A 57,671-nucleotide genomic window follows, 5' to 3' on the forward strand; every position below is an offset into this window, starting at 1 on the left:
ATGGCGGAATAGCTCAGTTGGCTAGAGCACACGGTTCATACCCGTGGTGTCGAGAGTTCAAATCTCCCTTCCGCTACTATGGCGGAATAGCTCAGTTGGCTAGAGCACACGGTTCATACCCGTGGTGTCGAGAGTTCAAATCTCCCTTCCGCTACGATTGAAAATCCCGGGAATCTGAGAAGACTCCCGGGACTTTTTCGATTATAATAATTTTTCTGAAATTTTCTGCTGTACCAAACAGAAAAGAACATCTGCAATGCTCCTGCAAACATATGAAAGGCTCTGTTGGTGTCTGGATTTTCACTTAAAAGATTCCCGGTAATACTGTCGCAAGATAATATCCGACCCAGAATGATGCTGAATTCGCGATAAACGAATAGAGAACGAAGTCACCGTTTTCCTTTTTGGGGGACACTCTCTTCAAAAACCTGCAATACAGACCTGCCTCCAGCGCAAAGACTATGACCTCGAAAAAGACATAGCTTGTGATAAAGGCCAACGGACCGGCATTGTAATGAATGATATTGAGAAGCAGATTTAAGAGAAGCTGCGTCGTGATATTTACAAGCGCAAGGATCTGCAGCTGCTTTTTCTGCCGGAAGCCGAATAACAGCCCGACGACCATTTCAATTGCGATCGTAAGAAGGATACGGACCGCGAGCGATAAAAGCTCCATTCGATAATTATAGGAACGATACGCGTTGATCCGCTCGTTTGTGCTCAGGTCCTCATTGTATTCCACGGATCCGATCCGGACGCCCTCCATGTCAACGGTGTAATAAGTATCAAATGCATAACGCTCATAGCTTCCGCTTGATACAAAGGTCCCGGTTTCCGGATAATACAGGAGGATCTTAAAATCCTCCGGTGGATAATAGGTCCAGGCGATCACACCGGTTTCGCTTACCGTCCAGCCCCTCTGAAGGAAATAATATCCGTCAGGATCCTTGTAATCTACAAAAGCTTTCCAGATGTTCCGGTCAAGATCATAGAGCTGCTCATTTCTGGCGGTGCCGTCCCAGACTTGTGCAGGTCCTGTACATTTCTCCTTTGAAAGCAGCGTGCCATAGCACAGATCATCGCTCATATTTTTGAACTGGATGCGCACCGAGGGCTTTGGACCCATATCAGCTTTCGCGGTGATCGGAAGTGCTGTGACTGCAAAGATCATGCAGAACAGCAGCATGAAAAGCCCGACATACATTCTTTTTTTCATACCAGGAACCTCCTTTCAGAGCTTGGATTCATAAAAATCAATTATCTTTGCCCTTTGTATCTGCTTTTATTATAATTGATCCCAATATTGTCTGACAAGAAAGAGATGTTTACTATTTTCTTACGTTTTGGCGCGGATGTGCCCGGTACACGGGTAGGGATTTTGCTGATTTGGAATGCGAAGCATCGGCAAAATCAGCTGCTGTCTGCGCATGGCATGAACAGGAATGTATCGCAGTGCACTTGCATGAAGTTTAGAAAAAATTTAGCCTTTTTTTAGCGGTTATGTGATATACTATAATCTATATCGTATGCCATATGGCACTGACATGGTCAGAATGCATATGGCTGCACGGAAAATTCTGAACATATAAGATTCGGAGGACGTTATGTATCAGTTTATCGTAAATCCCGGTGCCGGTGCCGGAAGAGGATACCGGATCTGGAAACGACTGGAACATCAGCTGGAAATGAACAGTCAGGAATACCGTGTCTTTTTTACGGAACATCAGGGGGATGCGGCGGAGATCGCGAGAGTGCTGACGGCGGAAAAGGATGAAGCGAAGGTGATCGTGATCGTCGGCGGCGAAGGTACCTACAATGAGGTCTTAAACGGTGTCTCCTTTAGGGGACTCCTGACCTTCGGCTATGTCCCGGCGGGATTCCGGAATGCACTCTCGAAGGGATTCCAGTCTTTCTGGAAGGTGGACCGTCAGGCGAGGCGGATCCTTCACCCGAAATATTACCGGATGCTGGACTATGGCGTTATCACGTTCGGAAACGAGGAGATCGTGAGCCGCAGATTTGCCGGACGCTGTGGGATCGGACTCGACGCGGCACTGTGCCACAATCTCTTATGCTGCCCTGTGAGAAACCAGATGACGAGGCTTCATCTGACAAAAATCCTTCGTTTTGGGATCGGATTAAAGCAACTTTTTCTTGCAAAGCCGACAAAAGGATATATTTTGCTTGACGGGACGCAGAAAGTGGAGTTTAATCATATATATTTCATCACGTTTATGGTACGCCGGGAAGAGAAGAAAAAGAAGAACGGCGGGATTTTAAATGATGACGGAAAACTGACCGTTTACGTTGGAAACAGTGCGAGAAAGACGAAGATGATCCCGATCTTAAGAGACCTTGTGATGGGTGTCCGGAGAAAAGAGCGGGGGATCCGTGTCTTTGAGTGCAGCGAGGCGGAGATCCACCTTGCGCGCCCGTTGGCGGTCCACGTGGACGGTGAGAGCTGTATGTGTCAGGAGAATCTGGCGGTGCGCTGCATCCCGAAACGGATGCGCGTGATCGGCTCATAAGAAATATAGGAGGAGATTCTATGAGAATCGGACAGGGATATGATGTGCATCGTCTCGTAGAAGGAAGAAAGCTGATTATTGGAGGCGTGGACATTCCCTATGAAAAAGGACTTTTGGGTCATTCTGACGCGGATGTCCTTCTTCATGCTGTGATGGACGCACTTTTGGGGGCCGCCGCCCTCGGCGATATCGGCCAGCACTTCCCGGATTCGGACGAGAGATATAAAGGAATTTCCAGCATCGCGCTTTTAAAGGAAGTCGGGAAGATCCTGCAGGAAAACGGATATATGATCGAAAATATCGATTCCACCGTGATCGCCCAGAGGCCGAAGCTTTTGCCGTACCGCCCGCAGATGGCGGAAAATATCGCGGCGGCGTTAGGGATCGAAAAAGAACAGGTAAGTGTGAAAGCGACGACGGAAGAAGGGCTTGGATTTACCGGTACCGGAGAGGGGATCTCCGCTCAGGCGATCGCCCTTTTAAGTTCGGTGGCGGATTACGCGCCGGAGGACCGCGTTGGAATCATTTCCAGCGGATGCGGGGGCTGTCCGGGCTGTAGACAGCAGCAATAAATGAATGCGGAAGTAAGCGCCTGTTTACTTTGATGATAGTAAAAGTGCATTGCGCAAAGCTGCATAGCAGAAAAATTCGGACAGAAAGATATATGAAGGAGCTTAAGTTATGAAGATCTACAATACACTCACAAAGAGAAAAGAAGAGTTCGTTCCGGTGGAGCCGGGAAAAGTAAAAATGTATGTGTGCGGACCGACCGTATACAACTTTATCCATATCGGAAACGCGAGACCGATGATCGTATTTGATACGGTAAGACGGTACTTTGAATATAAAGGATACGATGTAAATTATGTATCCAACTTCACGGATGTCGATGATAAGATCATCAAAAAAGCCATCGAGGAGGGTGTTGATGCAGAGACGATCTCCAAGCGCTACATTGCCGAGTGCAAAAAGGATATGGAGGGCATGAATATCGAGCCGGCAACAAAGAACCCGCTGGCGACAGAAGAGATCTGCGGCATGCTGAATATGATCAGCACCCTGATCGAAAAAGGTTACGCCTATGTGGCTGCTGACGGAACAGTTTATTACAGCGTCCGGAAATTTAAAGATTACGGAAAGCTTTCTCATAAGAATCTTGACGATCTCCAGTCCGGATTCCGTGAGATCAAGGTAACCGGTGAGGAGGGCAAGCAGGACCCGAATGACTTTGTTCTCTGGAAACCGAAAAAAGAGGGTGAGCCGTACTGGGAGTCCCCGTGGTGCGAGGGCCGTCCGGGCTGGCACATCGAGTGTTCCGTTATGGCAAAGAGATACCTCGGCGACGAGATCGATATTCATGCAGGCGGTGAGGACTTAATTTTCCCGCATCATGAGAACGAGATCGCCCAGAGTGAGGCTGCAAACGGAAAGCCCTTCGCGAAATACTGGATGCACAACGCATTCTTAAATATCGATAATAAGAAGATGTCAAAATCGCTCGGAAACTTCTTTACGGTCCGTGAGATCAGCGAAAAATACGATCTTCAGGTGCTCCGTTTCTTTATGCTGAGCGCACATTACAGAAGTCCGTTAAACTTCAGCGCGGACTTAATGGAAGCCTCCAAGAACGGTCTTGAGAGAATCCTCACCGGTATGGAAAAGCTCCGTGAGGCGGAGGCGAAGGCAGCCGACGGCACAATGACAGAGGAAGAGCTGGAAAACAAGAAGAAGGCAATGGAGCTTGTCGCAAAGTATGAGGCGGCGATGGATGATGATTTCAACACCGCGGACGCGATCTCTGCGATCTTCGAGCTCATCAAACTCTCCAACTCCACAGTCTCCGGGGCAAGCACAAAGGAGTATGTTTCCTGGATGAAGAATGAGATCCAGAGACTCTGCGACGTAATGGGGATCATTACAGAAAAGAAGGCGGAAGTCCTTGACTCTGAGGTGGAGGACCTGATCGCCCAGAGACAGGCAGCGAGAAAGGCAAAGAACTTTGCCCTTGCCGATGAGATCAGAGGAAAACTTCTCGACATGGGAATCGTCCTCGAGGACACAAGAGAGGGCGTAAAATGGAAGAGAGCTTAATGCTTTTAAAGGAAAAATTCCACTTAAAGGATACGGATGCAGTCCAGTACTCTCCGCTTGTGCTCGCCTATCTCGGTGACGCGGTTTACGAGATCCTGATCCGTACCATCGTGGTCAGTGAGGGAAATATGCAGGTGAATAAGCTTCACAAGAAGTCTTCAGCTCTTGTGAAGGCTGCAGCCCAGGCGGAATTCCTGATGGCCATCGAGGATGACCTCACCGAGGAGGAGCATGCGGTTTACAAACGGGGAAGAAACGCGAAGTCTTTCTCTATGGCCAAGAATGCAACAATGAAGGATTACCGGATGGCGACAGGCTTTGAGGCTCTGATGGGATATCTTTACCTGTCCGGAAGAACGGAACGCATGGTGGATCTTGTGGCTCTGGCGATGACAAAGACCGGAAAAGCTGACTCCGGCGATGCGGAAAAACAAAAAGAGGAGAACTCCGATGAGATATGAAGAACTGACGATTGAAGGGCGCAACGCTGTTTTGGAGGCGTTCCGCTCCGGAAAGACCATCGACCGGCTGTTTGTCCTTGACGGATGTCAGGACGGACCGGTGCGCACGATCGTGAGAGAGGCGAAAAAGCATGACACGATCGTAAACTTTGTTCCGAAGGAACGTCTGGATTCCATGTCCGAGACAGGACACCATCAGGGCGTGATGGCGTATGCCGCTGCTTACGAGTACGCGGAGGTGGAAGATATTTTGAAAATCGCGGAAGAGAAGGGCGAACCGCCGTTTTTGTTCCTGCTTGACGGAATTGAGGATCCGCATAACCTTGGAGCGATCATCCGTACCGCGAACCTTGCGGGCGCTCACGGAGTGATCATTCCGAAACGCCGCGCGGTGGGACTTACCGCGACGGTTGCGAGAACCTCCGCAGGCGCGTTGAACTATACACCGGTCGCGAAGGTCACCAATATGGCGGCGACCATCGAGGATTTAAAGAAACGCGGCATCTGGTTCGTCTGCGCCGATATGGGCGGAGAGAGTATGTACCGTTTAAATCTCACCGGACCGATCGGTCTTGTGATCGGAAATGAGGGGGAGGGCGTGAGCCGTCTCGTGAAAGAAAAATGCGATATGATCGCGTCGATCCCAATGAAGGGTGATATCGATTCCCTGAACGCGTCCGTTGCGACAGGTGTTCTCGCGTATGAGATCGTGAGACAGAGACTGGCGAAGGCGTAGAATTTAAAATTTTGATTATGAAAAAAGACCCGTGGAGAGGAGCTTCCCGGGTCTTTTTTGTGCGCGAAGGATTTCCTACAAGTACTCACCGCCTGAAAGAGGCGGGAGTCTTCTCAATTGTAATAAACAATTGCTCTGGCATGTCAGGGCGTCCTGTGCGTGTGTACATCACTGGCGTGTTCGTACCTTTTCGTACAACAGGAAATTCCCTGTCACACGAAAAAAGGCTTCCCGGATATCCCGGAAAGCCTCATGGTTTAAGCTGCCTAGCAGATTTGAACTGCCGACCTCCGCCTTACCAAGGCGACGCTCTACCAGCTGAGCCAAGGCAGCGAACACATTTGCTGTGTTTTTCGAACCTTCAATATAGTATCATGGATCAACAGGTTTGTCAACGATAAAAACAAAAAAATTTGAATAAATTTTTCATACAAAAAGATCAATTCCTCGGAAAGCTCATGGAGGTTCAAACACATGCAGGTAACACTTTCCGTTCTGCTTTCATATTTTGTAGTAAAAAAGATATTGAGGTGTTAATATGCCAGAAAATCCAACATCAATGCCGGAACCGTCGGGCGAGAATACGGCGGAGGTTGTAGCAGGGAAGAACGACGCAAATGTACCGGAGACACCGGCCGAGCCATTAGGAGGAGTTTTTGTTTATCCGGGAGACGATGATCTTGCGGGAATCCCTGTGCCGCCTATCGCTTCACCGGGCGGAAGACCTGTTTATCCCGGAGATGACGATCTCGCTGGAATCCCGACGACACCGGTCGCGCCGTCTGGTGGTCGCCCTGTCTATCCCGACAATACCATCGGGCACCCGGGCTTTCCGACGATTTCTTTTCCAGTCACATACCCGACGGTCTCAGGAGGGAATTACTACAGCAGAGTCCGGTTTTTAAATGCCAGCACATCAGGCCGTACGCTGGATGTCTATATCGATGGCCGGAATATCTTTTCCGGTTCCGAATTTGCCACGATCTCTTCTTATATCCGCGTGACGGACGGATTCCACACTGTCACTGTGCGCAGGACCAACGGTCAGATCTATTATCAGCAGACGATTGCCTTTGTGTCCGGTGAGAGACTCACGATGGTGATCTTAGACACGGTATCCGGAGTGTCCCTGACCCGTGTCTCTGACATGGGCTGCACGAACGTTCCGGCAGGTTACGGCTGCCTCCGCGTCGCGAACATGTCCTACGCGGGATCCAGCTACGATGTGCGGACTTTCAACAACCAGACAGCATTTGCGGGGGTCGGATACAAGGAAGTGACGAGCTATAAACAGACATCCAGCGGAACCTATACCTTCTTTGTGACAGGTTCCCAGTATGCAGTTTCGGCCTTAGGCGAGCTTCCGGTCCTTGTCCTTTCTTCCATCGTCGGCGTTTCCTGTCCGACCTGCACCGTGTCGAATCCGCTGCTCACCTTCAACGTCAACGTCCGCGCTGGAAGAGCCTACACCTGCTATATTATCGGAAATCCGTGGTCCGGTCTCTTCCGGGCGTATGTCCTCGAGGACTGAAGCATGTTGCGGCAGGATTGCATTATTTGTAAAAATCGTCTATAATCTGCGTAACAGATAAAAGGAATGTGCCTGACGCATTCCGGCACCGGGAGCAGCCGTGGATAGAATGAGCAGACGGACAGGGGCGGGAAATGCCAGTCTGCTTTTCTTTCCGGATGCTGCCGGAAAGAAAATACAGATACGGGAAAAAGGAGTATTATGAAGAAAAATTACGAAATGGACATGTGCAGCGGCCCGATCCTTGGAAAACTGCTCACATTTACGATTCCGCTGATCTTTTCCGGAATCCTGCAGCTTCTGTTCAACGCTGCGGATGTGATCGTTGTGGGACGTTTCGCGGGTAGCCAGTCTCTGGCGGCGGTGGGTTCCACCACGGCTCTTATTAACCTGATGATCAATATCTTTATCGGACTGTCCGTGGGTGTCAATGTTATCGTGGCAAGATATTACGGAGCAAAGCGGGAAAAAGACGTGCAGGATACGATCCATACGGCCATGGCGCTCAGTATCGTCAGCGGCCTTTTCCTGATCGTCATGGGCCAGCTACTCTCACGACCAATGCTGGAACTCATGGGAACCCCGGACGATGTGATCGATAAATCTACGATCTATATGCGGATCATCTTTATCGGCATGCCTGCGAATATGATCTACAACTTCGGAAGCGCGATCCTCCGCGCGGTGGGAGACACGAAACGCCCGCTGTATTTCCTTACGGCGGCGGGCGTGATCAATGTGGTCTTAAACCTCTTTTTTGTGATCATGTTCCAGATGGATGTGGCGGGAGTTGCTCTGGCGACCGCGATCTCTCAGGCGATTTCGGCGTGTCTGGTGATCCTTTGCCTGATGGAGAGTGAGGGCAGTCTGAAGCTTCATTTAAAAGCTCTGAAGATCCACCGCTCAAAATTCCGCCAGATCATTCAGGTAGGCCTTCCGGCGGGGATGCAGGGCGCAGTATTCTCTATTTCCAATGTTCTGATCCAGTCCTCTGTCAATTCCTTCGGTTCTGTCGCGATGGCGGGAAATACGACATCCCAGAATATTGAGGGATTCATCTATAACGCCATGAATGCGGTTTATCAGGCAAACTTAAGCTTCACGAGCCAGAACTTCGGCGGCAAAAAGTATTCGAGGATCAACCGGATTATGGTTACCTGTCTCGGCGTTGTGACGGCAGTGGCACTTGGAATGGGAATCCCAGCTTATCTTTGCGGACATGCCCTGATCAGGATCTATTCCTCAGACCCGGAGGTCATGGTATACGGAATGAGAAGACTTGCGGTTTTTGGAACGACATATTTCCTCTGCGGGATCATGGATACGATGGTGGGCAGCATCCGCGGCCTCGGATACTCCGTCATGCCGATGTGCGTCTCTCTTCTGGGAGCGTGCGGGCTCCGGATCGTCTGGATCTTTACAGTGTTTCAGGTATACCATAACCTGACGGTGTTATACTTGTCCTATCCGTTTACCTGGATCGTCACGGCGACGGCCCATATGATCTGCTTCTATATTGTAAGGAGAAAATTCCCGAAGGAAGACGCGTGATAAACAGCACCGGAAGAATCCAACGAATGCAGATCTGACCAGAAAGGAAACGACAGAATTGAAACGATACAAAAAATACATCACCCCGTATCTCAGTGCCTTCGTGATCGGTCCGCTGATGATGCTCACCGAGGTGGCGGGAGAGGTCATGCTCCCGAAATTTATGTCCATGATCATCAACAACGGCGTTGCGGACCGGAATCTCGCCTATATCGGAAAGATGGGGGCCCTGATGGTACTGACCGTCCTCTTTATGGCGGTGGGCGGGATCCTCGGCGCTTATTTTTCCGCAAAGGCGTCCATCTCCTTTACCAGTGACATGAGAAACGACCTCTTCAGAAAGGTTCAGCAGTTCTCCTTTGAGAACATCGACGGCTACAGCACCGGTTCTCTCGTCACGAGGCTCACGAACGATGTCCAGCAGGTTCAGAACGTCCTGATGATGGGTCTACGCATGGCGCTTAGGGCGCCCGGAATGTTTCTCGGCGCCCTGATCATGGCGTTTATGATGAACCGTCAGCTTGCGGTCATCATCCTCATCGTGATCCCGCTTCTTCTCGCGGCGATCATTCTGATCTTAAAGACTGCATTCCCGCGTTTTGGGGAGATGCAGAGGAGACTGGACCGTTTGAATTCCGGGATTCAGGAATCCCTGACGAATGTCCGCGTGGTCAAATCCTTTGTCCGGGAGGCTCATGAGATCGAAAAATTCAGCAGACTGAACCGCGACTTAAAGGAGAGCAGTCTCCGGGCGCTCCGGATCGTGATCACTACGATGCCGGTGATGATGTTCGCCATGAACGTGACGACACTGGCTGTCGTCTGGTACGGCGGAAATATCATCATTGCCGGAAAGATGCCGGTGGGTGATCTCACTGCGTTTACAACGTATATCGTGCAGATCTTGATGTCCCTCATGATGCTTTCCATGGTATTCTTACAGAGCTCCCGCGCCAGCGCGTCCATGAAGCGGATCAATGAGATCTTCGACACGGAGATCAACTTAAATGATGACAACGCGAAAAATAAGGATAAAAAAGTCACGGAAGGCCGCGTGGAGTTTAAGAATGTAAGCTTTGGCTACAGCGGAGAGAACGGGAGAAAGGATCTCGTTCTGGAAGGGATCTCCTTTACGGCAGAACCGGGACAGACGATCGGGATCATCGGCTCCACGGGAAGCGGAAAGACCTCTCTCGTGCAGCTGATTCCGAGACTCTATGACGTGACCGGAGGCGAAGTACTTGTCGACGGCGTGAACGTCAAAGAGTACTCTTTAAAACACCTGCGTGAGGGCGTCGGCATGGTCCTCCAGAAAAATATCCTCTTTTCGGGAACGATCGAGGAAAATCTTCGATGGGGAAATGAGGACGCGCCGATGGAGGATGTGATCCGGTTCTCGGAGAGCGCCCAGGCAGATCCCTTCGTTAAGAACTTCAAAAACGGATATGATACCGAGATGGGACAGGGCGGTGTCAACGTCTCAGGAGGTCAGAAGCAGCGTCTCTGTATTGCGAGAGCACTTTTAAAGCGCCCGAAGATCCTGATCCTGGATGACTCCACCAGTGCTGTTGACACGGCGACGGAGGCGAAGATCCGGGAGAGTCTCTATCATGATCTCAAGGATACCACAAAGATCATCATCGCCCAGAGGATCTCCTCCGTTCAGGAGGCGGACCAGATTCTGGTACTGGAGGACGGAAAGATCATCGGTCATGGAACCCACGAGGAACTTTTAAAGACCTGTGAGACATACAGTGAGATCTATACGACCCAGATCGGAAATCAGTCCATTGGGGCAGGAGAGGAGGCGGCAGTATGAGCGTCACGAGAGCAGACCGCGAAGCGAGTCTGAAAAAACGATATGCCGGACGCGTGGCAGCCGCACCGAAAAGGAGAGGAATGGGAAGAGGACCGGGACCGGGTGCTCCCAGAGGCGGAGGACGCCCAAAAAGCACAGGAGCGGCCTTAAAGCGCCTGATGTCCTATCTGGAAGCGGACAGGCTCCGGATGGGGATCGCATTTTTCTGCGTCATTGTAAACACGGTGGCGACACTGACCGGTTCCTATCTGCTGCGCCCGATCATCAACCGCTTTATCGCACCGCCGGACGGAAGTCCCGGAAATGTGGCGGGACTTTTTAAAGGACTGACCATAATGGCGTGCGTCTATCTTCTGGGAGTTATCGCAAATTATCTCCAGTCAAGACTGATGTTAGAGGTTGCCCAGAGCGCCCTTGTGCGGATCCGGACAGACCTCTTTACAAAGATGCAGAAGCTTCCGGTGAGATTTTATGATACAAATTCCAACGGGGATCTGATGAGCCGCTTCACAAACGACGTGGACACCATCGGAAATATGCTGAGCAGTACTCTTGTGCAGCTCTTTTCCGGAACCTTAAGCATCATCGGGACCCTGTTCCTCATGCTCTACACGAACATCTGGCTGACAGTCGTGACCCTGATCATGATCCCGCTCATGCTGCGGGCCGGCGGAGAGGTCGCAAAGCGGAGTCAGAAATACTTCAGCGCCCAGCAGTCGGCTCTCGGTGCTTTAAACGGATACATCGAGGAAACCATCACCGGACAGAAGGTAGTAAAAGTCTTCTGCCATGAGGAGATCGCGGAGGAAGAATTTGATATATTAAACAGGGATCTCCGCGAAAAACAGATCCGCGCCCAATTTCTTGGGGGCATGATGGGACCTGTGATGAACAACTTAAGTCAGGTAAACTATTCCCTGACGGCGTGCATCGGCGGGATCCTCTGCGTGGTGAAAAACTTCGATGTCGGCGGGCTCACGGTATTCCTGAATTTTTCAAGACAGTTCTCGAGACCGATCAACGAGATCTCCATGCAGGTTTCCAACGTGTTCTCAGCCCTCGCCGGAGCGGAGCGCGTGTTCTCCGTAATGGATGAGGAGCCGGAGACGGCGGATGATAAGGATGCAGTGTCCATGGACGGTATGAGCGGGGAAGTGGTATTAGATCATGTGACCTTCGGTTACAACCCGGATAAGATCATCTTAAAGGATATCAGCCTTTACGCAAAGCCGGGACAGAAGATCGCCTTCGTGGGTTCCACGGGAGCCGGGAAGACGACGATCACGAACCTCATCAACCGCTTCTACGATATCCAGAGCGGGACCATCACCATCGACGGCGTTGATATCTGCCATATTAAGCGGGACGAGCTGCGCCGCCACATCGCCATGGTGCTTCAGGATACCCACCTGTTTACGGGGACGGTCATGGAGAATATCCGCTACGGAAGGCTTGATGCCACCGATGAAGAGGTCATTCAGGCGGCGAAGATGGCATCTGCCCATTCCTTTATCATGCGGCTTCCCAAGGGCTATGACACGGTTCTGGAGAGCGACGGCGCGAACTTGAGCCAGGGCCAGAGACAGCTTCTTAATATCGCGAGAGCGGCGGTATCCAGGGCACCGATCCTGATCCTCGATGAAGCGACGAGCTCCGTCGATACGAGAACGGAAAAGCATATCGAGCAGGGCATGGATGCGCTGATGGCAGAGCGGACCACTTTCGTGATCGCCCACCGTCTTTCCACAGTGCGGAACGCCAACGCCATCATGGTTCTGGAGAACGGAGAGATCATTGAGCGCGGTGATCATGAAGACCTCCTGAAAGAAAAAGGACGTTATTACCAGTTATATACGGGAATAGCGGAGCTGAGTTAGGTCGATCGCAGAAGAAAAAACGGGCAGATGAAGAAATCTGCCCGTTTTTTATGTAACAGGAAATTCCGGGGGATTTCCTGTTACATAAAAAGTCACTGCGTATCGATCATACGCACCCAGACAGGCTTTTTCAAATTTTGTAGCAATTCCATAAGAGACAGCAGAAAAGAGCGGGAGTTAGTTGGTAAAAACTTCATTTTTTAAAGAAATCAGATGTCTGTTTTTGTTCTTTTTTTGATACAAACGCCGAAAACGGCCATTTCCGTTAAAAAGTTAACCGATTTCTAATTGTAGAAAAATTCCAAATATGCTATACTACGAGGTGATGGGTACTATGAAATTTTATAGAAAGAAGGTTTGTTAAATGGGTCTGAGCACATTTATAGGCGGCGTTCATCCTTATGAGGGAAAAGAACTGTCCGCAGATAAGCCGATTCAGGTGATCCAGCCGAAGGGTGAGCTGGTTTATCCTCTCTCCCAGCATATCGGTGCTCCGGCGAAACCACTTGTTGCCAAGGGTGACAAGGTTCTGGTTGGCCAGAAGATCGCTGAAGCAGGCGGCTTCATTTCCGCAAATGTTATCTGTTCCGTATCCGGTACAGTAAAGGGAATCGAACCGCGTCTGGTTGCGAACGGAGCAATCGTACAGTCCATTATCGTTGAGAACGATAACGAGTACACAGCAATCGAAGGTTTTGGCGAAAAACGCGATTACACAAAACTTTCCAAGGAAGAGATCCGGAATATCGTAAAAGAAGCCGGTATCGTAGGTCTCGGCGGCGCAGGTTTCCCGACCAACGTAAAACTTGCACCGAAGGATGACAACGCGATCGATCACATTATCGTAAACGCGGCTGAGTGTGAGCCGTATCTGACAAGTGACTATCGCCTGATGATGGAGCAGCCGGAGAGACTGATCGGCGGCATCAAAGTCATGTTAAGCATGTTCCCGAACGCGAAAGGCGTGATCGGAATCGAGGAGAACAAGCCGGAGGCGATCAAGCTTCTGGAAGGTCTCGTAAAAGACGAGCCCAAGATCACGGTATGTCCGTTAAAGACAAAGTATCCGCAGGGCGGCGAGCGTTTCCTGATCTATGCGGTTACAGGCGGACGCGAGATCAACTCCACGATGCTTCCGGCGGATGCAGGATGTATCGTAGATAACGTAGACACTGTTATTTCTATTTATAACGCTGTCTGCGAGAGCACACCGTTAATTCGTAAGATCATCACGGTTACCGGTGATGCGGTTAAAAACCCGCAGAACTTCCAGGTTCCGCTTGGCATGTGCTACCGCGAGATCCTTGAAGCTGCAGGCGGCTTTAAGGAAGAGCCGGAGAAGATGATCTCCGGTGGTCCTATGATGGGACAGGCATTATTCTCTCTGGACATTCCGGTTATGAAGAACTCCTCTGCCCTGACCTGCTTCACAAAAGATCCGGTTGCAGCAAATCCGGAATCTCCGTGTATCCGTTGTGGACGCTGTATCGAGGTATGTCCAGGTCATGTTGTTCCGCAGATGATGATGGCGGCAGCAGAAAGAAATGATCTTGCCCTGTTCGAAAAATTAAATGGTATGGAGTGCTGCGAATGCGGCTCCTGTACTTTCATCTGCCCTGCCCACAGACCGCTGACACAGGCATTCAAAGAGATGCGTAAAGCTGTCATGGCAGCCAGAAGAAAGAAAGCGTAGGAGGTGTGACAAATGAGTAAATTATTAAACGTATCATCATCCCCTCACGTACGCTGCGGTGTTTCCACAAAGAACTTAATGTACGATGTGGCGATCGCAATGCTTCCGGCTACGATCTGGGGCGTGATGCAGTTCGGTATCTATTCCCTTATCGTTGTTGTTGCAACGGTTCTTTCCTGTGTACTCAGTGAGTACCTTTTTGAGACACTGATGCACAAGCCGGTTACCATCAGTGACGGCAGTGCCCTTGTCACAGGTATGATCTTAGGCTTAAATATGCCGCCGGCAATTCCGTTATGGATGCCGATCCTTGGCGGTGTATTCGCAATCATCGTCGTAAAACAGCTTTACGGCGGACTTGGTCAGAACTGGATGAACCCGGCTCTGGCAGCGAGATGCTTTATGCTGATCTCCTTTGCACAGGCTATGACAAAGTTCACAGACCCGGTAACAGACGCAGTTGCGAGCGCAACTCCTCTTGCGGCGATCAAAGCCGGTGATACATATGATCTTGCAGCTATGTTCATTGGTAAGATTCCGGGAACCATCGGTGAGGTTTCCGTAATTGCCCTTTTAATCGGTGCAGCTTACCTGCTCGTTAAGAAAGTAATTACGATCCGCATCCCGGCAGCATACATCCTTTCCTTCGCAGTATTCGCATTTATCTTCGGCCAGCACAATATTAACTACGTGCTCGCAGAGGTTTGCGGCGGCGGACTGATCTTCGGTGCATTCTTCATGGCTACCGACTATGTAACAAGCCCGATCACTGCAAAAGGACAGATCGTATTCGGTATCTGCCTTGGTATTTTAACAGGACTGTTCCGTATCTTCGGAAGCGGTGCAGAGGGCGTTTCCTACGCAATTATCTTCTGCAACATGCTTGTTCCGTTGATTGAGAAGGTAACTCTCCCGACAGCATTCGGAAAAGGGGGTAAGAAAAATGGCAGCAAGTAAGTCTGGATTTATGAAAGATGCCCTGATCCTTTTTGCGATCACCCTGGTTTCCGGTTTATGTCTCGGTGTTGTCTATGATGTGACAAAAGCTCCGATCGAGGCGGCTACCATCGCAGCCAACAACGCAACTTATAAACAGGTCCTTCCGGAGGCAGAGAGCTTCGATGATGTGGAAGGTTCCACAGAAAAGATCGCTGAGACAGCTGATGAGATCGCAAACCTCGGCTTCGGCGGCGTTGCGATCGAGTCCGTTCTCGAGGCAAAGGACGCAAGCGGTGAAGTAGTAGGACATGTGATCAACTCCCTGTCCAACGACTCCTACGGCGGAGCTGTCAAGCTCTCCATCGGCTTTGATGCAGACGGCACTATCACAGGTGTTGGTATCCGTGAGACAAGTGATACTCCTGGTCTTGGCTTAAAGGCAAAAGATGATGACTACAGAAATCAGTACGTTGGCAAGAACTGCGAGAGCTTAAGCGTAACAAAATCCGGTTCTGCGTCTGACACTGAGATCAATGCCATCAGTGGTGCCACCATCACATCAAACGCTACAACAAACGCAGTCAATGCAGCTTTATACTACCTGCATAACTGCTTAAACTAGGAGGTGGGCATTCATGAATAAATGCGTAGAACGTTTATATAACGGTATTATCAAGGAAAACCCAACCTTCATCCTGATGTTAGGTATGTGTCCGACTCTTGCGACGACAACATCCGCCATCAACGGTCTCGGCATGGGACTTTCCACAACAGCCGTACTGATGTTTTCCAACCTGCTGATCTCCGCACTGCGTAAGATCATTCCGGACAGAGTCCGTATTCCGGCATTCATCGTAGTCGTAGCCAGCCTGGTTACAGTCGTACAGCTCTTAATGCAGGGCTACGTTCCGTCCCTGTATGCATCCCTGGGTATTTATATCCCGCTTATCGTTGTTAACTGTATCATCCTTGGCCGTGCAGAGGCATATGCCTGCAAGAACGGTCCGGTTGAATCTTTCTTCGATGGTCTTGGTATGGGACTTGGATTCTCCCTTTCCCTTACCGTCATCGGTATGTGCCGTGAGTTCTTCGGTGCAGGTGCGATCTTCGGACACACCATCATTCCGGAAGCTTACCACATTTCCATCATCATCCTTGCACCGGGTGCTCTGTTCACTCTGGCTATGCTTTCCGCGATCCAGAACAAGCTCCGTCTTCCATGCGCGACCAACGGTGACGCACCGAAGTCTGACCTTGTATGCGGCGGTAACTGTGCAAGCTGTGCAGGCTGTGTCAGCATGACAAACCATGCTGCTCTTGCTGAGAAGAAGGCAGAGGAAGCAGCAGCCGCAGCGGCAGCAAAGAAGGCAGCAGCAGAGAAGGCTCTCGCAGCTAAGAAGGCAGCTGAGGCTGCAAAAGCGGCAGAGGCAGCTAAGACTGAAGCAGCAGACGCCGGCAAAGAAAATTAAGGAGGAAATGGAGAAATGAAAGAACTTTTATTGATCGCCATCGGTTCTGCCCTGGTGAATAACGTTGTTTTAAGCCAGTTCCTCGGTCTTTGCCCGTTCCTTGGTGTATCCAAGAAAACAGAGACAGCAGCTGGTATGGGCGCTGCAGTCGTATTCGTTATTACGATCGCATCTGCCTGCACAAGCCTTGTTTATGATTTCGTTCTCGTAAAGCTCCATATCGAGTATTTACAGACGATCGTATTTATCCTTGTAATCGCGGCTCTGGTTCAGTTCGTTGAGATGTTCTTAAAGAAGAACATGGTAAGCCTTTATGAGGCACTCGGCGTATACCTTCCGTTAATTACAACAAACTGTGCGGTTCTCGGTGTTGCGCTGACAAACGTACAGAAGGCCTACAACTTCATTCAGAGTGTCGTAAACGGTATCGGTATTTCCGTTGGATTCCTGATCGCCATCGTCCTGCTTGCAGGTATCCGTGAGAAGATCGAGCACAATGATGTGCCGCACGCTTTTCAGGGATCCCCGATCGTCCTGATCACAGCAAGCTTAATGTCGATCGCTCTCTTCGGATTTTCCGGAATGATTTAAGGAGGAACGAGAGATGAACATGACAGGCATTATCATCGCTGCTGCGGTTGTCGGTATCGTCGGTATCGTCATCGGCGTACTCCTTGGAATCGCCAGCGAGAAGTTTAAAGTAGAAGTAGACGAGAAGGAAATTCTGGTTCGTGCAGAGCTTCCGGGCAACAACTGCGGCGGCTGCGGTTACGCAGGCTGTGACGCTCTTGCAAAAGCAATTGCAGAGGGCAAGGCAAAGGTTGACCAGTGTCCGGTCGGCGGCGCTCCGGTAGGAGAAAAGATCGCTGCGATCATGGGCGTTGAGGCTGGTTCCGCTGAGAAGAAGGTTGCATTTGTAAAATGTAAAGGTACCTGCGATAAGGCAACCGTGAAATACAACTATTATGGTATTGACGACTGTCACAAGATCGCAGATGCAGTTCCGGGCGGCGGCTCCAAGGGCTGTAACTACGGATGTCTCGGTTCCGGAAGCTGTGTAAAGGCATGTCAGTTTGACGCGATCCATGTTGTAAACGGTGTTGCCGTTGTCGACAAGGAGAAGTGTGTTGCCTGTGGTAAGTGTGCGGAGGCTTGTCCGCGTCACCTGATCGAGCTTGTTCCGTACAAGGCAAACCACCTCGTACAGTGCAGCTCCCACGACAAAGGACCGGCTGTCAAGAAGGTCTGCGAGGCAGGCTGTATCGGATGTACACTCTGCACAAAGCAGTGTGAGTTCGATGCGATCCATATGGATAACAACGTTGCTGTGATCGATTACACAAAGTGTACCGGCTGCGGCAAGTGCGCGGCGAAGTGCCCGGCCCATGTTATTATCTGATTGGATAACAACTTGTAGAAAAAAGAAAGACCCGCGGAAGGCAGAAATGCTTTCTGGCGGGTCTTTTTTGTGTAATAGGAGATTACAAGGAATTTCCTATTACACAAAAGGCACTAACGTGAGAATGATACATACTCGCGCGAAGATGCAGATTGTCGCAAGCGACCGCGCGAGGCACGAGAATACGCCAAGGTGCATTCTTTATTATTTTCACTAAAGAGATTTGGATGATTAGAACAGTTGGGAGAAGATTAGTTGAAAAAAGATCCCAGAGAAGTTCCTGTATAGAACTCCCTGGGATCATATTCTTGTTTGTTCCAGATTTAAATAAGATTGACCTGAGTCAAATCAGAATGTATTGCCTACTGGATCGTCGTGCCGCCTTTACCTGCTAAAGCACTCTTTGCACCGTCAAGGGAAGTGATGATCGCGCGTCGTCCTTTTCCTGCGTTGATGAAGTCGATGGAGCTTTCAACCTTCGGCAGCATGGAACCTGTCTTAAAGTGGCCTTCCCCGGCATAGCGGGCTGCGTCAGCCGTTGTCATCTTATCGATGTTGATCGGATGGTCACTGCCGTAGTTCAATACGACATTCGGAACACCTGTGATGAACATCAGGACATCAGCGTCAAGCTCCTTCGCGAGAAGTCCGGCTGCGCGGTCTTTCTCGATCACAGCGCTGGCACCCTTTAAGTGGGAGCCCTGTTCCATAACCGGGATTCCGCCGCCGCCTGCAGCGATCACCGGCTGGTCAGCATCCGCGAGAGCGCGGATCGCGTCGATCTCAACGATTGCGACCGGCTTCGGAGCCGCAACGATACGGCGGTAGCCGTCGCCTTCCTTCACAACGAAGTTACCCTTTGCCTCTTCCTCTTTTGCCTCCTCGGCGTTCATCACACGTCCAACCACCTTCATCGGAGTGTAGGAGGACTCATCGTACGGGTCAACTGTAACCTGTGTTAAGATCGTAGATACAGCTTTGTAAATGCCGCGTTTGATAAGCTCGGAGCGGAGAGCGTTCTGGAGATCGTAGCCGATATATCCCTGGCTCATTGCGGAGCAGACGGACATCGGAGCCGGAGTGTAACCTTCATGATTTTTCGCAAATTCATTTAACGCGGTGTGGATCATGCCGAGCTGCGGAGTGTTTCCGTGGGTGATCACAACCTGCCAGCCGTCCTGAATAAAATCAGCGATGGCTTTCGCTGTTTTTGTAACGGCTGTCTTCTGCTCCGGAAGGTTCGTTCCGAGAGCGTCATGTCCAAGTGCTAAAACAAGTCTTTTCTTTGCCATATCGAATCCCTCATTTCTATTTCATACCGATATCGTTGGGGCAGATCTGCTTAAGTGGGAGCCGCGGATAAGTTTTCTCCGCGGATCGGTAGAAAGCGGCCTGCTTTTATGTATTTTCAGATATTTTACCATATTTTAAGTGATTATGGAAGAAAAAACTCAAAGTTTTGTGATGGGACTTAGATGGAAATTTGTTACTGTACACAGACGGGAATTTTCCGCACAGAAAATTTTGCATGGTCCTGGGTAGCAGAAGCTGGTCAGAAGCTTAGGGGATGAAAGAGAATCGAAAGAAATAATTTTTTGCATTTTCAGATAATTTATGCTAAAATAAGAACAACTGAGTCGAAAATCGCTGCCGTCCGTGTCCTACACAGCCGGTAACGAAAAATTCCCTATCAGGGGGAACGTAAGGAGGAAACAATTTTGAAGCTGTTATCGATAGCAATTCCGTGCTACAATTCAGCGGCGTATATGGAAAATTGTATCAAGTCTCTGCTTCCGGGCGGAAATGAGGTGGAGATCCTGATCGTGGACGACGGTTCCACAAAAGACAATACGGCCGAGATCGCTGACCGCTACGAGAAAGAATATCCGGGGATCTGCAAAGCGATCCATCAGGAGAACGGCGGACATGGCGCTGCGGTAAACGCGGGATTAAAGGCCGCTACCGGGATCTATTTTAAGGTCGTGGACAGTGATGACTGGGTCAATGAGCAGGCATACAGACAGGTGCTTGACACCCTGCGCCGCTTCGTCTATGGAAAAGATACCCTCGATATGCTGATCACAAACTTTGTCTATGAGAAACAGGGCGCAAGACACAAGAAGGTCATGAGCTACAAGCTGGCACTTCCGAAAGATGAGCTCTTTAGCTGGAACGATGTGAAGGTATTCGTAGCAGGACAGTATATCCTGATGCACTCCGTGATCTACCGCACCGAGCTCTTAAGGGACTGTAAGCTGGAACTCCCGGAGCACACGTTCTATGTGGACAATATCTTTGTCTACGAGCCACTCCCGCATGTACATACGATGTACTATCTTAATGTGAACTTCTACCGCTATTTTATCGGCCGCTCGGACCAGTCTGTCAACGAACAGGTCATGATCGGAAGGATCGATCAGCAGATCCGTGTGACGAGGCTGATGCTTGGCTACTACGATGTGACAAAGATCCAGAACCGGAAGCTCCGCCACTATATGGTCCGCTATCTGGAGATCATGATGGTCATCTGCTCGATCCTTGCGATCAAGTCCGGCAGTGAGGAGAATATGGAAAAGAAAAAAGCGTTGTGGGAAGAGTTAAAGAAATCCAATCCGGCGCTCTACCTGCGCCTCCGCTGGGGCTTCTTGGGACAGGGCATGAACCTTCCGGGAAAAGGCGGAAGATCCCTCTCCATCGCGGGATATAAGATCGCGCAGAAGTTCTTCGGATTTAACTAAGTGCCGGGAGATCGAGATCAATGAAAAATGGTACTATTTCAACCCGATCCCGGACGGAAGCTGGGATGGAAAGCGCAGGTAGTTTCCGGCTTGGTAAGAGGGAAATAGCGGGAAAACGGATACGGGTGAATGGATGATAGTAAACGAGCGTGCCTATGTAAAATAAGCACGCTCGTATCAGTTTACTTTCCAAGAACAATTTTCACGATCAGCACCGTCACCACGCAGATCATCACCGGCCGGATGATCTTCGCGCCGTTTTTGATGGCGAAGCCGGCACCGATATAGTTTCCGAGAACGTTGCTTACGGCACATGGGATCGCGATCATGTAGAACACATTTCCGGAAAGGATATAGGAGAGAAGCGCTGTGTAGTTGGAAACGATCAACGTGAGCTTCGCGTTTCCGGAGGCCGTGCGGACATCGTATTTTAAAAGAAACGTGAAGAGCAGCATGGCGATCGTACCGCCGCCCGGCCCGTAGAGACTGTCGTAAAGACCGATGGTCATTCCGATGAAAAGGGCGCGGAGCACATTCGGTAGGATCAGCGGCTTTTTCGTATCGGTATAGTTCCAGGCGTTCTTCATAAAGATCACGAGGACCGCGGTGAGTGGAAGCAGTACCATTAACATCGAGCGGATCTGTTCCTCTTTGAGGTAAAAGATGATTCTGGTTCCGAGCATGGAGCAGAGGAACGAGGTCACTGCGCTGATCAGCGTGATCTTAAGGTCGAGACAGCCGTTTTTAAAGTATTTCCATGCCGCAACGGTGCTTCCGAAGGCGCACTGGAACTTGTTGCAGCCGTAAACATAGTAGATCGGCATTCCGCACATCATATAAGCCGGAAGCGCGATCAGGCCGCCTCCTCCGGCGATAGAGTCGATAAATCCCGCAATGAAGAGGAGCGGGCAGAGCCAGATCAGATTATGGATGTATTCCATGGATATCCCCCTTGTATTTTGGCGGCGGGCAGAAAAAATGCCGCAATACCGCTTTTTCTGATAAAATTCAGGCAGAGACCTGTCCTTCCATACTAAATAAGAACCCCCAAAAAGTCAACTGGTTTTCTGCAGAATCGACCATGCATATGAACCATGCATGACTGCAGGATCGAGCTGTGCATGACACCTTGACAGAACCGGGATTCTATGGTAAATTTATTGAGTTAAAATGCGTCGAAGAGGAACAGTAAGAGAGAAGACGGGGTACAGAGAACTGCCGGGCGGTGCGAGGCAGAGTCCAGAAGCTTTCCGAACTCGCCTCGGAGCAGCATGCTGAAAGAGCGGGCAGGGCAGCGGGAAAATGAAACGCTGTCTGCGGATATCCTCAGATAGGCATTGCCGGTTTCCGCCGTTATCGGAAAATGAGTGCATACGGGTGAAAGCCCTGTATGAAATAGAGTGGTACCGCGTGAGAATCTAAGTCCCCCACGTCTCTATAAAATTATGATAGAGATAGAGGGACTTTTTTGTTGCCCGACAGCCGGAAAAGCGGTCAGGCAATCGAACAGGACCGGGCAGTTCCCGGATTCTGGTAAATGCAGCGGCGGCGGTCGAAATCCGCGGAGCGTATTTTTGTACCGCCTTCAACGATATGAAATGGAGGAGAAAAGCGTCATGGCACAGTACAACCACACCGCCATTGAGAGCAAGTGGCGTGAGAACTGGGAAAAGAATCCGATCAATGTCAATGATGGAAAGAAAGAAAAATATTACTGCCTGGATATGTTCCCGTATCCGTCCGGCAGCGGACTTCATGTAGGTCACTGGAGAGGTTATGTAATCTCCGATGTATGGAGCCGTTATCAGTTATTAAAGGGAAAATATGTGATCCACCCGATGGGCTGGGACGCGTTTGGTCTTCCGGCTGAGAACTACGCGATCAAGATGGGCGTTCATCCGGCAATCTCCACAGCGTCAAATATCAAAAATATCAAACGCCAGATCAACCAGATCGCAGCGCTCTATGACTGGGATATGGAAGTAAACACGACAGATCCGTCCTTCTACAAATGGACCCAGTGGATCTTCGTACAGATGTTCAAAAAAGGTCTTGCATACGAGAAGGAATTCCCGATCAACTGGTGCCCGTCCTGTAAGACAGGCCTTGCGAACGAGGAAGTTGTAAACGGCTGCTGCGAGCGCTGCGGTACACCGGTTACAAAGAAGAACCTCCGCCAGTGGATGTTGAAGATCACAGCGTACGCAGACCGTCTCTTAGATGACCTCAACAAGCTCGACTGGCCGGAGAAGGTTAAAAAGATGCAGACAGACTGGATCGGCAAATCCTACGGTGCAGAGGTTGAGTTCCCGGTAAAGGGACGCGACGAGAAGATCACCGTCTACACGACAAGACCGGATACGCTCCACGGCGCGACATTTATGGTTCTCTCCCCGGAGCACAAGCTTGCGAAAGAGCTGGCGACAGACGAAACAAGAGAAGCAGTAGAGAAGTACATCTTCGACGCTTCCATGAAGTCCAACGTAGACCGTCTCCAGGGCAAGGAAAAGACAGGCGTATTCACAGGCTCCTACGCCATCAACCCGTTAAACGGCAAAGAGGTTCCGATCTGGCTCTCCGACTATGTACTTGCTGACTACGGTACCGGTGCCATCATGTGCGTACCGGCCCATGATGACCGTGACTTCGAGTTCGCAAAGAAATTCGGTCTCCCGATCATCCAGGTTATCGCTCAGGATGGCAAAGAGATCGAGAATATGACAGAAGCTTACACAGACGCGAAGGGAACCATGATCAACTCCGGCGAGTGGAACGGCATGGAATCCTCCGTATTAAAGAAAGAAGCTCCGCACATCATCGAGAAGATGGGTATCGGTAAAAAGACTGTCAACTACAAGCTCCGTGACTGGGTATTCTCCCGTCAGCGTTACTGGGGCGAGCCGATCCCGATCGTTCACTGCCCGAAGTGCGGCAATGTTCCGGTTCCGGAAGATGAACTTCCGTTAAAACTTCCGGAGGTTGAGAGCTATCAGCCGACCGGTACCGGTGAGTCCCCGCTTGCGGCGATCGACTCCTGGGTAAACACCACCTGCCCGTGCTGTGGCGCTCCGGCAAAACGTGAGACAAACACAATGCCTCAGTGGGCTGGTTCCTCCTGGTACTTCTTACGTTATGTCGATAACAAGAACGATCAGGAACTCGTATCCAAAGAGAAAGCAGACAAGTACCTTCCGGTAGATATGTATATCGGCGGTGTTGAGCATGCCGTTCTTCACCTCCTGTACTCCAGATTCTACACGAAGTTCTTATATGATATCGGAGTGATTGACTTTGATGAGCCGTTCAAGAAGCTGTTCAATCAGGGCATGATCACCGGTAAGAACGGTATCAAGATGAGTAAGTCCAAAGGAAATGTCGTTTCCCCGGATGATCTCGTAAGAGATTACGGTTGTGATGCGTTAAGAATGTACGAGCTCTTCGTTGGACCGCCGGAGCTCGACGCCGAGTGGGATGACAGAGGAATCGAGGGCGTATCCAGATTCTTAAACCGTTTCTACAACCTTGTTATGGACAGCAAGGACAAAGATATCAAGGAGACAAAGGAGATGGTGAAACTCCGCCACAAACTTGTCTACGATATCGAGACACGTTTCAACCAGTTCAGCTTGAATACGGTCGTATCCGGATTCATGGAGTACTGCAATAAGCTGACAGATGTTGCGAAGAAAGAGGGCGGAATCGATAAGGAGACCTTAAAGACCTTCGTGATCTTACTGGCTCCGTTTACTCCGCACCTTGGCGAGGAGCTCTGGAGAGAGCTTGGAGGCACAGACAGCGTATTCCACGCAACCTGGCCGGAGTGCGATGAGGAAGCGATGAAGGACGATGAGATCGAGGTTGCCGTACAGGTAAACGGTAAGGTAAAAGCGGTCATCATGGTTCCGGCTGACATCGCAAAAGAGGATGCGATCGCTGCAGGTAAAGCTGCGGTAGAAGGAAAGATCACCGGAAACATCGTGAAGGAGATCTATGTTCCGAAGAAGATCGTAAATCTTGTTGTAAAATAAAAAGTAATGATTCAGCAGGTCTGCGCATCTGCTGCGTTGATTGCAGTAAAGCATAAGCTTGAATGCAGTGAACAGTTACGATAAATAAGAGCAGCAGTTCAGACATGTGATAGAGACTGGGACCTGCTGTAGCAAATTGAGGCATTGAAAGTCGCTTCTTAAGCAGAAACGGCTTTCAGTGCCTTTTTTGCTTCTACGAGTCAATAAAGACATATGTTCCTTGCACGTGTACATAATGTCGAAAAATAGGAAGTAAAATATACAAAATCACCAAAACAATCGTGAAATAACGAATTTAATTGACAATAAGTAACAAATGGTGATATTCTTATTTCATAAATTTTGAGAAGGACAGTGTAAATGAGATACCTGTCTGAAAATAAGAGGGAGGATATGCGAATGAAAAAACGAACAGCAGCGAGGTCGATGGCGGCACTTATGGGGGCAGCAATGGTGCTCACAGCCTGTGGAGGTGGAAACACTACAGCTCCTACGACAGGTGCTTCTTCCGGCGGAGAGACTCAGACAGCTTCTGAGAGTGCAGAAAGCGGGAAGATCACAAAAACAGATATCGTTGTCGGTCAGGCGTCGGATATTGTTACGCTTGATCCTGCGGGACAACAGGATACGACTTCGGGTGTGCTGATGAAACATGCGTACAGTACGCTTTTAGACGTTGATAATGAAGGAAAGGTGGTTCCGGATCTGGCAGAAAGCTATGAGATGAAGAGCGACACGGAGTATGTGTTTAAACTCCGCGAGGATGCCTGCTTCTGGGACGGCACTCCAGTGACAGCTCAGGATGTTAAATTTTCTCTGGATCGCGCGAAGGGAATGCCGAAGACAAAGTCGAATACCTCAAAGATCGAGGAGGTTACCGTAAATGGGGATCATGAGGTAACGATTAAACTGACAGAGCCGTATGCAGCATTTAAAACAATCGTAACACAGCACAACCTGAGTATCCTTTCAGAGAAAGCCGTGACGGAAGCGGGAGATTCATATGGTGATGTGGATAATCTTCTCGGATCAGGGCCATTTAAAGTAACAGAGTGGGTGCCAAACGATCATTATACTCTTGTAAGAAACGATAATTATTGGGGGGAGATGCCGATCGCAACCTCTATTACCTGTCGTGTGATCCCGGAGGGAAGTGCCCGCACGATCGCTCTTGAAGCAGGAGAGATTGATGTTGTCTGGAGCGTAGATCCGACAGACTGCGCAAATGTAGAGTCAAATCCTGACGTAAAACTTCTTTCGCAGCCGTCAACAGGTATTGACTACGTGGGAATGAACACCCAGAAAGAAAAGTTTTCTGATAAGAGAGTCCGTCAGGCTATCAACTACGCCCTTGATAAGCAGACCTTCGTTGACACGATCATTGAAGGACGCGGTCTTGTAGCAAACAGCTATATCAATGCAGCAATCCCGGGATGGACCGATGAAGTGGAAGCTTATCCGTATGATCCGGAAAAAGCGAAAGAATTGTTGGCGGAAGCCGGATATCCGGATGGATTTGAATGCTCGATTTTTGTAAATGGCGATCTCCGTACCCGTTCTGCACAGATTCTTCAGGCTCAGCTTGCGGATGTAGGAATCAAGGTTGACATTTCCACATATGAGTGGGGTGCCCTTCTTGATACTTTAAATGCAGGCGAACACGAAATGTTTCTTCTTGGCTGGTCCAACACGAGCTTTGATCCGGACGGAAGTACCTATCAGTTATTCTATTCTGGAAATCATGGTGCAACCGGAAACCGCGCATTCTTCTCAAATGACAAGGTTGATGAACTGATCCTTTCTGCACAGCGGGAGAGCGAAGAGTCAAAACGTATGGAACTTTACAAAGAGCTCCAGTTTGTACTTCATGAAGAATCTCCGTGGTGTCCGTTATACTACAAAGAGAATAACGTTGGTGTGCGCTCAGACTTAAAGGGATTTACTCTTCATGCAGGCGCACAGCATTATCTTGGTAACTGCCATTACGAAGAATAGATACAGCGAAATCAGGAGCATTCAAATCGTTTAATAAATTTCTGATAATATAAATATTCAGAGAAATTTGGGGCGGGATCTTTTTGATCCCGCCCTTTTGAGAAAATAAAGGATAAAACGATCCATCTGAAGATACGAAGACCGGAAAGTGTTAGCGTTTACTATACATAGCAGAAATCCCTCTTTGTTAATTTTGAACAAATTGTAAATAGATTATGGCTATAGAATTGCTGAAACCAAATAAAATAAACAAATTAAACAAAAAATGCGCAGAAAGGAAAACTTTATTGACAAAAATATTAGAAAATGATATCCTTTAATCATGAAATTCAGAAAAGAGTGTATATATAGGTATAGTAAATATTTACATTCACGGATTACCAATAACACTCTGACGAAACAGAAATAACTTGAAGGAGGGCATGTGAATGAAAAAAAGAACAGCAGCGAGATCGATGGCAGCCGTTGTCGGAGCAGCAATGGTGCTGACAGCGTGCGGAGGCGGAAACAATGCAGCGGCAACGACCGCGGCGGCAGGCGGCAGTGAGACTCAGGCGACAGCGGAAAGCTCCGGCGGCGGAAATATCACAAAGACAGATATCGTCTTTGCCCAGGCCTCTGACGTCGTGACCCTGGATCCGGCAGGACAGCAGGATACCACATCATCTGTACTTATGAAACATGTGTACAGTACCTTGATGGATATCGATGATGATGGCAACCTTGTTCCGGATCTGGCAGAGAGCTACGAGATGAAGAGTGATACGGAATATACCTTCACCCTGAGACAGGACGCATGCTTCTCCGATGGCACGCCGGTTACAGCGAAGGATGTAAAGTTTACATTTGACCGCGCGAAGGATATGCCGAAGACGAAATCCAATACCTCCAAGATCGAGGAGGTTATCGCGGATGACGATCACCATGTTACCTTCAAGCTGACGCAGCCGTATGCAGCTTTTAAGACGATCATTACAAACAGCAACTTAAGCATCGTCTCCGAGGCGGCGGTCACAGCGGCGGGAGAGTCCTACGGTGATGTTGGTAATATTCTCGGATCCGGAGGGTTCACGGTTACCGAGTGGGTTCCGAACGACCACTACACCCTTGCAAGAAACGAAAAATACTGGGGTGAGATGCCGATCGCTACAACGATCACCTGCCGTGTGATCCCGGAGGGAAGCGCCCGCGCCATTGCCCTTGAGGCAGGAGAGGTCGATCTTGTATGGAACGTTGACGCGACAGACTGTGCGAACATCGAGGCAAATCCGGATGTGACGCTGTTGAGCCAGACGTCTTCTTCCATCGAATATCTCGGTATGAATACGACAAAAGAGAAATTCAAGGATGTGAGAGTCAGACAGGCGATCAATTACGCGCTGGATAAACAGACATTTGTTGATACGATCATTGAGGGTCGTGGAACTGTAGCAAACAGCTACATCAACTCGATGATCCCGGGCTGGACCGACGAGGTGGAAGCTTATCCGTATGATCCGGCGAAGGCGAAGGAGCTTCTTGCGGAAGCCGGCTATCCGAACGGATTCGAATGCAAGATCTATGTAAACGGCGACGTTCGTACCCGTTCCGCCCAGATCATTCAGGCCCAGCTTGCAGAGGTTGGAATCACGGTTGATATCTCTACCTATGAGTGGGGCGCTCTTCTCGATTCCTTAAATGCAGGTGAGCATGAGATGTTCCTCCTCGGATGGTCGAATTCAAGCTTCGACGCGGATGGAAGTACTTACCAGTTATTCTATTCCGGAAACCATGGAGCAACCGGTAACCGTGCATTCTTAACTGATGATAAAGTCGATGAGCTGATCATCAACGCGCAGAAAGAGAGTGACGACACCAAGCGTATGGAGTTATACAAAGAGCTTCAGGTATATCTCCATGAGATCTCCCCGTGGTGTCCGTTATACTACAAAAATGACAATGTCGGTGTCCGCGCAGACTTAAAGGGATTCAAGCTTCACAAGGGCGCAACGCACTACCTTGGCAACTGCCACTATGAAGATTGATAATATTTAAAATGTGAAAGACGGGGGCAGACATGAAGGTGTCTGCCCCCTTTTCAACGACACGTAACCGTGCGAAGACGCAGATCGCCGCAAGCGGCCACACGGGATGCCCGGAGGTGTAAGAACCCATTCTTTGAAAATTATACAAAAAATACTGGAAATGCATGGAATGTTCGGTTATAATGTCACTATCATGTATAGTACGATGTATAGTGAATTATAACTATTCAGAGAATTCGCTGATAAAATGGGGATAGGGCTGAATAGTAAAACAGGAGGAGATGAGCATGGGAATTCTCGAAGAAGTAAACGCAAGCTATGAAAAACTCAGCCCGGTTCAGAAAAGGATCGCGGATTTTATCTTCAAATATCCGGATCAAGTCTGCTTTTACTCCCTGAAAGAGCTTTCAGAGACATTGGGTGTGACGGAGGTGACCATATTAAGGTTCACAAAGAAGATTGGGGCCCAGAGCTTCGTGGAGATGAAGAATCGTCTGCGGGAACATTTACAGACGAGACTGGTCCATGGGGACGGTTTAAACAGGATCGCGGACCATGTGGGCGGGATCCGGTTCGGTGATCACGACAAGGAGGAGATGTTTCAGGAGTTCGTCGCGAACGAGAAGAATGTGATTGCGAAGACCTTTGAACAGGTCTCCTTAAAGGATATCCTCTCCGCAGTGGCGATCATCAGGCAGTCCCGGAAGATCTATGTGGTGGGAAGCGAGCTGGTGACAGGAATCTGTGCCTACACGACGAGAAGACTCCTGACATTGGGGCTGGAGGCGCTCGATCTCTCGAATCTGAGCCGGGCTCTCTACAATAATTACCTGGCCCACGCTACGCCTGAGGACTGCGCGATCATCTTTTCTGTACCCGGATACGCGAAACATATCGTGAATACCGCAAGATATCTCGATAAGAAAAAGATCCCGCAGATCGCCGTCACGGATCAGAGAACTTCACCGATCGCGGCCTACGGAACGACCGTTTTTACCTGCAATAACCACGACCTGTTCTTTTATAACTCCGTGATGGGATATATGTCTGTGGCGAACGCCCTGATATATTTCGCCGCCATGGATAACCCGGAGGAGACGAATAAACGCCGTGGGCGCCTCTCGGAAGTGAGAAGTGCGATCGGCAGCACCGACTTCGTTAAAGACGGTTTATAGGCAGCGGATCTTCGAAAGGGACAACCTATCAGTATAATAGGAGTACAGTAAATACAATACAAAAAAGATCACAATAATTTGTGAAAATTGCTAAATTAACCCCTTGTAAATTGAAAATTATTGACAAATATGTTCAATACTGTTATCATTGCTTCATGAGAACGAACTAAGTACTGCATGACGAGTATAGTGAATACTGACATATGTTACCGTTATGAAGTGCGACCGCTGTGGGGAGCGGTAGAAAAAAACAGGAGGAATTTGTGAATGAAAAGAAGGGGTATTGCAAGAACAACAGCAATGGCAATGGCAGCAGCTATGATCCTTACAGCCTGCGGAGGTGGAAACACTGATCAGTCTACAAACGCACCGGCGGGCGGCAGCGCGCAGACAACTACCGATAACGGCGGAAGCGGCGAGATCACAAAGACAGATATCGTTGTGGCTATGGGCGCAGATGTTGTCACACTGGATCCGGCAGGACAGCAGGATACCACATCCGGAGTACTGATCCATCACGTATACAGCACACTGATGGATATCGACGATGACGGTAACCTTGTTCCTGATCTGGCTGAGAGCTATGAGATGAAGAGTGATACAGAGTATACCTTCAAGCTCCGTGAGGATGCATGCTTCTCAGACGGAACACCGGTAACAGCGAAGGATGTAAAGTTTACGTATGACCGTGCGAAGGATATGCCGAAGACAAAGTCCAATACTTCAAAGATCGCAGAGGTTATCGCTGACGATGATTACCACGTAACCTTCAAACTCACACAGCCATACGCAGCGTTCAAGACAATCGTTACCCAGACAAACTTAAGTATCGTTTCTGAGGCAGCTGTCACAGCAGCAGGCGATGCTTACGGCGATGTGGAGAATGTACTCGGATCCGGTGAGTTCACGGTTACGGAGTGGGTTCCGAACGATCACTACACCCTCACAAAAAACGAAAAATACTGGGGTACAGAACCGATCGCAACTTCCATTACTGTCCGCGTAATCCCGGAGGGAAGTGCAAGAACGATCGCTCTTGAGGCAGGAGAAGTCGATCTTGTATGGAACGTTGACCCGACAGACTGTGCGAATGTGGAAGCAAACTCCGACGTAGCGCTTCTTTCCCAGCCGTCTTCTTCCATTGAGTATCTCGGAATGAATACGACAAAAGAGAAGTTCTCCGACGAGAGAGTCCGTCAGGCAGTCAACTACGCGCTGGATAAACAGACCTTCGTTGATACGATCATTGAGGGACGCGGTACTGTGGCAAACAGCTATATCAACTCCACGATCCCGGGCTGGTCTGAAGAGGAGGAAGCTTATCCGTACGATCCGGAAAAGGCAAAAGAGCTCCTTGCGGAAGCAGGTTATCCGAATGGATTTGAGTGCAGTCTCTATGTAAACGGTGACGTTCGTACACGTTCCGCGCAGATCGTTCAGGCACAGCTCGCTGAAGTTGGAATCACCGTTGATATTTCTACCTATGAGTGGGGCGCATTGCTTGATTCCTTAAATGCAGGTGATCACGAGATGTTCATCCTCGGATGGTCCAACACAAGCTTTGACGCAGACGGAAGCACCTACCAGTTATTCTACTCTGAGAACCATGGTGCAACCGGCAACCGTGCATTCTTAACAGATGAGAAGGTCGACGAACTCATTATCGCCGCTCAGGAGGAAAGCGATGATACCAAGCGTATGGGACTCTACAAGGAGCTTCAGGATCGTCTCCACGAGATCTCCCCGTGGTGCCCGTTATACTACAAATACGATAACGTCGGTGTCCGCGCAGACTTAAAGGGCTTCAAGCTTCACAAAGGCGCACAGCATTACCTTGGCAACTGCCATTACGAAAAATAATATCTGATCCCCAAAAAGGACAGAGTCCATGCAAAGACAGGGTACGGATCACGAAAGGGATCCGTACCTATTTCCAGAATCCGGTGAAAGCCCGGAAAACATTCCAGAAACCCTGAGACAAGGATCCGGAACTTCGGCCCGATAGACGGGTTTCGGAAACACAAAAAAACAGCCGCGGGATGCGGTAGATTGGATGGTGTGCATGAGCAAATATGTGTTAAAGAGACTTGCGATGCTGATCCCGGTATTGATCGGCGTGACATTCATGGTTTATTTCATCTTAAGCCTTTCGCCAGGTGATACAGCAGCGATGATCGCAGGTGAGTCGGCAGACGCAGAGACGATCGAAGCGACAAGAAAAGACCTCGGACTTGACCAGCCGGTTATCGTTCAGTACGGAAAATATATGTTGAACCTTCTTCACGGCGATATGGGTAAATCCTACAAGACAAAACGTGATGTTTTCCCGACGATCATGGCTGCATTCCCGAATACAGCAAAGCTTGCGTTCTGGTCAATCCTGGTGGCAGTAGCCATCGCGCTTCCGATCGGTATCATCAGTGCCACGAGGCAGTACAGTATGATCGATAATGTGGGTATGGTCGCCGCCCTATTGGGTGTCGCGACGCCAAACTTCTGGCTGGGCCTGATGCTCATTATCGTATTCTCCTTAAACCTTGGATGGCTTCCATCCGGCGGTATGGGATCCTGGAAGAACTACATTATGCCGGCGATCACCCTTGGTACCGGCGACGCAGCGCTGATCTGCCGTATGACGCGTTCCTCCATGCTTGAGGTCATCCGTCAGGATTATATCCGTACCGCGAGAGCGAAGGGTGTGCCGGAGAAAATGGTGATCCGGAAACACGCATTAAAGAATGCACTGATCCCGGTCGTTACCGTTATCGGCCTTCAGTTCGGTTCCCTTCTTGGCGGCGCGACTCTTACCGAGACCGTATTTGCATGGCCTGGCGTTGGCCGTCTCCTGGTAGACTCCATCAAGAGTAAAGATGCCCCGTTAGTCCTCGGCGGCGTTATCATGATGACCATTACCTTCAGTATCGTAAACCTTTGCGTGGACATTCTCTACGCTTTCATTGATCCGCGTATCAAAGCGCAGTATAAGAAAAAATAAGGAGGAAAGCGTATGGGAACATCAAAGAATCAGGAAGCGGCATCCGGCGCGGCTGTAAAGAAGCGCGGTCAGTTTAAAGAGATCTGGCGCCGCTTAAAAAAGAATAAAATGGCAATGATCGGTCTTGGAATCGTCGCTCTCCTCGTACTGATCTCTATCTTTGCGGATTTCCTGTTCGATTACAATACCGTTGTTATCAAACAGAACACAGCTATCCGTCTCCAGACCCCGAGCGCGGCTCACTGGCTCGGAACAGATGAGTTCGGACGTGATATTCTGGCACGTCTCGTTCACGGATCAAGAGTATCCTTAAGCGTCGGCGTTGTAGCCGTATCCATCGCACTTCTGATCGGCGGATCCTTAGGAGCGATCGCAGGCTTCTACGGCGGAAAGATCGATAACGTGATCATGCGTATCATGGATATCTTCCTTGCAGTGCCGAGCCTTCTTCTTTCCATCACGATTGTATCCGCACTTGGACCGAGCATCTTCAACTTAATGCTTGCCATCGCGATCTCTTCCGTGCCTGGCTACGCGCGAATCGTCCGGGCTTCCGTCCTTACCGTAAAGGATCAGGAATTTGTAGAGGCGGCGAAATGTATCGGAGCAAACAACTTCGAGATCATTTCCTCCCATATTCTCCCGAACTGTATGGCACCGATCATCGTTCAGGTATCTTTAAAGGTTGCATCCGCGATCCTTTCCACATCCGGTTTAAGCTTCCTGGGCCTCGGCGTAAAGGCTCCGACACCGGAGTGGGGCGCAATGCTTTCCGGCGGACGTGCTTACTTAAGAAACGCTCCGCACCTGACCGTATTCCCGGGTATTGCGATCATCATTACGATCCTTTCCCTGAACCTGTTAGGCGATGGTCTTCGTGATGCGTTAGACCCGAAACTGAAGAAGTAGGGAGGACAAAATATTGGAAGATAACAAAAACTTAATTCTTGATATTAAGGATCTTGTGATCCATTATGAGACCGATGACGGCGTTGTAGAGGCGGTAAACGGCATTGATATCCAGTTAGAGCACGGAAAAACATTAGGACTGGTAGGAGAGACCGGATCCGGAAAGACAACAACCGCTCTTTCAATCCTGCGTCTCGTTCCGGACCCGCCGGGAGTTATTAAAAACGGTTCCATCTTTCTTGACGGAAAAGATATCTTAAATATGCCGCAGAAGGAGCTGGAGGCGATCCGTGGAAATACCGTTTCCATGATCTTCCAGGATCCGATGACATCCTTAAACCCGGTGCTCACCGTCGGTGACCAGATCGCCGAGGTTATCAAGCTCCATGATAAGATCAGTGAGAAAGAGGCTGAACAGAAAGCCGGCGATATGCTGGAAGTGGTAGGTATCCCGAGAGAACGTTTCGGCGAGTATCCGCACCAGTTCTCCGGTGGTATGAAGCAGCGTGTCGTTATCGCTATGGCTCTTGCCTGCAACCCGAAGCTCCTTCTTGCCGATGAGCCGACAACCGCTCTCGATGTGACAATTCAGGCACAGGTTCTCGAGACGATGAAGGATTTAAGAAAGAAATTTGGATCCGCGATGATCATGATCACCCATGATCTGGGAATTATCGCAGAGGTCTGTGATGAGGTCTCCGTTGTATATGCCGGACAGATCGTTGAGCATGGAACTCTGGAAGATATCTTCAACCATACCATGCACCCATACACAGAAGGTCTTTTCGGTTCTCTTCCGAACATTGAGGACCGCAAGGCGAGACTTCAGCCGATTCCGGGCCTGATGCCGGATCCGACAAACCTTCCGAAAGGCTGCCCGTTCTCCCCGAGATGTAAGTACTGCACAGAAGCGTGCAAAAAAGACAGACCGGAAAAGAAGTGGGCGAGCGATACGCATTATGTGCGCTGCGTCCGCTACGAAGAGCCGGGATTTTCCATTGAAAGGAGTGAGCAGTAATGGCAGATACGATCCTTGAAGTAAAACACCTGAAAAAATATTTCAACACTCCAAAGGGACTGCTCCATGCGGTCGATGACGTGAACTTCACTCTGGAACGTGGAAAGACCCTCGGTATCGTAGGTGAGTCCGGATGCGGTAAGTCCACCACAGGACGTTCGATCTTACGTCTCATCGAGCCGACCTCCGGTGAGGTCATCTTCGACGGTGAGGATGTATGTAAAAAGAATAAAAATGAACTCCGTCTCTTAAGACGTGACATGCAGTTGATCTTTCAGGACCCGTACGCGTCCCTTGACCCGAGAAAAACAGTCAGTGAGATCATTGCTGAGCCGTTAAAGCTCCAGAAGCTTATTACGGACCCGAAAGCCCGTATGGACCGTGTGCGTGAGCTGATGCAGGTCGTAGGTCTTGCGGACCGCCTGATCAATACATATCCGCATGAGCTTGACGGCGGCCGCCGCCAGCGTATCGGTATCGCGAGAGCGCTTGCGATGAAACCGAAGCTTATTGTATGCGACGAGCCGGTTTCTGCCCTTGACGTATCCATTCAGGCACAGATCTTAAACCTGATGCAGGATCTTCAGGAACAGATGGGATTGACCTATATCTTCATCACACACGACCTTTCCGTTGTCAACCACTTTGCGGATGATATCGCGGTTATGTATCTTGGACAGCTCATCGAGAAAGCTCCGTCTGAACAGCTTTTCGATAAGCCGACTCATCCGTATACACAGGCTCTGCTCTCTGCAATTCCGGTACCAAGCCTGAAAAAGAAGAGAGAGCGTATCATCTTAAAGGGTGAGATCACTTCCCCGATCAACCCGAAGCCAGGCTGCCGTTTTGCTGCCCGCTGTCCGTATGCGACAGACCGTTGCAGAAGCGAGGAACCGGTACTCCGCGAGATCGAACCGAATCATTTCGTGGCATGCCATCTGACGGAAGGCAAATAAGGAGACATTCGTATGCCCCCGCCGGTATTCTGGCGGGGGTATTTTGTGTAATAGGAAATGCCGACAGAAATGGATGCAGTGGATGCTGTGCAGGGCTGTGAGGGCAGCTTCTTTTGTAAGTATAATAAATTTGACAGGGAAATGATCCTGCGATAAAACTACATATATAAAAAGGAAAGAGAGGACCTGGAACCATGAAACAGATCGATATCAGAGACTTTACAAATTATCATTATCCCACGATCTTTACCCCGGCACCGGATGGAAAGCACGCGGTGATGGCGGTGGTGGATGCCAGCGAGAAGGACAACTGCTATGAGTCCTGCTTATGGCTCTATGATATGGAGACAAAGAAAACGTCCAGACTGACAAGCGGAAAGAAAGAACGCACATTTATCTGGATGGATTCCGAGACGGTCCTCTTTATTGCGGACCGTGAGAAGGCTTATCAGGAAAAAGCGAAGAATGAGGAAGACTGGACCTGCTTCTATACCTTAAATATCCACGGCGGTGAAGCACAGCTTGCTTTCGCTGTTCCGTATAAGGCAGTGAAGATGAAAAAGGCCGGAAATAAACTTGTCCTCACGGTAAAATATGATTACAATAAGCCGGATCTCTCTCATATGGAAGAGGGCGAGGAGAAAAAGGCCGCTCTCAAGGCCTGGAAGGAAGAGAAGGACTACGAGGTATTCGACGAGCTTCCGTTCTGGGCAAATGGTCAGGGCATTGTAAATAAGAAGAGAACAAGACTGGCGGTCTATGATCTGGAAAGCGGCTCCTGCGAGATCGTGACTCCGGATTATGAGAATGTTGAGGCTTCCTGGGTAGAGGGAGACGATACAATCCTCTATGTTTCCAGTCTTTATACCGACAAGAAGGATGTTTACCAGGGATTAAAGCAGTATACGGTCTCCACCGGTGAGCTTGAGACCCTTGTGGAGCAGAAGGATATGAGCATCGACTACGCGTGCATCCTGAAAGGCAAAGTGACCTTCTTCGGTTCCTACATGAAGGAATACGGTTTCAACGAGAATGACAAGCTGTATACAGTAGAGGACGGCAAAGTGGAGCTTCTTTCCGATTACGATGACAGCGTCCACAACTCCATCTGCTGTGACTGCAAGTTCGCGGACGGTGTCTCCGCAGTTCATGACGAGGATAAGATCTACTTTATCGCTACATTAAGAAAACAGAGTGTGATCCGCACCTTTGATGCCAAGGGACATATGGAGACGATCCTGGACCGCCAGGGAAGCGTCCACACACTGGCGAAGTCCGGCGATACCATTTACTTTACAGGAATGCGTGATATGGGGCTCACCGAGTGCTACGCCTTTGACGGAAAAGAGGAGACGAAGCTCACTTCCTTTAACGACGCGGTGATGGCGGAGAGAAGTGTTTGCCCGGTTGAGGAGTTTATCTTTACATATAAAGATCTGGAGCTGGACGGCTATGTGATCAAACCGGTGAACTTCGACCCGGATAAGACATATCCTGGTATCTTAACGATCCACGGCGGCCCGCGGGCAACCTTTGGACCGACCTTCTTCCACGAGAGTGAGGTATTCGCGAACGCCGGATACTTTGTATTCTTTACAAACCCGTTAGGAAGCGACGGACGCGGAAATGAGTTCGCTGACATTACCGGAAAGCACGGCGGAATCGACTTTGAATGCTGCATGGCACTCACAGATGAGGTATTGAAGCGCTATCCGCAGGTTGATGAGAAGCATCTGGGCGTTATGGGCGGAAGCTACGGCGGATTTATGACAAACTGGGTAATCGGAAATACCACAAGATTCGCGGCAGCCTGCTCCCAGAGAAGTATCTCCAACTGGGTATCCAAGTGCATGACCACCGATATTGGCTATTACTTCAATATGGATCAGATCAAGGCAGATCCGTGGAACAGCCAGGAGAAGATGTGGCAGCACTCCCCGCTCAAATACGCGAACATGGCGAAAACTCCGACCCTCTTTATCCAGTCAGACGAAGACTACCGCTGCTGGATGGGCGACGCGATCCAGATGTTCTCCGCGTTAAAATACTTCGGCGTTGAAGCCCGCATGTGCCTCTTCCATGGCGAGAACCACGAACTCTCAAGAAGCGGTAAACCGAAACACAGAATCCGCAGAATGACGGAGATGATGGGGTGGTTTGAGAAGTATTTGAAGTAAAGAGAAGGCAGGGCGCGGCAGCACCTGCAGACTGAAGATATAAGAAGTTCCCCGGCTGGCAGCGGAAATGCGGCTGGCCGGGGGATTTTTGTGGCAAAATTTCGTCAGTATGCATTTTTCAGTGACAAGCGGTGTAAAGTATGGTACTATACATATAAGCGTGGGTCTTTTTGACCTATGTGCGGAATTTGATTTTAAAAGGAGATTTTTGCATGCGAAAACGCTTATATGCGATATTTCTTGCGCTGACAGCGGCGATCGGAATTTCCGGCGGAACGGTGTTTGGTGCGGCAAAAACTACCCAGGTAGATACAATCACATTGGAGACACAGACGGCAGATGACGAGGTTGCGGTGGATCTTGGATGGAAGACTCAGCAGGACAAGGGACGCTGGATCGACAAGATGGGAATCGCAGATGATGTGAACAGCCTGGTTCTGATCATAAATAATATAGAAAATGATACCGACATGGTAAAGACAAATACAGGAAATGGTTCCAGCGATAAAGTTGTAAAAGTGAAAAGAAAACAGCTGCCGGGGAATTCGAGAATGCTCTACCTCTCCAGAACGGAAAACGGGGTTTGGCAGGAGAATTTCTCTGTCAACTGTTATATTTCCGGCGCACAGGGAGAAGATTCCGATATTTACGGCGCTTACCGCCTGGAGAGCACCTTTGGAAACGAAAATGATCCGGGAAGTCTCGTCCCGTATCATAAACTGACATCGGACGATTACTGGATCACAGATCCGGAAGCGGATGGATTCGGTGTTATCACCGCAAAGAAGCCGTCTGGCTTGTTGTCGAACCAGTATGTGAATCTGGAGGAGATGCGAGCGTTCTCGAACTTTGGCATGATCCTGAAACCGGAGGAAGGTTCTGAAGGATACCCGGCTCTTGTGGTCAACTGCCAGCAATCCGGCGCAAAGAATAAGTCTTTCTGCGGGATTCAGCTTGCCCAGTCCTATGTGAGAATGCTGATTCAGTCTATGGATTCCGGAACGAGAATCATGATCGCCGGTGAGGTGGAAGAACTGGAAGGAATGTAAAAGTAAAGAGATCCCTGGAATCGCTCACACTGGTGGCGAAATTCCAGGGATCTTTTTGACTATACGCACCTGATGGTTTTGCCTGCAGCAGACATCTCTAAATCTTGCAGGACAGAATACACCTTATTTTGGTGAGAACTGTCCGGCAAGGCGACGGATCATTTCTGCCTTCTTTCTGCCATCCGGCGACAGATTTTCTGTCAGGATGGAAAAGAGCAGATCCCGCTCCTCGCTGGAAAAAACCAGATTGGACTGCCGCATCTTCCGGTGCAGATCTAAAAATAGATTCATTCTTTGAGCTTCTGGGGCTGCGGCCAGTTCATCGGCGAAGGAAGCCAGTAAAGCGATCTTTTTCGCATCCATGTGATGGAGCCGCGGATCTGATTTCCAGGATCTTTCCTGATCATGTTGTTCCATGGGCAGATCCTCCTGGGGCAAAACTCTGCATGACTAACTGCAGGGTTTCGTATTGTGCCTGCATATCCGGGGGAAGAATGGAAAACAGCTGTTCCGGAGTGAGCCCGGAACCGGATCGTCCGCGGCGGCTGGCAAGAAAGCGAGAGATCATATCGATGGTATCCTGTTCCGCCTTATTTGCATATGGGCGGACTGCACTCAGCATATCTTCGACGGATGGGTTCGGGGACTCCAGGGAACATACGCTCATCATCCCGTCATCGTTCTCCCGGAAAAATTCCATGGTGTGCATCATCTCCCTGGCACGGATGAACATGGAGAGAGACCGCTGCCGTCTGATATCCAGATAGGGAAGAGCGGCCTTCATCATCTGTAAGTGATGATCACCTGTGGCATAGTCCAGGTCGGTCAGCTTTAAATCTTTTTCACTCATATTGGGACCTCCTGCATGTGACAATATATGAGAGGACCGGCGGATTCATGCGAAAAATGCACGGAAAAGAGGACAGGGGAATAAAATATAGGGAAAGGGACTCCAGCCCAGGGAGGAGAGAACGTGGGAAGACTTGTCATAGATGGAAATACTGTCTACGAGATCGATGAGGAGTGCGAGAGGAGAAAAAAGGAAAACAGGCCTCAGAAAGAAGAAAATACAGAGAGAACGAACAGAAAGGGCGGCCGTTAGCCGCCCCACAGTATCTTGAGATGCCGGTTCGGTCAGCAGCCGAAACCGCATCCATTTCCCCATCCGCCGCAGCAGCAGAGAAGGAGAATGATCCAGATACAGCTGTTGTCGCAGCCGTTGCCGCATCCGCATCCACCGCCGTTATGTCCGTATCCGCCGCAGCAGCACAGGAGCAGGATGATCCAGATCATGTTGTTGCCGCATCCGCCGCATCCTGATGCCGGAGCATCGCATCCACATCCACAGTTTGTAGCAGCTAAATCACTCATGTTAATTCCTCCGGAATTATCTTTACACTTCCAGTATATGCATCATGGCATGTCAGACTTTCACTCTGAAGATGAAAAATGTTGCAGTTCATTCCCGGCAGAAGCAGTTGCTGAAGGAAAAATTCTATATGGACCGAACGTGAGTGTACTTTTGCTGCTTCATGTGGTATGATGGGAAAGTGAAAAGTCAGCAAAGATACCCGCAGCAATTTTTATAAGAGATGGGAAGAAAAATGGTAGCCTGCTGACCAACACGGTGGCTCCGGATGGATATCGTGTGGACGGCAGCGGCGCCTAGGTACACTAGCAGAAATATAAGAGGAGAAACGAATTATGAAAAAACTATTCTATGATTCCGCATATATCCGCACATTCGAGGCGAAAGTACTTTCCTGCGAAAAAGGGAAAAAGGGATATGAGGTGGCTCTGGACCAGACCGCATTCTATCCGGAAGGCGGCGGACAGCCATATGATACAGGAATTCTTGGCGGAGCGCATGTAACGGCAGTCCATGATGTAAAGGGAGAGATCGTCCACTATACGGATGCGCCGCTTGCGGTCGGTGAGACTGTGACAGGTGAGATCAACTGGGACAGAAGATTCCAGAATATGCAGGGACATTCTGGCGAACATCTTGTGTCCGGGCTGATTCACGCGAAGTATGGGTATGACAATGTGGGATTCCATATGGGGACTGAGGAGATCACCATCGATCTCAATGGCCTGTTAGAGTGGGAAGATCTCATGGAGATTGAGAAGAAGGCAAACAGAATTATCTGGGAAGATCGGGAGATATATGCGGGATTCCCGTCTGCTGAGGAACTTGCCCATATGGATTATCGGAGCAAAAAAGAACTCACCGGTGCTATCCGTATCGTCAGCATCCCTGGCGGTGATACCTGTGCCTGCTGTGGTACCCATGTGAAGACGACGGGGGAGATCGGACTTGTAAAGTTCCTGACCATGATCCACTACAAGGGCGGCGTGAGAATTTCCCTGCTCTGTGGTGAGGCTGCAGTTATGGATTATGAGAAAAAGAGAGAAGAGCTTCAGAAGATCTCTGTTCTTTTATCCGCAAAGGCTGGAAAGACTGCGGATGCTGTGGAAAAGGTAAAAAATGAGCTGACGATGACGCAGGCAAAGTGCTCGGAGATGTCAAGAAAACTCATGAAGATCTATGCGGATCAGTTAAACGGTGGAAATAGCAAGATCTGCTGGATAGAAGACGGACTCGATATGACGGAACTCCGCCATTTTGTGAATTTCGCGCTGGAAGGTAAGAAGGGGGGGATTGTCCTCGCTCTGTCAGAAAGTGTGAATGGGGGATTCTCTTATGTTCTGGGGAGCCAGAGCGAGGATATGCGCGCTCTCTCGAAGGAATTAAATGGGGAACTCTCCGGGAGAGGCGGGGGCAGCAGCCAGATGGCACAGGGAACTTTCTTCGCAAGGAAGGAAGAATTGCTCTCCAGTCTGGCCGCCAGAGGGTTTGTTATGGCCGACTAGCGGCGGGCTAAACCTGCCGCTGCCTTTTGGCGCGGTGGGGACAGCTTTATTGTGATCTGCTTAGCAGCCCTGAACCATGTACTGGATCAGGCGCTTGGAATCTTCATCGTTGTGAGTGGTGAGGCTTAACTCCTTGATACTGCCGTTAGAAAATACGGTAGCCATTGAGAAGTACTGGCTGAGCTTGGATTTTAAGTTTACGCTTCCGCCCTCCGGAAGACTTAACTCAACAGCGCCGTCACACTGGTTGATGACTTTGAAAAATGTATCAAGATTGGAAATGTTTCTCATTTTTAATTTCATAATTCGTTACCTCCTTAAAAGGTGATTGTAACTGGCTGTAACTTCTTAGTGCCATTGCCTGTGAAAGCTGTCTCCGACAGTTCTCCGGGCGGATACATGGCAGCTGTTACGAATCCTGTTTTCATTCCAGTTACGCTTGTTTTGCTTTGTCACTTCGTTTTTCTTTTAACGATTTGAATTCTACCAGATGGGTAAGGAAAAAACAATCGACGGAATAGATAAAATTTTAACAACCTAAACTGGATTTTTATGGAATTTATGGGAAAGATCTGGCGGAGGCAGGGCGGACTGTCGAAAATGTACCAAAAACCGGGAAAGGATCGAAAAAAATGGCATATTTTCCATTGTTTGTGGACCTTGAGGGGCGGCAAGTGCTTGTAGTCGGCGGCGGAAAGATCGCGATGAGGAGGGTGCGGACGCTTTTGGAGTTCGGGTGCGAGATCACTGTTGTATCTCCGGAAGTATGTGAGGAACTGCGGGAAAAGGTTCTCTGGAAGAAAAAACGATATGATGAGACGGACCTTGAAAGTCTGGGAAATGTGGGAGAAGCTTCTCGATTTGTATTTGTTCTTGCAGCAGCAGCCCCGGAGGTAAATGAAAAGATAGTCTGTGACTGCCGCAAAAAAAAGATCCCGGTAAACAATGCGTCAAACCGGGATCAATGTGATTTTTATTTTCCGGGAATCGCGAAAGACGGCGATACGGTTGTCGGAATAACTTCCGGCGGGGGAGATCATAGGCTGGCGGCGAAGATCTCTGCGGCGGTACGGCAAATATTGAGAACAATAGCTGTTTAGCTTCTGCCCACTCCAGCCATGAACATAGAAAGTTTGATATCATCCAGGTAAAGCGCCGAAACCCGAAGCCCACCGCGGCCGGAACCGATCTCGATATCGGGTTTTGCGGCACCGTGAAAGTCAGAGCCGCCAGTGAGGGCGAGGGAGTATTTTTTTGCGAGTTTGCGGAGCTTTCCGCTCTCATCCTGGTTATTGGAAGAGTGGAAACACTCGAGACCGCGGAGACCATGGTCAGTGAGCATGGAGACGAGTTCCTCCGTGCCGGCCCAGCCGAGCTTATACTGGAGCGGATGGGCGAGAACCGGGAAACCGCCGGAGCCGAGAAGTGTCGCGAGAACTTCCTCCGGGGTGATAAGTTCCCTGGATCGGTAATATGGGCGGTCCGGGTTTAAATATTTTTTAAAAGCCTGGTCAACGGAAGTTACATATCCGTTCTTTAAGAGCGCTCTCGCAAAATGAGCACGGGTGATGACGGTTCCGGGATTTCCGCAGAGGAGATCTTCCTCAGTGATCTCAAATCCATCCTTATTAAATGCGGTCAACATTTCCATATTGCGGTCATAGCGTTTTCTGGACGCTTCCTTTAGAAAGGAGAGCAGCTTCGGATCCTTATGATCAATGTAGAGCCCCAGGATATGGATCTCTTTTCCTTTATAGATACAGGAGACCTCAATTCCCGGGATGACCTCCATGTCAAGATCTTTTGCGGCTTCAAGGGCCTCGTCGATTCCTGCGACGGTATCATGGTCCGTGAGGGCCATTGCGGTGAGACCGAGATCGTTGGCGCGGTTTACGACCTCCGTGGGAGTTAAGGAGCCGTCGGAGGCGGTGGAGTGTATGTGAAGATCTATTAATTTCATAATAAATATCCTTTCCGAAATAATTTCCAACTGTTACCTAGTTTAACATATTTGAGACAAAATTGTGAATAAAATTTAAGATTTCTGTTATTCCATTTTCTATAAATTATGCTATACTAGTACCTGCATATCTGCACCCTTGAAATACTGAACTGACGGAGCAGAGAACATCAATGGTTTAAGATAAAAGGTGAGAAGAAATGAGTGACACATACAGAAACAGCAGAGCGGGCGGAAGACGTTTCCGCCAGTCAAGCAGCGCGGACCGCATCATGGCAGTCCAGAATGCGAGAAGCCGGGGAACCGGATCCAGAAGAGGAGGTTCCGGAAGACGGCGCGGAAGACGCCAGGGACCGGATATGGCAAAGATCGTACTGATCGTGATCGGAGTTCTGATCTTACTGATCTGTGCGGCGGTGGGCTTTCAGAGCTGCGCGCGGTCCGAAGACGATAAAACCAGCGTGGAAAGTGAATCGGAGACAGAGACGACAGAGCCTGAGACAGAGATGGCAGCGGAGATCACTGTGAACGGAGTCCAGGTCCATGGTCTGACAAAAACAGAGGCGATCAAGAAGGTCCTGGAAGATATGGGCTGGGAGATGAAGGTCTCCTTCGGCGATGAGACCGCGGATCTCCCGAACCTGATGGAAGCGAATGTGGACGCTGTAATCGAAAAAGCATTTGCGAAGAAGGAATCCGGGGATTATACCGTGGAGACTGACGGTCTCGATGACGCGGTTCAGGTGGAAGTAAAAGCGCTTGCCGCAAAATGGGATGTGGAGCCGAAGAATGGATCGATCTCTACTTATGATAAGGCATCCGATAAATTCACATTTGCCGGTGCCCAGACCGGAAAGAAGATCGATCAGGAGAAACTCACATCTGATATTCTCTCTGCTATGAAGGCGGGAGAGTACAATAAGACGATCACGGCGACAGCAGACGAGGTCCAGCCGGAGATCACGGAGGCCCAGGCGCGGGAAAATTTTAAGCGCATCGGAACCTACACGACAAAGACAACGACAAACAAGGACAGAAATGAGAATATCCGTCTTGCCTGCGCGGCGATCAACGGAACGATCATTAAGCCTGGCGAGGAATTCTCCTTCAATAAGATGACGGGAAACCGTACAACGGAAAAAGGTTACAAACCGGCGGGCGCCTACTCAAACGGCGTTGTGGTACAGGAACCGGGCGGCGGTGTCTGCCAGGTGTCCTCGACTCTTTACAATGCGGTCGTATTCGCAGGTCTCAAGACCACTGAGCGCCATGCCCATACCTACGAGCCGTCCTATGTAACTCCCGGTGAGGATGCAATGGTCAGCTACGACGGCTATGCCGGTCCGGATCTGCGGTTTGTAAACAACTCAAAGACTGCAGTGGGAATCAAGGCGGCATACTCCAACCAGACACTGACGGTATCCATCTACGGAAATCCGATTCTGGAAGACGGCGTGACTGTTTCCATGCATTCTGAGAAGATTAAGGAGCTGGATCCGCCGACACCGACCTACGTCGAGGATCCAACACTGGAGCCGGGTGTAGAGGTCGTTGCGAAAGCGGCAACTCCGGGCAGCAGATGGCAGACAAAGCTGATCACGAAGAAGAACGGACAGGTTGTGAGCGATGTGCTTCTCCACAACAGCACCTACACCGGAAAGGCGGCGACCATCAAGCGCAACACTTCCGGTACTGTGGCAGCGACAGAATCTGCATCTGCCGATGCATCGGCTGCGTCCTCTGAGGCAGCGGGAGAGACAACGGCAGCAGCACCTGCAGAGACAACAGCGGCGGCGACGACGGCACTGGAGACAACAGCTGCGCCGACAACGGCAGTGCCATCCCCGGGCGAGAATTATGGTCCAGGATATGTGAACGAGGCCACGACGGCGGCTGCGGCGGAGACGAACCAGGCACCATCTGACATGGGGCTGATTTCTCCGAATGGGCAGTAAGAGACAGAAGAGGATTTCACTTGCCGGTAAGAGACCGAGTCTGTCACATAGAACGGATTATCCGTGGCTGAAAAAACTGGTCAGCTGAGTGCATGGAAAATTAAATCCTTACTTTATATAAAAAAGTGGTGAACAGGAATAAAATACATTTCCTGGATTGCCACTTTTTATTTAAAGGAAATACATATCAAAATGAAAGGTCTTTATTGATGTATTGGTTTGCCAAAGCTAACTCGGAGCTGAAATATTAGTTTCTTAGAACTAACCAAATAACTATTCTCACAATGCGGATAATATTCCATAATGTGGAAAGATGGTACGGAAATTTTAATATTGTTTATGATTTGGTACATGATTCCAGTGTTTTTGATTTGCATTTTAGGGAAAAATTGCTATAATAATCTATAGATGTTCTGTGTATGCAGGACACAAGCTAGTTAAATAAATATTTACATATTTATACACTTTATAGGAGGAAATCAACTATGGCAAGAAAAATGAAAACCATGGATGGTAACCATGCAGCCGCTCATGCTTCCTATGCATTTACGGATGTAGCAGCCATCTACCCGATTACCCCTTCTTCTCCGATGGCGGAAGCTACCGATGAATGGGCAACCGATGGAAGAACAAACATGTTCGGACAGCCGGTACAGATTACTGAGATGCAGTCCGAGGCAGGTGCTGCCGGTGCCGTACATGGCTCCCTTGCAGCAGGTGCATTAACAACAACTTATACAGCTTCTCAGGGTCTTCTTCTTATGATCCCGGATCTCTATAAGATCGCTGGTGAGCAGCTTCCGGGCGTATTCAACGTATCCGCTCGTTGTGTAGCAACTCACGCATTAAATATTTTCGGTGACCACTCCGACGTTTATGCCTGTCGTCAGACCGGATGCGCAATGCTCTGCGAATCCAGCGTACAGGAAGTTATGGATTTAACACCGGTTGCACACCTTGCAGCATTAAAGGGTAAAGTTCCGTTCATCAACTTCTTCGACGGTTTCCGTACTTCCCACGAGATCCAGAAGATCGAGACATGGGATTACGAAGATTTAAAAGAAATGGCTGATATGGACGCCATTGATGCATTCCGTAAGAACGCTCTGAACCCGAACCATCCGGTACAGAGAGGTTCCGCTCAGAACCCGGATATCTTCTTCCAGGCAAGAGAGGCATGTAACCCGTACTACGATGCTCTTCCGGCAATCGTACAGGAGTACATGGATAAAGTAAATGCTAAGATCGGCACAGATTACAAGCTGTTCAACTACTACGGAGCTGCTGACGCTGAGCACGTTATCATCGCTATGGGTTCCGTAAACGATACAATCGAGGAGACAATCGACTACCTTGCAAAACAGGGTAAGAAGGTCGGCGTTGTCAAAGTTCGTCTGTACAGACCGTTCTGTACAGAAGCCCTGATCGAGGCAATTCCGGATACTGTTAAGCAGATTTCCGTACTCGACAGAACAAAAGAGCCGGGTTCCATCGGCGAGCCGTTATACCTTGATGTTGTTGCAGCATTAAAGGGCTCCAAGTTCGATAAGGTTCCGGTATTCACAGGCCGTTACGGTCTTGGTTCCAAGGATACAACACCGGCACAGATCGTTGCTGTATACGAGAACACAGAGAAGAAGAGATTCACAATCGGTATCAACGATGATGTGACATACCTTTCCTTACAGTTAGGCGCTCCGCTTGTTACAACTCCGGAAGGAACTACAAACTGTAAGTTCTGGGGTCTTGGCGCAGACGGTACTGTAGGTGCTAACAAGAACTCCATCAAGATCATCGGTGACAACACAGACATGTACGCTCAGGCTTACTTCGATTATGACTCCAAGAAGTCCGGCGGTGTTACAATGTCCCACTTACGTTTCGGACATACTCCGATCAAGTCCACATACCTGATCCACAAAGCAAACTTCGTTGCATGCCATAACCCGGCATACATCCGCAAGTACAACATGGTTCAGGAACTTGTTGACGGCGGTACATTCCTTCTCAACTGCCCGTGGGATGCTGAGGGCCTTGAGAAACACTTACCGGGACAGGTTAAGAAGTTCATCGCTGACCACAACATCAAATTCTACACCATCGACGGTGTTAAACTTGGTATCGAGACAGGCATGGGCCCGACCCGTATCAACACAATCCTTCAGTCCGCATTCTTCGAATTAACAAAGATCATCCCGGCTGACAAAGCAAACGAGCTTATGAAAGCAGCTGCAAAGGCTACTTACGGCCGTAAGGGTGAAGACGTTGTTATGAAGAACTGGGCAGCGATCGATGCCGGCGCTAAGGGACTCGTAGAGGTTCAGGTTCCGGAGAGCTGGAAGAACTGTGAAGACGAAGGTCTTGACATGGTTCACGCTACAGAGGGCCGCGAGGATGTTATCAACTTCGTTAACAACATCCAGGCTGCTGTAAACGCTCAGGAAGGTAACAACCTCCCGGTATCCGCATTCAAGGATTATGTTGACGGTACAACTCCGTCCGGTTCCGCTGCATACGAGAAACGTGGTATCGCAGTTAACGTACCGGTTTGGAATCCGGACAACTGTATCCAGTGTAACTTCTGTTCCTATGTCTGCCCGCACGCAGTTATCCGTCCGGTAGCTATGACAGAGGAAGAGGCTGCTAAGGCACCGGCTGGCACAAAGACCATCCCGATGACTGGTATGCCGGAGTACAAGTTTGCTATGACGATCTCCGCTCTTGACTGTACCGGATGTGGTTCCTGTGCGAACGTATGCCCGGGCAAGAAGGGTGAGAAGGCTCTTACAATGGTTCCGCTTGAAGGAAACGCTGCAGAGCAGGAAGTATTCAACTACGGCCAGACACTTGACATCAAACAGGATGTAATCGATAAATTCAAAGAGACAACTGTAAAGGGCAGCCAGTTCAAACAGCCGCTCCTTGAGTTCTCCGGCGCATGCGCAGGCTGTGGTGAGCCGCCGTACGCAAAACTGATCACACAGTTATTCGGTGACAGAATGTACATCGCAAACGCAACAGGATGTACTTCTATCTGGGGTAACTCTTCACCGTCCACACCTTACACAGCAAACAAGGCAGGCAAAGGACCGGCTTGGTCTAACTCCCTGTTCGAGGATAACGCTGAGTTTGGTTATGGTATGTTACTCGCTCAGCAGGCAATCCGCGATGGCTTAAAGGCTAAAGTTGAGGAAGTTGCTGCAAACGAGAACGCAACAGCAGAAGTAAAAGCTGCATGCCAGGAGTGGTTAGACACATTCGGTGTTGGTGCTACAAACGGTGCTGCAACTGACAAACTCGTAGCTGCTCTTGAGAACGTTGACTGCCCGACATGCAAGGACATCGTCAAGAACAAAGACTTCCTGGCTAAGAAGTCCCAGTGGATCTTCGGTGGTGACGGTTGGGCTTACGATATCGGATTCAACGGCGTTGACCACGTACTTGCAAGCGGCAAAGATATCAACATTATGGTATTCAACACTGAGGTTTACTCCAACACAGGCGGACAGTCCTCCAAGGCTACTCCGACAGGTGCTGTTGCTCAGTTCGCTGCAGGCGGTAAAGAAGTTAAGCAGAAAGACCTTGCTGCAATCGCTATGAGCTATGGCTATGTATACGTTGCACAGATCTCCATGGGTGCTGATATGAACCAGACCATCAAGGCAATCGCTGAGGCTGAGGCATATCCGGGACCGTCCCTGATCATTGCATACGCTCCGTGTATCAACCATGGTATCAAGAAGGGTATGGCAAAGGCTCAGACAGAGGAGAAGCTTGCTGTTCAGTCCGGTTACTGGAATCTCTTCAGATTCAACCCGGCAGCTGAGGGCAAGAAGTTCAGCCTTGACTGCAAGCCGGCTACCGTTGACTACCAGGAGTTCATCAAGGGTGAGGTTCGTTACACATCCCTCGCACTTAAGAACCCGGCAAGAGCTGAGAAGCTGTTTGCTAAGGCAGAGCAGAATGCTAAGGATAAGTACGCTTACCTTGAGAAGTTAGTTACACTCTACGATGAGAAATAATTAACAGAATCATGAAAGACCCCGGAACAGCTTCAGCTGTGGCCGGGGTCTTTTTGCGCTGCGGTGTGCCCGGAAGAAACTGCCGGTGGGCAGCTGGTGAAAATTTGTGCATGTACGAGACTGTACTGTATCGTAAGAATTCCGTAAGAGAAAAGACCGGTGATGTTCATTGACATTACGGGTCTTTTTTACTATATTAAGTGTATTAAGAGTATTCATACAGCTGAGACGCGAACAGACATGTGCGAAAAAGTGTGTTGTAAGCTTGCTTGCATAAGCGCTTTTTGTACAGGGCTGCGCATCAAAGTCGCAAGCTGCATAGAAAGGAGGATGCCTATGATTCTATTAGATTACAAAGACCGCCGCCCGATCTACGAACAGGTGGTTTCAAAGTTCGAGGAGCTGATGCTGCTCGGCGCTATGAAAGAGAATGAACCGCTGCCGTCGGTAAGAAGTCTTGCGATGGAGCTGTCCATCAATCCGAATACGATCCAGCGCGCCTATGTGGAACTGGAGCGGCAGGGGTATATTTACACAGTGAAGGGGAAGGGAAGTTTTGTGGCAGATAATACAGTGATGAAGGAAAACAGGAAGAAGGAAGTTCTCCTTCAGGTGAGTGACATGATCGATGAGGCGATCCGGGTGGGAATTCCCGGCGATGAGATCAAAAATATGGTAGAGATCCAGTATAAAGCGGCAAAGAGGAACGGAGGTGGAGAAGCATGATTGAGACAAGTGGATTGACAAAACGGTTTGATGATATTCTGGCGGTCGATCACATCAGCGCAAAGATCAGGGACGGCAGTGTGTTCGGACTGATCGGAACGAACGGCGCCGGAAAAAGTACATTTCTGCGTATGGTCAGCGGAATCTTAAAACCGGATGAGGGCGAGGTGCTGATCGATGGTGAAAACGTGTACGAGAACCCGGCGGTGAAAGCGAGATTCTTTTATATTTCAGATGACCAGTATTTTTTCGCTAACGGAACCCCGTTGGAGCTTATGAAATTTTATAAGTCTATCTACCCGGCTTTTGATGAGCCAAGATTTTTCCATCTCTTACAGTCCTTTGATCTGGACAAAAAGAGAAAGATCTCCACATTTTCAAAGGGAATGAAAAAACAGCTTTCCATTCTTTACGGAATCTGCGCGGGGACGGACTATATCTTCTGCGACGAGACCTTCGACGGTCTGGATCCGGTGATGCGTCAGGCGGTAAAGAGCCTGTTCGCGAGCGATATGGCGGAGCGGAATCTGACTCCGATCATCGCATCCCACAACCTGAGAGAGCTGGAGGATATCTGTGATCATGTCGGCCTTTTACACAAAGGCGGGATCCTGCTCTCCAAGGATCTGGACGATATGAAGTTAAACATTCACAAGATCCAGTGTGTCTTAAAACCCGGCATAAAAGTGGAAGATCTTACGGAGCTTGATATCTTAAAGACAGAATACAGGGGAAGTCTTGCGACGATCACCGTCCGCGGTTCGAGGGAGAATGTAGAACGGCAGATGGCGGCGTGCGAACCGCTGTTCTTCGAGCTGATCCCGCTGTCTTTGGAAGAGATCTTTATCAGTGAAACGGAGGTGGCAGGATATGACATCAAGAAACTTATTTTTTAAACTTATGAAGGAGGACCTGAAGCGAAGACTCTGGGCCATCGGTTTCTCGGTTCTGGCACTGTTTTTTGCGATGCCGATGGCGGCAGCCATGGGGATCGGTGAGATCGGAAACCAGTACAAACAATGGCTGATCTCCGGAACCGGATACGAGAATATGGTGCCGGAGGCACTGCGCCAGACGAAGATCCTGCGGCTTGCCGGTGAGATCCTGGGTTTTGAAAACTATGCCCTTTTTATGGTGGTTGGAGCCGCGGCGATGATCCTCGGACTCACAGGATTTTTGTATCTCCACTCAAAGAAACAGATCGATTTTTACAACAGCCTCCCTGTGAAGAGGGAGATGCTGTTTACCGTGAAATTCCTTGACGGATTCCTGATCATTCTGGCCGCTTACCTGATCAACATGTTCGCGGCGTTTGGAATTTTCTGCGGAAACGGGATCGCGGCGGGCGATCTTTTCAAGATGATGTTTGCTTCCTTCGCGGTCAATATGATCGGATTTCTCCTGATCTATGTGGTGATGGTGATTGCGGTACTTCTCACAGGGAATCTCTTTATCTCGATCCTCGGCGCAGGCGTTCTGTACGGATATTTGCCGGCGGTCTCCCTGCTGATCGAGGGCTTAAAATCCCTGTTCTTTGTGACACGGGGAAGAGAAGGCGATGTGTATTGGCTTGCAAAATACGGTTCCCCCATCGGCTATTTCACAAAACTGGCAGGCGCGGGGCTTGATGCGTTCCACTCAGACCAGTTTTATGACGATATCGACTATGGATTTTCCAGGATCCAGATGGAGCTGCAGAGTACCGCTGACAGCGGCGCAGACCTCTTAAAGCTTTGCGGGCTCGGGATCTTTGCGGCGGTGATCCTCACCGGGATCGCACTGGTCCTCTATAGGATCCGACCGTCGGAGGCGGCGGGAAAGGCCATGTCATTTAAGAAGACTCAGGCGCCGATCAAGATCCTGCTTCTCATTCCGATGACCGTGACCACGACGGTATTCTTATGGAGCATCTACTACAGCGGCGTATGGGCAGCGGTCGGCTTTGTACTTGGACTTGTACTTACGAGCTGCCTCATCGAGATCATTTATCATTTTGATTTCACGAAGCTTTTTGCAAATCCGGTCCAGACGGTACTCGGAGGTGTCATAGCTTTCCTTGTGTTGGGGACCTTCTGGATGGACGTTTTTGGATATGATTCCTATATTCCGGACGAAAAGGACTTCGTATCCGCATCCATCGACCTGAACCTTGACAATGAGCCGGACTGTGGGCTTCCGTACCGGAGCGGTGATTCGTATCGTTGGCGCTATATGAATTCAAGTGATTACGCGGACGCAAATATGAAGCTTACCGATTACGCTGTAGTCCATGCCTTTGCGGAAAAGGCGGTAGAGAACGCGAAGCAGCAGAGAAACCAGCAGATAAAAGGCGACAGCTCCTACAGCTACCGCGATGACGGCGGCTATATGATCTATATTCAGGCAGGCTACCGGCAGAAAAACGGAAAGACGGTTTATCGTTCTTACCGGATCACCCGTTCCGTTCTTGGCAGTACCCTGGATGAGATCTATGCGACGAAGGAGTACAAGGACGGCACATATCCGGTGATGTCCTATCAGCCGGAGAATATCACGGGGATCTACTGGCTGTCAGACCGTGGTATCCTTGAGGTGAGTGCGGATGACACACTCCGCGCGGAGATCCTTGCGGCGTATCAGGAGGAACTGGCAGGTCTCACCATCAATGAGAGAGCCGTCGAAGCTCCGGTGGCAGCACTGAGATTTCTCACAAAGGCGGAGAATGAGTATCTAGGCGCGATCAGCACCCAGAGAGGCTATACTTCCCAGGGATTCCAGATGGAAGATATGCAGATAGTGAACTTTGTTCCGGTCTATCCGTCCTTTACAAAGACGATTGCCCTCTTAAAGCAGGCGGGCACGGATGTGACAGCGAAGCTCTATGCGGATGATGTCACACAGGTAAAGATCCTGTATCCGACGGAGTATGAGAGTACTGCAGCCGGGGAGAATGCGGTCACAGGAGAGGACGTCCCGATCAGCGAAAAAAGCGGGGGAGTGACGGCAGAAACGGAATTGAAGGCTGTTTCTTATGGTGGTCAGAAGATGATCACCATTGTAAATGACGGGTCAGAGGAGAACCGAAGGAAGATCGAGGAGATTCTTTCCGCCAGTGCGCCGGAGATCATGCTTGACAGAAACCGCCTCTGCACCTATGAGATGGGAATCGAGATCGATGTGTCCATAAAACCCGACAGCGCCTTTTCCTCCGGAAATGGAACTGTGGATGAACGGGTCTACCGGATCATGGGAGATACGGTTCCGGAGTGTATTGAGAAAGCGTTAAATTACAGTAAAATCAGTACAAAATATGTTAGAAAAGGCATCGGAGTGATGAAAAACGATTGATAGATCAACGAATATCATGTATAATCGAACAAGTCTGAATAGGAGAGGAAAAACCTGGCAGGGAACTGCCGGGTTTTGCCGTTTCCTGAATCTGGAATATGGATAGAAAAATCGGAGGTTTATCATGGAATTTTTTGGAAATATCATAAAAGGGATCATGATCGGCATCGCGAACATCATTCCGGGCGTATCCGGCGGAACGATGGCGGTGTCTCTCGGCATCTATGACCGGCTCATCGGCTCGATCTCCGGCCTGTTTCGGGAATTCAAAAAGAGTATCCTGTTTCTGATCCCGATCATTATCGGCGCCGGAATCGGCATTGTGGGTTTTACCTACGCCATCGAATACCTGCTCGATAAGCATACCTTCGTTACCTGTATGGCATTTGTGGGCCTGATTCTCGGTGGACTTCCGGCGATCTTTTCGTCCATGAGGGCAAAGGTATCTTCGGGCGGAGTCGGTGTGTTTGGAATCCTTGCCTTTGTGATCGCCTTTGCGATCTCCGGCGGCATGCCGCTTTTAAAGGAGAGCAAGGATGCCCTCACGGTGATCGCGGTGACTCCGGGGAATATGGTGATCTTATTTATCCTCGGTATTGTGGCTTCTGCCACAATGGTAATTCCGGGTGTTTCCGGCTCCATGATGCTGATGATCTTCGGCTATTATTACGCGATCATCAATACGATCAAGACATTCCTTGACAATCTCCGCGCCTTTGACCTTGCGGGCATGAAGGACGGGATCCTGCTCCTGGCGCCGTTTGGGATCGGAGTGGCTTTGGGAATCTTTCTGATCGCAAAGCTGATCACGTTCCTCTTTGAGAAGTACGGCGTGCAGACATTCTGCGCGATCTTAGGCCTCGTGATCTCGTCCCCGATCGCAATCTTTATCAACACGGGACTTGTATCGAAGCTCGGCTCCCTGTCACTGTGGGAGATATTATTTGGAATCGTCCTCATGGCTGCCGGGGCTTTCGTTACGGTATTTGTGGGTGAGCGGTAAATAAAAAAGACCGTCTGCGGGAAATGATAGGAAAGATATCCTATGCCCACAGACGGTCTTTTTACTCGATTTATTTAGTCCCGGTCCCACAGGACCGGTCCCGCCATTGCGAAATAGCTTATTCCTGATCCTCTGTAACGTTCACAGTTGTCTCAGCAGCTTCGGTCTCAAACTTCTCATCCGGTACTGTCTCGCAGGTGCAGGTCTCATCCGTCTTTTCTTCTCCGGCGGTTTCGGACGCTTCGGCTGTATCGACAACATCGATATCGTCATCCTCCGGCTTTGTCTCCGCGATCTTTGCGCCGCATTTGCTGCAGAAAGCAGAGGTCTTTTCAATCTTTGCACCGCATTCCGGACAGTGGATAAATCCTTCTAAGGTGGAGAGCTTGTCCTGAAGCTCGTCGATGGTCTTTAAGCTTTCGCGGATCAGGGTGAATTCTGCGGTGTAGGCCTCCTCATCTGCTTCATTTGCGGCTTCGAATACCTTTTTGCCGATCTGCGCATACTGGCGGTTCAGCGCCTCCTTCTCCCTTGAGAGCTGCGCCTTTAACTGGACAGTGTCAGAAAGCTCCTTTGTCTTCTGGGCAACCTGTTTCCCGGTTTCGGTGAGGCTGCGTTTCATATCTGTAAAAAATGCCATTGCAATAAACTCCTTTCGAAAGTAGATTGGTACGGCCGCCTTAAAAGGCGGCTATATATTGTCTCTATTTTAATCTTTTTAGAAGAAAAAGTCAATTTCCAATGCCAGATTCATGAAACGGCGGAAAAATCCAATGCCACCGCTGTATTGTACAGAATTTTCAGATCGTAAAATTCCTGCCCGCATACAGTAACCGCAGAACAATTATAGGACTTTAGTAGGTTGATGTGGAAGATAAAGTGTGCTATGATGGAAGCATTCAGCAGGTCTGCGCTTCCTGCGCAGTCCATATGTCAGACATAATGGAGGAAACGATCATGGGAGAAAAGAGAAAACCGGCAACGATCTGCATCCAGAGCGGATGGAAACCAAAGAACGGAGAGCCGAGAGTTCTTCCGATTTATCAGAGCACAACTTTTAAATATGAGACGAGCGAACAGATGGGAAGACTGTTCGATCTGGAGGAAGATGGGTATTTCTATACAAGACTTGCGAACCCGACGAATGATGCGGTAGCGGAAAAGATCTGTGAGCTGGAAGGCGGAGTGGCTGCGATGCTCACATCTTCCGGACAGGCGGCGAACTACTATGCGGCCTTCAATATCTGCAATGCGGGTGACCATATTATCAGCGCAGCGACGATCTACGGCGGAACCTCCAACCTGTTTACAGTGACAATGAAGAAACAGGGGATCGATGTGACACTGGTGGATCCGGACGCACCGGAGGAGGAGATCGAGAAGGCGTTCCGCCCGAATACAAAAATGGTATTTGGTGAGACGATCGCGAACCCTGCTCTTGTCGTTCTCGACATTGAGAAGTTTGCCCGGATTGCCCACAGACATGGGGTGCCGCTTATCGTGGATAATACGTTCGCGACACCGATCAACTGCCGGCCGTTCGAGTGGGGCGCGGATATTGTGACCCATTCTACCACAAAATATATGGACGGACATGCGATGACTGTCGGCGGCTGCATCGTTGACAGCGGAAACTTCGACTGGAATGCCCATGCGGATAAATTCCCGGGACTTACCACACCGGATGAATCCTATCACGGAATCGTGTATACCGAGCGCTTCGGTAAGAAAGCCTATATCACAAAGGCGACCGCGCAGCTTATGCGTGATCTGGGTTCGATCCCGTCCCCGATGAACTCCTTCCTTTTAAATGTTGGTCTTGAGACCCTGCACCTGAGAATGCCGAAGCATTGCGAGAACGCCCAGAGGGTTGCGGAGTGGCTGCTTGCGAGAGAGGACGTGGCATGGGTCAATTATCCAGGCTTAAAGGAAAATAAGTACCATGCTCTGGCTGAAAAATATATGCCGGACGGAAGCTGCGGCGTGATCTCTTTTGGATTAAAGGGCGGAAGACAGGCGGCAGGAGAGTTCATGGACAAACTGAAATTCGTTGCTATCGTCACACATGTTGCCGATGCAAGAACCTGCATTCTCCATCCGGCAAGCCATACCCACCGCCAGCTCACCGATGAGCAGCTCGTGGAGGCGGGAGTTGATCCGTCCCTGATCCGGCTCAGTGTTGGAATTGAGGATGCGGATGATATTATTGAAGATTTAAGACAGGCACTGGAAGATTAAATGCTCCTGATGCACAGGCTGCGTTGAGGAGCAGATGAAAAGAAGCCGCCGGGGAAACAGTCTCCGGCGGTTTAACAGAAGATATGAGGCATAATTTATGATCGAAATGGATGAAATGAAGGGAAGAGGAAAGCGTGGCCTTTTAAGGGTCGTATTTGGACGAACCATGTTCTTCCTGCTGTTTATCGCGCTGCAGCTGGCGTTTTTCTTCTGGATCTATGTATGGCTGGATAACAAATATCAGGCCTGGGGATACGGCTCCTTCGCGTTGATCAGCGCGATTCTCACGATCCATATCCTGAACGAAAAGCAGAACGCCAGCTTTAAAATGGCGTGGCTGATCCCTGTCCTGCTGTTTCCGGTATTCGGAACCTTGTTCTACGTGTTTGTCCAGCTTCAGATGGAGAC

47 protein-coding genes, 3 tRNA genes and 1 other annotated feature (1 of these 51 running past the window's edge) are annotated in these 57,671 nt (G+C 49.6%); of the genes, 40 read left to right on the plus strand and 10 right to left on the minus strand.

Annotation, left to right across the window (positions count from 1 at the left end):
* Nucleotides 1-2 precede the first annotated feature (2 nt).
* Nucleotides 3-76, plus strand: a tRNA-Met gene (locus tag GPK83_RS06655).
* A gap of 4 nt (nt 77-80) precedes the next feature.
* Nucleotides 81-154, plus strand: a tRNA-Met gene (locus tag GPK83_RS06660).
* A 150-nt stretch (nt 155-304) separates the two neighbouring features.
* On the opposite strand, the gene GPK83_RS06665 is transcribed toward GPK83_RS06660, so the two are convergent.
* Entirely contained in the window at nt 305-1,216 is a 912-nt protein-coding gene (locus GPK83_RS06665) for a hypothetical protein (protein ID WP_215704335.1), read from the minus strand.
* A gap of 388 nt (nt 1,217-1,604) precedes the next feature.
* Here GPK83_RS06665 and GPK83_RS06670 point away from each other — a divergent pair, with 388 nt between their 5' ends.
* The 5 genes from GPK83_RS06670 (at nt 1,605) to rlmB (ending at nt 5,816) form a co-directional block, all read left to right on the plus strand.
* Nucleotides 1,605-2,528, plus strand: a complete 924-nt coding sequence (locus GPK83_RS06670; protein WP_215704336.1) for a diacylglycerol kinase family protein — start codon at nt 1,605-1,607, stop codon at nt 2,526-2,528.
* Between the two features lie 20 nt (nt 2,529-2,548).
* Nucleotides 2,549-3,100, plus strand: a complete 552-nt coding sequence (ispF, locus tag GPK83_RS06675) for a 2-C-methyl-D-erythritol 2,4-cyclodiphosphate synthase (protein ID WP_015554670.1) — start codon at nt 2,549-2,551, stop codon at nt 3,098-3,100.
* A gap of 109 nt (nt 3,101-3,209) precedes the next feature.
* The gene (gene cysS, locus GPK83_RS06680) at nt 3,210-4,619 is read left to right on the plus strand and encodes a cysteine--tRNA ligase (RefSeq protein WP_015554669.1); all 1,410 of its coding nucleotides are present in this window, start codon (nt 3,210-3,212) and stop codon (nt 4,617-4,619) included.
* Nucleotides 4,604-5,080: a ribonuclease III domain-containing protein gene (locus GPK83_RS06685; protein ID WP_215704337.1), complete on the plus strand. Its 477-nt coding sequence runs from the start codon at nt 4,604-4,606 to the stop codon at nt 5,078-5,080. Before cysS ends, GPK83_RS06685 begins: the two co-directional genes overlap by 16 nt.
* Complete coding sequence (rlmB, locus tag GPK83_RS06690; RefSeq protein ID WP_015554667.1) at nt 5,070-5,816, plus strand: 23S rRNA (guanosine(2251)-2'-O)-methyltransferase RlmB; 747 nt, start codon at nt 5,070-5,072, stop codon at nt 5,814-5,816. The genes GPK83_RS06685 and rlmB overlap by 11 nt, the downstream gene beginning before the upstream one ends.
* A 260-nt stretch (nt 5,817-6,076) precedes the next feature.
* Here the strand turns inward: rlmB and GPK83_RS06695 are convergent.
* Nucleotides 6,077-6,149 (minus strand) — tRNA-Thr (locus tag GPK83_RS06695).
* 226 nt (nt 6,150-6,375) lie between these two features.
* Between GPK83_RS06695 and GPK83_RS06700 the strand changes: the two genes are divergently transcribed.
* The 10 genes from GPK83_RS06700 (at nt 6,376) to GPK83_RS06745 (ending at nt 18,094) form a co-directional block, all read left to right on the plus strand.
* On the plus strand, nt 6,376-7,347 hold the full coding sequence (locus tag GPK83_RS06700) for a DUF4397 domain-containing protein (RefSeq protein ID WP_015554666.1): 972 nt from the start codon (nt 6,376-6,378) through the stop codon (nt 7,345-7,347).
* Between the two features lie 201 nt (nt 7,348-7,548).
* A complete protein-coding gene (locus GPK83_RS06705; RefSeq protein WP_215704338.1) occupies nt 7,549-8,898 on the plus strand; it encodes an MATE family efflux transporter in 1,350 nt (449 codons plus the stop codon).
* Nucleotides 8,899-8,956: 58 nt separating this feature from the next.
* A complete protein-coding gene (locus GPK83_RS06710; protein WP_215704339.1) occupies nt 8,957-10,717 on the plus strand; it encodes an ABC transporter ATP-binding protein in 1,761 nt (586 codons plus the stop codon).
* Nucleotides 10,714-12,594, plus strand: a complete 1,881-nt coding sequence (locus tag GPK83_RS06715) for an ABC transporter ATP-binding protein (protein WP_215704340.1) — start codon at nt 10,714-10,716, stop codon at nt 12,592-12,594. The genes GPK83_RS06710 and GPK83_RS06715 overlap by 4 nt, the downstream gene beginning before the upstream one ends.
* Nucleotides 12,595-12,958: 364 nt before the next feature.
* Nucleotides 12,959-14,287, plus strand: a complete 1,329-nt coding sequence (gene rsxC, locus GPK83_RS06720; protein ID WP_215704341.1) for an electron transport complex subunit RsxC — start codon at nt 12,959-12,961, stop codon at nt 14,285-14,287.
* Nucleotides 14,288-14,299: 12 nt separating this feature from the next.
* Nucleotides 14,300-15,244, plus strand: a complete 945-nt coding sequence (locus GPK83_RS06725) for an RnfABCDGE type electron transport complex subunit D (protein ID WP_015554661.1) — start codon at nt 14,300-14,302, stop codon at nt 15,242-15,244.
* The gene (locus tag GPK83_RS06730) at nt 15,231-15,848 is read left to right on the plus strand and encodes an RnfABCDGE type electron transport complex subunit G (protein WP_015554660.1); all 618 of its coding nucleotides are present in this window, start codon (nt 15,231-15,233) and stop codon (nt 15,846-15,848) included. Before GPK83_RS06725 ends, GPK83_RS06730 begins: the two co-directional genes overlap by 14 nt.
* 13 nt (nt 15,849-15,861) lie before the next feature.
* Nucleotides 15,862-16,695: an electron transport complex subunit E gene (locus GPK83_RS06735; protein ID WP_117484144.1), complete on the plus strand. Its 834-nt coding sequence runs from the start codon at nt 15,862-15,864 to the stop codon at nt 16,693-16,695.
* A gap of 15 nt (nt 16,696-16,710) precedes the next feature.
* Entirely contained in the window at nt 16,711-17,286 is a 576-nt protein-coding gene (gene rsxA / locus GPK83_RS06740) for an electron transport complex subunit RsxA (RefSeq protein ID WP_015554658.1), read from the plus strand.
* Nucleotides 17,287-17,299: 13 nt separating this feature from the next.
* Nucleotides 17,300-18,094 (plus strand): RnfABCDGE type electron transport complex subunit B, encoded by a 795-nt coding sequence (locus GPK83_RS06745; protein ID WP_117484145.1) that lies wholly within the window; start codon nt 17,300-17,302, stop codon nt 18,092-18,094.
* A 362-nt stretch (nt 18,095-18,456) separates the two neighbouring features.
* On the opposite strand, the gene arcC is transcribed toward GPK83_RS06745, so the two are convergent.
* Nucleotides 18,457-19,386 carry a carbamate kinase gene (arcC, locus tag GPK83_RS06750; protein ID WP_117513410.1) on the minus strand — a complete coding sequence of 310 codons (930 nt, stop codon included), beginning with the start codon at nt 19,384-19,386 and terminating at the stop codon, nt 18,457-18,459.
* Nucleotides 19,387-19,812: 426 nt separating this feature from the next.
* Here arcC and GPK83_RS06755 point away from each other — a divergent pair, with 426 nt between their 5' ends.
* On the plus strand, nt 19,813-20,832 hold the full coding sequence (locus GPK83_RS06755; protein ID WP_117513412.1) for a glycosyltransferase family 2 protein: 1,020 nt from the start codon (nt 19,813-19,815) through the stop codon (nt 20,830-20,832).
* Nucleotides 20,833-21,014: 182 nt separating this feature from the next.
* On the opposite strand, the gene GPK83_RS06760 is transcribed toward GPK83_RS06755, so the two are convergent.
* Nucleotides 21,015-21,773, minus strand: a complete 759-nt coding sequence (locus GPK83_RS06760) for a sulfite exporter TauE/SafE family protein (RefSeq protein WP_015554655.1) — start codon at nt 21,771-21,773, stop codon at nt 21,015-21,017.
* Nucleotides 21,774-21,998: 225 nt separating this feature from the next.
* Nucleotides 21,999-22,272: a binding site (T-box leader), on the plus strand.
* A 176-nt stretch (nt 22,273-22,448) separates the two neighbouring features.
* On the opposite strand from GPK83_RS06760, the gene leuS reads away from it, so the two are divergent.
* From leuS to GPK83_RS06815, 11 genes are all read left to right on the plus strand, one after another.
* Entirely contained in the window at nt 22,449-24,860 is a 2,412-nt protein-coding gene (gene leuS, locus GPK83_RS06765; protein ID WP_215704342.1) for a leucine--tRNA ligase, read from the plus strand.
* Nucleotides 24,861-25,259: 399 nt separating this feature from the next.
* Nucleotides 25,260-26,855: an ABC transporter substrate-binding protein gene (locus GPK83_RS06770; RefSeq protein WP_215704343.1), complete on the plus strand. Its 1,596-nt coding sequence runs from the start codon at nt 25,260-25,262 to the stop codon at nt 26,853-26,855.
* 428 nt (nt 26,856-27,283) lie between these two features.
* Nucleotides 27,284-28,879 carry an ABC transporter substrate-binding protein gene (locus GPK83_RS06775; protein ID WP_117513418.1) on the plus strand — a complete coding sequence of 532 codons (1,596 nt, stop codon included), beginning with the start codon at nt 27,284-27,286 and terminating at the stop codon, nt 28,877-28,879.
* A gap of 287 nt (nt 28,880-29,166) precedes the next feature.
* Nucleotides 29,167-30,054, plus strand: coding sequence for a MurR/RpiR family transcriptional regulator (locus GPK83_RS06780; protein WP_181968015.1), 888 nt, complete (start codon nt 29,167-29,169; stop codon nt 30,052-30,054).
* A 267-nt stretch (nt 30,055-30,321) separates the two neighbouring features.
* The gene (locus tag GPK83_RS06785; protein ID WP_117469698.1) at nt 30,322-31,914 is read left to right on the plus strand and encodes an ABC transporter substrate-binding protein; all 1,593 of its coding nucleotides are present in this window, start codon (nt 30,322-30,324) and stop codon (nt 31,912-31,914) included.
* A 202-nt stretch (nt 31,915-32,116) separates the two neighbouring features.
* Nucleotides 32,117-33,049, plus strand: coding sequence for a nickel ABC transporter permease (gene nikB / locus GPK83_RS06790; protein WP_015554650.1), 933 nt, complete (start codon nt 32,117-32,119; stop codon nt 33,047-33,049).
* 12 nt (nt 33,050-33,061) lie between these two features.
* Nucleotides 33,062-33,958 carry an ABC transporter permease gene (locus GPK83_RS06795; protein ID WP_015554649.1) on the plus strand — a complete coding sequence of 299 codons (897 nt, stop codon included), beginning with the start codon at nt 33,062-33,064 and terminating at the stop codon, nt 33,956-33,958.
* Between the two features lie 13 nt (nt 33,959-33,971).
* Nucleotides 33,972-34,976 carry an ABC transporter ATP-binding protein gene (locus GPK83_RS06800; protein WP_117552394.1) on the plus strand — a complete coding sequence of 335 codons (1,005 nt, stop codon included), beginning with the start codon at nt 33,972-33,974 and terminating at the stop codon, nt 34,974-34,976.
* Entirely contained in the window at nt 34,976-35,932 is a 957-nt protein-coding gene (locus GPK83_RS06805) for a dipeptide ABC transporter ATP-binding protein (RefSeq protein ID WP_015554648.1), read from the plus strand. The genes GPK83_RS06800 and GPK83_RS06805 overlap by 1 nt, the downstream gene beginning before the upstream one ends.
* Before the next feature lie 194 nt (nt 35,933-36,126).
* On the plus strand, nt 36,127-38,109 hold the full coding sequence (locus GPK83_RS06810; RefSeq protein WP_215704344.1) for a S9 family peptidase: 1,983 nt from the start codon (nt 36,127-36,129) through the stop codon (nt 38,107-38,109).
* Nucleotides 38,110-38,321: 212 nt separating this feature from the next.
* Entirely contained in the window at nt 38,322-39,158 is an 837-nt protein-coding gene (locus GPK83_RS06815) for a hypothetical protein (protein WP_215704345.1), read from the plus strand.
* A 123-nt stretch (nt 39,159-39,281) separates the two neighbouring features.
* Here the strand turns inward: GPK83_RS06815 and GPK83_RS06820 are convergent, their stop codons facing one another.
* Nucleotides 39,282-39,575: a hypothetical protein gene (locus tag GPK83_RS06820; RefSeq protein ID WP_015554645.1), complete on the minus strand. Its 294-nt coding sequence runs from the start codon at nt 39,573-39,575 to the stop codon at nt 39,282-39,284.
* Nucleotides 39,562-40,008, minus strand: a complete 447-nt coding sequence (locus tag GPK83_RS06825) for a hypothetical protein (protein ID WP_015554644.1) — start codon at nt 40,006-40,008, stop codon at nt 39,562-39,564. The genes GPK83_RS06820 and GPK83_RS06825 overlap by 14 nt, the downstream gene beginning before the upstream one ends.
* 123 nt (nt 40,009-40,131) lie before the next feature.
* Here GPK83_RS06825 and GPK83_RS17125 point away from each other — a divergent pair, with 123 nt between their 5' ends.
* Nucleotides 40,132-40,260, plus strand: a complete 129-nt coding sequence (locus tag GPK83_RS17125; RefSeq protein ID WP_275950620.1) for a hypothetical protein — start codon at nt 40,132-40,134, stop codon at nt 40,258-40,260.
* 32 nt (nt 40,261-40,292) lie between these two features.
* Here GPK83_RS17125 and GPK83_RS06830 read toward each other — a convergent pair whose 3' ends face one another.
* Nucleotides 40,293-40,529, minus strand: a complete 237-nt coding sequence (locus GPK83_RS06830; protein WP_117469690.1) for a chorion class high-cysteine HCB protein 13 — start codon at nt 40,527-40,529, stop codon at nt 40,293-40,295.
* A 333-nt stretch (nt 40,530-40,862) separates the two neighbouring features.
* Between GPK83_RS06830 and GPK83_RS06835 the strand changes: the two genes are divergently transcribed.
* A complete protein-coding gene (locus GPK83_RS06835) occupies nt 40,863-42,032 on the plus strand; it encodes an alanyl-tRNA editing protein (protein ID WP_015554642.1) in 1,170 nt (389 codons plus the stop codon).
* Nucleotides 42,033-42,092: 60 nt separating this feature from the next.
* Here GPK83_RS06835 and GPK83_RS06840 read toward each other — a convergent pair whose 3' ends face one another.
* Complete coding sequence (locus tag GPK83_RS06840; RefSeq protein WP_015554641.1) at nt 42,093-42,335, minus strand: hypothetical protein; 243 nt, start codon at nt 42,333-42,335, stop codon at nt 42,093-42,095.
* A 329-nt stretch (nt 42,336-42,664) separates the two neighbouring features.
* Between GPK83_RS06840 and GPK83_RS06845 the strand changes: the two genes are divergently transcribed.
* The gene (locus GPK83_RS06845; protein WP_015554640.1) at nt 42,665-43,132 is read left to right on the plus strand and encodes a bifunctional precorrin-2 dehydrogenase/sirohydrochlorin ferrochelatase; all 468 of its coding nucleotides are present in this window, start codon (nt 42,665-42,667) and stop codon (nt 43,130-43,132) included.
* Here GPK83_RS06845 and GPK83_RS06850 read toward each other — a convergent pair.
* The gene (locus tag GPK83_RS06850; RefSeq protein ID WP_215704346.1) at nt 43,129-43,992 is read right to left on the minus strand and encodes a PHP domain-containing protein; all 864 of its coding nucleotides are present in this window, start codon (nt 43,990-43,992) and stop codon (nt 43,129-43,131) included. The genes GPK83_RS06845 and GPK83_RS06850 overlap by 4 nt on opposite strands.
* A 200-nt stretch (nt 43,993-44,192) precedes the next feature.
* On the opposite strand from GPK83_RS06850, the gene GPK83_RS06855 reads away from it, so the two are divergent.
* The 6 genes from GPK83_RS06855 to GPK83_RS06880 all read left to right on the plus strand — a co-directional run bounded on the left by GPK83_RS06855 (nt 44,193) and on the right by GPK83_RS06880 (nt 55,025).
* The gene (locus GPK83_RS06855; protein WP_215704347.1) at nt 44,193-45,947 is read left to right on the plus strand and encodes a VanW family protein; all 1,755 of its coding nucleotides are present in this window, start codon (nt 44,193-44,195) and stop codon (nt 45,945-45,947) included.
* Between the two features lie 485 nt (nt 45,948-46,432).
* Entirely contained in the window at nt 46,433-49,969 is a 3,537-nt protein-coding gene (gene nifJ / locus GPK83_RS06860) for a pyruvate:ferredoxin (flavodoxin) oxidoreductase (RefSeq protein WP_015554637.1), read from the plus strand.
* A 336-nt stretch (nt 49,970-50,305) separates the two neighbouring features.
* The gene (locus tag GPK83_RS06865) at nt 50,306-50,695 is read left to right on the plus strand and encodes a GntR family transcriptional regulator (protein ID WP_215704348.1); all 390 of its coding nucleotides are present in this window, start codon (nt 50,306-50,308) and stop codon (nt 50,693-50,695) included.
* Nucleotides 50,692-51,591, plus strand: a complete 900-nt coding sequence (locus GPK83_RS06870) for an ABC transporter ATP-binding protein (RefSeq protein ID WP_215704349.1) — start codon at nt 50,692-50,694, stop codon at nt 51,589-51,591. The genes GPK83_RS06865 and GPK83_RS06870 overlap by 4 nt, the downstream gene beginning before the upstream one ends.
* The gene (locus tag GPK83_RS06875; RefSeq protein WP_215704350.1) at nt 51,566-54,022 is read left to right on the plus strand and encodes a DUF6449 domain-containing protein; all 2,457 of its coding nucleotides are present in this window, start codon (nt 51,566-51,568) and stop codon (nt 54,020-54,022) included. The genes GPK83_RS06870 and GPK83_RS06875 overlap by 26 nt, the downstream gene beginning before the upstream one ends.
* A gap of 124 nt (nt 54,023-54,146) precedes the next feature.
* The gene (locus GPK83_RS06880) at nt 54,147-55,025 is read left to right on the plus strand and encodes a DUF368 domain-containing protein (RefSeq protein ID WP_015554633.1); all 879 of its coding nucleotides are present in this window, start codon (nt 54,147-54,149) and stop codon (nt 55,023-55,025) included.
* Nucleotides 55,026-55,143: 118 nt separating this feature from the next.
* Here GPK83_RS06880 and GPK83_RS06885 read toward each other — a convergent pair whose 3' ends face one another.
* Nucleotides 55,144-55,665, minus strand: a complete 522-nt coding sequence (locus GPK83_RS06885; RefSeq protein WP_015554632.1) for a zinc ribbon domain-containing protein — start codon at nt 55,663-55,665, stop codon at nt 55,144-55,146.
* A gap of 317 nt (nt 55,666-55,982) precedes the next feature.
* Between GPK83_RS06885 and GPK83_RS06890 the strand changes: the two genes are divergently transcribed.
* The gene (locus tag GPK83_RS06890) at nt 55,983-57,263 is read left to right on the plus strand and encodes an O-acetylhomoserine aminocarboxypropyltransferase/cysteine synthase family protein (RefSeq protein WP_215704351.1); all 1,281 of its coding nucleotides are present in this window, start codon (nt 55,983-55,985) and stop codon (nt 57,261-57,263) included.
* 97 nt (nt 57,264-57,360) lie between these two features.
* Nucleotides 57,361-57,671, plus strand: partial view of a cardiolipin synthase gene (gene cls, locus GPK83_RS06895; RefSeq protein WP_215704352.1) — the beginning only. It continues 1,276 nt past the right edge of the window; only the first 311 of its 1,587 coding nucleotides appear in the window; it begins with the start codon at nt 57,361-57,363; its stop codon lies beyond the right edge, outside the window.

This window comes from Clostridium sp. MCC328, from assembly GCF_018785465.1.
Taxonomy (GTDB): domain Bacteria; phylum Bacillota; class Clostridia; order Lachnospirales; family Lachnospiraceae; genus Pilosibacter; species Pilosibacter fragilis.

Excerpts from the sequence above, each read along its gene's own strand:
- GPK83_RS06775 (WP_117513418.1), top strand. The coding sequence starts at position 27,284 with ATGAAAAAAAGAACAGCAGCGAGATCGATGGCAGCCGTTGTCGGAGCA.
- GPK83_RS06760 (WP_015554655.1), bottom strand. The coding sequence starts at position 21,773 with ATGGAATACATCCATAATCTGATCTGGCTCTGCCCGCTCCTCTTCATT.
- GPK83_RS06670 (WP_215704336.1), top strand. The coding sequence starts at position 1,605 with ATGTATCAGTTTATCGTAAATCCCGGTGCCGGTGCCGGAAGAGGATAC.
- GPK83_RS06795 (WP_015554649.1), top strand. The coding sequence starts at position 33,062 with ATGGGAACATCAAAGAATCAGGAAGCGGCATCCGGCGCGGCTGTAAAG.
- GPK83_RS06725 (WP_015554661.1), top strand. The coding sequence starts at position 14,300 with ATGAGTAAATTATTAAACGTATCATCATCCCCTCACGTACGCTGCGGT.
- ispF (WP_015554670.1), top strand. The coding sequence starts at position 2,549 with ATGAGAATCGGACAGGGATATGATGTGCATCGTCTCGTAGAAGGAAGA.
- rsxA (WP_015554658.1), top strand. The coding sequence starts at position 16,711 with ATGAAAGAACTTTTATTGATCGCCATCGGTTCTGCCCTGGTGAATAAC.
- GPK83_RS06745 (WP_117484145.1), top strand. The coding sequence starts at position 17,300 with ATGAACATGACAGGCATTATCATCGCTGCTGCGGTTGTCGGTATCGTC.
- GPK83_RS06815 (WP_215704345.1), top strand. The coding sequence starts at position 38,322 with ATGCGAAAACGCTTATATGCGATATTTCTTGCGCTGACAGCGGCGATC.
- GPK83_RS06830 (WP_117469690.1), bottom strand. The coding sequence starts at position 40,529 with ATGAGTGATTTAGCTGCTACAAACTGTGGATGTGGATGCGATGCTCCG.
- nifJ (WP_015554637.1), top strand. The coding sequence starts at position 46,433 with ATGGCAAGAAAAATGAAAACCATGGATGGTAACCATGCAGCCGCTCAT.
- GPK83_RS06780 (WP_181968015.1), top strand. The coding sequence starts at position 29,167 with ATGGGAATTCTCGAAGAAGTAAACGCAAGCTATGAAAAACTCAGCCCG.
- GPK83_RS06820 (WP_015554645.1), bottom strand. The coding sequence starts at position 39,575 with ATGGAACAACATGATCAGGAAAGATCCTGGAAATCAGATCCGCGGCTC.
- GPK83_RS06700 (WP_015554666.1), top strand. The coding sequence starts at position 6,376 with ATGCCGGAACCGTCGGGCGAGAATACGGCGGAGGTTGTAGCAGGGAAG.
- GPK83_RS06685 (WP_215704337.1), top strand. The coding sequence starts at position 4,604 with ATGGAAGAGAGCTTAATGCTTTTAAAGGAAAAATTCCACTTAAAGGAT.
- GPK83_RS06870 (WP_215704349.1), top strand. The coding sequence starts at position 50,692 with ATGATTGAGACAAGTGGATTGACAAAACGGTTTGATGATATTCTGGCG.
- GPK83_RS06705 (WP_215704338.1), top strand. The coding sequence starts at position 7,549 with ATGAAGAAAAATTACGAAATGGACATGTGCAGCGGCCCGATCCTTGGA.
- GPK83_RS06855 (WP_215704347.1), top strand. The coding sequence starts at position 44,193 with ATGAGTGACACATACAGAAACAGCAGAGCGGGCGGAAGACGTTTCCGC.
- GPK83_RS06865 (WP_215704348.1), top strand. The coding sequence starts at position 50,306 with ATGATTCTATTAGATTACAAAGACCGCCGCCCGATCTACGAACAGGTG.
- nikB (WP_015554650.1), top strand. The coding sequence starts at position 32,117 with ATGAGCAAATATGTGTTAAAGAGACTTGCGATGCTGATCCCGGTATTG.
- GPK83_RS06810 (WP_215704344.1), top strand. The coding sequence starts at position 36,127 with ATGAAACAGATCGATATCAGAGACTTTACAAATTATCATTATCCCACG.
- GPK83_RS06735 (WP_117484144.1), top strand. The coding sequence starts at position 15,862 with ATGAATAAATGCGTAGAACGTTTATATAACGGTATTATCAAGGAAAAC.
- GPK83_RS06715 (WP_215704340.1), top strand. The coding sequence starts at position 10,714 with ATGAGCGTCACGAGAGCAGACCGCGAAGCGAGTCTGAAAAAACGATAT.
- rsxC (WP_215704341.1), top strand. The coding sequence starts at position 12,959 with ATGGGTCTGAGCACATTTATAGGCGGCGTTCATCCTTATGAGGGAAAA.
- rlmB (WP_015554667.1), top strand. The coding sequence starts at position 5,070 with ATGAGATATGAAGAACTGACGATTGAAGGGCGCAACGCTGTTTTGGAG.
- GPK83_RS06825 (WP_015554644.1), bottom strand. The coding sequence starts at position 40,008 with ATGAGTGAAAAAGATTTAAAGCTGACCGACCTGGACTATGCCACAGGT.
- GPK83_RS06850 (WP_215704346.1), bottom strand. The coding sequence starts at position 43,992 with ATGAAATTAATAGATCTTCACATACACTCCACCGCCTCCGACGGCTCC.
- GPK83_RS06840 (WP_015554641.1), bottom strand. The coding sequence starts at position 42,335 with ATGAAATTAAAAATGAGAAACATTTCCAATCTTGATACATTTTTCAAA.
- GPK83_RS06665 (WP_215704335.1), bottom strand. The coding sequence starts at position 1,216 with ATGAAAAAAAGAATGTATGTCGGGCTTTTCATGCTGCTGTTCTGCATG.
- GPK83_RS06805 (WP_015554648.1), top strand. The coding sequence starts at position 34,976 with ATGGCAGATACGATCCTTGAAGTAAAACACCTGAAAAAATATTTCAAC.
- leuS (WP_215704342.1), top strand. The coding sequence starts at position 22,449 with ATGGCACAGTACAACCACACCGCCATTGAGAGCAAGTGGCGTGAGAAC.
- GPK83_RS06770 (WP_215704343.1), top strand. The coding sequence starts at position 25,260 with ATGAAAAAACGAACAGCAGCGAGGTCGATGGCGGCACTTATGGGGGCA.
- GPK83_RS06880 (WP_015554633.1), top strand. The coding sequence starts at position 54,147 with ATGGAATTTTTTGGAAATATCATAAAAGGGATCATGATCGGCATCGCG.
- GPK83_RS06835 (WP_015554642.1), top strand. The coding sequence starts at position 40,863 with ATGAAAAAACTATTCTATGATTCCGCATATATCCGCACATTCGAGGCG.
- GPK83_RS06890 (WP_215704351.1), top strand. The coding sequence starts at position 55,983 with ATGGGAGAAAAGAGAAAACCGGCAACGATCTGCATCCAGAGCGGATGG.
- GPK83_RS06885 (WP_015554632.1), bottom strand. The coding sequence starts at position 55,665 with ATGGCATTTTTTACAGATATGAAACGCAGCCTCACCGAAACCGGGAAA.
- GPK83_RS06785 (WP_117469698.1), top strand. The coding sequence starts at position 30,322 with ATGAAAAGAAGGGGTATTGCAAGAACAACAGCAATGGCAATGGCAGCA.
- GPK83_RS06875 (WP_215704350.1), top strand. The coding sequence starts at position 51,566 with ATGACATCAAGAAACTTATTTTTTAAACTTATGAAGGAGGACCTGAAG.
- arcC (WP_117513410.1), bottom strand. The coding sequence starts at position 19,386 with ATGGCAAAGAAAAGACTTGTTTTAGCACTTGGACATGACGCTCTCGGA.
- GPK83_RS06730 (WP_015554660.1), top strand. The coding sequence starts at position 15,231 with ATGGCAGCAAGTAAGTCTGGATTTATGAAAGATGCCCTGATCCTTTTT.
- cysS (WP_015554669.1), top strand. The coding sequence starts at position 3,210 with ATGAAGATCTACAATACACTCACAAAGAGAAAAGAAGAGTTCGTTCCG.
- GPK83_RS06845 (WP_015554640.1), top strand. The coding sequence starts at position 42,665 with ATGGCATATTTTCCATTGTTTGTGGACCTTGAGGGGCGGCAAGTGCTT.